This window comes from Corynebacterium sp. HMSC064H12, assembly GCF_001809925.1.
Taxonomy (GTDB): domain Bacteria; phylum Actinomycetota; class Actinomycetes; order Mycobacteriales; family Mycobacteriaceae; genus Corynebacterium; species Corynebacterium jeikeium_D.
In genome coordinates this window covers 1-57,671 of sequence record NZ_KV799364.1, presented here as the reverse complement: position 1 = coordinate 57,671, position 57,671 = coordinate 1, and the positions used below count along the sequence as shown (strand labels likewise).

Below are 57,671 nucleotides of genomic sequence, written 5' to 3'. Positions count from 1 at the left end.
ATCTGCCCCAGCTCACGACGAAGGCGACCCGAGGATCCGCCGTCGTCGGCAACTGTGACCACCGCTGTGACATGGTCCGCAACCTGACGGTCAGCTCTCAGCGTGGCAAATAGACCATGACCGCCACCCAGACTGGTAATTGATGTCAATTTCTACACCTCCACTAAAACCGCTAGTTGCGGTCAATATCGCGGTGGACGACGTTGACGTTGATCCCGGAAACTCCCTCGAGCTTCTTAGCCAGCGCCTCCGACATGGCCACACTTCGGTGATGGCCTCCGGTGCATCCCACAGCGATAGTCATAAAACCCTTGCCCTCACGGCGGTACCCGGGCAAAACCAATTCAATCAAGTTTGTGACGTTGTCCAAAAACCCCTGAGACTCAGGTTGGGACAGCACGTAGTCGGCCACGGCTTTGTTGGTACCGCGGCCCGCACGCAGCTCAGGTACCCAATAGGGATTGGGGAGAAAACGGACGTCGAAAAGCATGTCGGCATCGCGCGGCGCACCGTGCTTAAACCCAAATGATTCGATGGTGATCTGCTGAATCTTGCTAGCGGTATCCGACAACTGATGCTCTAACTCACGGCGCAAATCGTGCACGCTCATGTCAGAGGTATCCACTACTAAATCCGACATGCCCTTTATTGGCAGCAACATCTGACGTTCAGCGGCAATACCCTGTGAAAGCGTGCCATTTTCCTGCAGCGGATGGGTGCGGCGGACAGAGTCGTAGCGGGCGATGAGGGTGTCGTCGTTGGCATCAAAGAAGATGACATAGGGCTGGCGCCCCTCATTGCGGAGTCCGTCGAGCACCTCCCCCAAACTGCCGGCGAACGCGCGCGAGCGCACGTCGGTGACGATAGCGAGGCGCTCTACTGGAGAGTCCGCTTCAAACGACAACTCGACCATGCGCATAATCAACTCCGGGGGCAGGTTGTCTGCGACATACCAGCCCATCTCCTCCAAGACGCTGGCGGCCGTATTGCGTCCGGAACCGGACATGCCGGTAATCAACACAAGTGACTTTTCAGCCTGAGGGGAATAACCCGAAGTAATCATGCCATCACTCTAATACAATTCCGCCCAACCGCTCTCGGTTTTACTAGCGGAAGTAAACCCCCTAGCACTGTTTCAAGTGCGGTTTTAGCCACTTGTTTACCTACTTCTACGCCTACTCTCCCGGACCGACATCCGAGTTTGGCTCTGACGACTTCTCGTCTGGATGGAGGTAATCGTAAACAGTTTTCGCGAGCATCGGCCCGAAACCAGCCACTTCTTCGATCTGCTCGACGCTGGCCTTCTTCAGCGCCGCAACGGAACCAAAGTGCTTGACCAACTCACTGCGGCGTGCTGGCCCCAGCCCCTTAATGCCATCAAGCACCGACGAGCGCATGCGTTTAGATCGCTGCTGACGGTGATAATTAATGGCAAAGCGGTGCGCCTCATCACGAATTCGCTGGATTAGGTACATCGCTTCCGAATTACGCGGCAGAATGAGTGGCTCATCATCGTCGGGAATCCACAGCTCTTCTAAGCGCTTGGCAATTCCCACCAACGTCACATCGGTGACCTCGAGTTCATCGAGGACCGCCTGTGCGGCTGCGACCTGCGGTGCACCACCGTCGACGATGAACAACTGTGGCGGGTAGGCAAACTTGCGGTTACTCCGCGACTGCTCATCGACGGCATCAGTCGTCTCTTCGACGAACATCTCGCTTGCATCATCGGGCATGGCGAGCTTGTCCTCGTTATGGCGCAGAAAACGACGGCGCACCACCTCAGCGATAGAACCGACGTCGTCCGAGCGACCGTCACCCGCTGCATCTTTGATTCGGTAGCGGCGGTAGTCGGACTTCTTGGGCAATCCATCCTCGAAGACCACCAACGAGGCCACCACATCGGTGCCCTGAATATGCGAGATGTCAGTGCACTCGATGCGCAGCGGCGCTTCATCCATAAATAGCGCGTCCTGGAGTTCGGAGAGAGCCTGCGATCGAGTAGTTAGATCTCCACTTCGCTTTAGCTTGTGCTGGCGTAGCGCTTCAGCTGCATTTTTCTGCACGGTCTCCATGAGCGTCCGCTTGTCACCGCGTTGTGGGACGCGAATATCTACATTGGTGCCACGAATATCGGCCAAAAATGCAGTAACCTCGTCAAGATCGTCGGGCGTGGCCTGAACGAGAATTTCGCGTGGCACAACCTGGGCGGCAGTGGTTGATTCATCGCCGTCGACATCCGCGTGCTTGGCGGCGTCGCCATAGAACTGTGTCAGGAACTGCGTTAGCAGCCCACCCAAGCTGGGGTCAGTTTCTCCCTCTCGAAACTCCGTAGTCGCGTACTCGCCGGACTTCTCCACTACCCAGCCGCGCTGACCGTAAATACGTCCCGCCCGAACATGGAAAATCTGCACGGCCGCTTCCAGTTCGTCGGTTGCTAGCGCAATAAAGTCGGCATCGGCGGCGTCGGAAAGCACGACTGACTGCCGCTCCATGACCTTGTCGATGGCAGCGAGGTTGTCGCGCAGACTAGCGGCGCGCTCGAAGTCTAACTCGCCGGCAGCTTCCTCCATTTCCTTCTTTAAGCGCCTCGTGACCGGGCCCGTATTTCCCGACATGAAGCTGGTAAAACCACGGACAATTTCGCGGTGTTCCTCGGCACTGACACGGCCGACACAAGGCGCCGAGCATTTGTCGATATAGCCGAGCAAACAGGGCCGCCCCAGGGCTTGCTGCCGGTTGAAGACTCCCTTTGAACAGGTGCGGGCTGGGAAAACTCGTGTAAGCAAGTCGAGCGTTTCTCGGATAGCCCACGCGTGTGAATAAGGCCCGAAATAACGCACGCCCTTCCGGCGCGGTCCTCGGTAGAGAAAGAGCCGCGGGTACAGCTCTCCAACGCTGACGGCCAACATCGGATACGACTTGTCGTCGCGGTACATCACGTTGAACCGCGGATTAAAGCGCTTGATCCAGGTGTACTCCAACTGCAGCGCTTCGACTTCATTGTGGACGACAGTCCACGTCACCTTCGAAGCGGACTGCACCATTTGGCGGGTGCGGGGATGAAGCCGAGTTAAGTCCTGGAAATAGTTAGACAAACGCGCACGGAGATTCTTCGCCTTGCCGACGTAGAGAACGCGCCCGGTTGAATCGAGAAAACGGTACACCCCCGGCTCCGTGGGAATGGTGCCGGGGGCGGGACGGTACTGAGAAGGGTCAGTCACTTACGGTGTCCTTAAAACGTGTCCTTGGGTTAGTCCTCCGGCATGAACTTGTCTTCAAGTTCACGGAACCGGCGGATGTCTTCCACGACGCGGCTGCCGTCGGCCGACTGGATCGCGAGCATCGGCACAAACTCAAAGTCAGGCAGCTCCAAGCGAGCCCAGCGGGACTTCTTTGGAAAACTCAGGCCGTAGATATCGACCCACGGGTAGAACTTCGCATTGAGCAGATTGCGGACTTCCACGCCCCTGGCATTGACGCGAACGCGAGCCCGAGTCAGTAGCAGAATCACCCCGGCGATAATCAAACCAATCATCGGGAAAGCCAGCTGGTCAATAATGGTCACCGAAGCTCCGGTGTTACCAAAGTCCACCACGATACCCATGAAGATATGGATAGCGAAAACCACAACTGCAGCGATAATCGCCCACAGACGCAGCTTTTGCGAGGTGATTTCCAACAGCCATTTGTCTTCGCTACCGGTGTCGACGGCAGTCGAATTGCTGTGGCGTTCGGAGTTACCCATTCTTACTCAGCTCCACCTTCACGAAGGGACTTCAACACTGCGACGGTATGCAGCGCTGCGGCCATGGCCTCGCGACCTTTATTCTCCGCGGCGCCCTCACCGCCGGCACGATCAATTGCCTGCTGTTCAGTGTTGCAGGTCAACACACCATTGCCAACTGGCGTTTCACAGTCCAGTGCGATCCGCGTCAGGCCCTCAGTCACCGAGTCGCAGACATAGTCGAAGTGCGGCGTACCACCGCGGATAACGCACCCCAGCGCCACCACGGCGTCGTGAGTTCGCGCGAGCTGTTGCACCACAACCGGAATCTCCAGAGCACCGACGACAGTCACATCCGTGACTACAGCGCCGACCTCCTCGGCCTGGGACAGCGCTTCACGACGAAGCTGCCCAGTAATCTCCTCGTTCCAGTGAGAGGTGACCAGACCGACGGTCACACCAGTGGAATCGGGAACGGAAATTTCAGGAAGACCTGCGCCACTCATCTACTGTGCTCCTTCTGTCGAAATGCCGTGGGTCTCCATGTACTCATCCAACCAAGGAAGTTCATGGCCCATGCGTTCGCGCTTTGTCAACAAGTATTTCAAGTTATCCTCGTTGACCTCAACTGGCACCGGGACTCGGCGGCTCATCTCCAACCCATATCCGCCTAGGCCGGCACGCTTGGTCGGATTGTTCGTCAGCAGCGCCATAGTGGTGACTCCAAGATCCTGCAGAATCTGTGCACCAGTGCCGTACTCACGTGCATCCGACGGCAAACCGAGCGCAAGATTGGCATCAACGGTGTCAGCGCCTTCATCTTGCAAGTGGTAGGCCTGCAGCTTCGGCATCAGACCAATGCCTCGGCCTTCGTGACCGCGCATGTAGAGGATGACGCCACGCCCCGCTTCGTGAACCATGCGCATGGAGTTGTGCAGCTGCTGACCGCAGTCGCAGCGGCGAGATCCCAGTGCGTCGCCAGTGAGGCATTCGGAGTGCACACGCACGAGGACGTCCTGACCATCGTTGGAAGACACATCCCCCACAACGAGAGCGACATGCTCAACACCGTCGATAAGGCTCCGGTACCCAATGGCACGGAACTCGCCGTAGTCGGTCGGCAGCTTGGTTTCGACAACGCGTTCAATCAAGTGCTCGTTGTGGCGACGGTATTCGATCAGCTGCTCAATGGAGATCAGCGCTAAATCGTGCTTGTCGCAGAAGCGACGCAGTTCCTCCGCGCGCGCCATACCGGTCGGGTCTTCCTCGGAGACAACCTCACACAGCACGCCAGCAGGACGAAGCCCTGCCAGGCGGGCGAGATCGACCGCAGCCTCGGTGTGGCCGGCACGGACGAGGACGCCACCATCGCGAGCTCGCAACGGGACCACGTGTCCTGGTCGGGTGAAATCGTGCGGGCTCGACGTGGGATCAGCCAGAGTACGAATGGTGTTCGCACGATCTGTGGCGGAAATACCGGTCGTACCGGTGTTGGCATCCACGGTCACTGTGTATGCGGTACCGCGGGCATCCTCATTCTCTGACACCATCGGTGGCAGATTCAGACGCTCGCAGTCCTCGGCGGTCAGCGGCGCGCAGATGTAACCAGAGGAATAGCGAACCATAAAGGCAACAAGTTCAGGCGTTGCCTTCTCGGCGGCGAAGATGATGTCGCCCTCGTTCTCACGATCTTCATCGTCGACGACGACCACGGCCTTACCGGCTGCGATGTCCGCAATGGCCCGCTCTACAGAATCGAACTTAATCACAGTCTTGTAGCTTATCTTTCCAACATTTTCTCGACGTACTTGGCTAGCACATCGACTTCCAAATTGACCTTGGCGCCTACCGCGGTCGAACCAATAACGGAGTCCGTCAGCGTCGTCGGTATCAGGCTGACCTCAAAGAACCCCTCGCCTACTGCAGAGACGGTCAACGAAGTACCATCCACGGCAATTGAGCCCTTTTCCACGACATACTTGGAGAGATGCTCCGGCAGCGAAATCCGCACTACTTCCCAGCGCTCCCCTGGCGTGCGCGAAATAACCTCGCCGGTGCCATCGACATGTCCCTGCACGATATGGCCGCCGAGGCGTTGACCGACTGCGGTTGCACGTTCGAGGTTGACCTTGGAGCCGACCTCAACCTGGCCGAGGCTCGACCTATCCAGAGTCTCTTGCATGAGATCAGCGGTAAAGAAATCATCGCCAAACTCCACGACGGTCAAACAAACGCCATTGACAGCAATGGAATCACCGTGGTGCACGTCGTCAAGCACGGTGGTCGCGCGAATGGTCAGAGTAATCGAATCGGCTTCGCGGTGGATTTCGCGAATTTCGCCGAGTTCCTCAACAATTCCCGTAAACATAGTGGTCAGGAAAATCCTTTACCGTTTGTTATAAATTGAAAGATTTTTACAAAATTAACTCTAGCCGGTCTACCCGCGATCTTTGCCACTGCGGAGAGCCGTAATCAAAATGTCATCTCCCAGAGTCTCGACCGCGACGGTACGAAAGCGCGAGATGTCAGTGATGGTGGTCTCATGGTTGGCCGATGTCACCGGCAGACCAGCTCCGAGAAACGCCGGGGCAATGTAAGACTCAATCGCGTCGACAGCATCGGCTTCTAAGAAAGCGCTGGCGAGCCGTGGGCCGCCTTCTACCAGCACGTCAATAAGTCCCATATCCGCCATTGTCTCCAGCGCCACTTCCACATCGTGAGTGCGAATGTGGCGGAAGTTATCGCCGCGGATATTCGCACCGGCGGCGACCTCCGAGGTGCCGATCGCGATGCGCAGGGGTTGCGTTGACAGCTCCTCGCCGTCTGGTGTGCGCGCGGTCAATCGCGGATTGTCAGCGAGCACTGTTCCCGTTCCGACGACAATCGCTTGCCGACGTGCACGATCGATATGTACCCGTGCCCGCGCCTGCTCCCCCGTAATCCACTGCGAGGTGCGGTCGGTAGCGGCGGCGAAACCATCCAGCGTGCCCGCCGTCTTCAGCGTGATGTGTGGGCGCCGAGTGCGCTGCCAGTGTAACCATGGACGCAGATAGCCATCCGCCACACGATTGCGTTGGAACTCCTCGACCACGTCGATTCCCTTGTATCGCAACCACTCGCTGCCGCCAGCGGCCACGGGATTAGGATCGGCGACCGCAAATATGACGCGGGAAACTCCGGCTGCCGCAAGTGCCTCGGTGCACGGTGGTGTACGGCCGATATGATTGCACGGCTCTAGTGTGACCACTGCAGTACCGCCCTGAGCTCGTGCCCCCGCCATTTCCAATGCCTGTGGCTCTGCGTGTCGGCCACCTACCGGCTCAGTTCCGGCCACACCTACCGCAATCCCTGCGGTATCGAGGATGACGCAACCAATCGGTGGATTGGGATAGGTGGTGCCTCGAACTCGCTGGCCGGCTTCTATGGCCAATGCCATAGCTTGGGCGTCAGTCAGCGGCTGTGCGGAGACGAGATCCGGAAACTGTGCCACCGTGCTTCACCGCCGTCTACTTAGCTGCAGCAGCAGTTGCCAGAGCGCGCAGCTCATCGATTGCCGCGGCACGATTCTCAGCGCCGAATACGGCCGACCCTGCAACGAAGGCGTCGCAACCGGCGGCGGCAGCGGATTCGATGGTCTTGGCGGAGATACCACCGTCGATCTCGATCAGAGTATCCAGACCTTCGGCATCAATGCGTTCACGCAGCTTCTCGACCTTGGCCAGCTGATCCGGCATAAAGGACTGGCCCCCGAAACCGGGTTCGACACTCATGACCAGCACCTCGTCGAATTCGGCGAGGTGATCCAGCCACGGCTCAATTGGGGTACCCGGGCGCAGCGAGAACCCGGCCTTCACGCCCTGAGAACGAATGTGGCGTGCCAGTGCGATGGCGTCGTCGGCGGCTTCCACATGGAAAATAACCGAGCTCGCCCCCGCCTTAATGTAGGTGTCGACCCACTTCTCCGGGTTCTCAATCATGAGATGGACATCCAAGTACTTGTCCGTCACCGCAGCTACGGCCTCCAGCACCGGAGCGCCGAAGGACAGGTTGGGAACGAAGTGGCCATCCATAACGTCGATATGTAGCCAATCTGCATTGGCTACAGCCGCAACCTCGCGGTCGAGGCGAGCGAAGTCAGCAGCGAGAATGGACGGGGCAATAATTGGTGCGCTCATAACCTCTGAGCCTAGTCGTTCTTGCGCAAAACTGAGAAGAACATCGCATCGGTACCGTGGCGGTGTGGCCACATCTGCACAGATGGATACGGTCCGACATCGGTCATCGGCGCTACCAACTCGTGTGCATTCAGCTCAGTCACCGGCAATTCCGTCACTGCCCTATCGACAATTCCCCTGGTTTCCCGCAGATGCGGAGAACACGTGGAATAGACGATGATGCCACCCGGCCGTGCCAGACGCACAGCTTCACTGAGCAGTTCAAACTGCAGCGCAGTCAAGGAGTTCAGATCGGACGCCGACTTCCGCCAGCGCGCTTCCGGGCGACGGCGAAGCGAGCCCAAACCAGAGCACGGCGCGTCTACCAAAATGCGGTCAAAGCCTGCCTCCAGCCCGGTATCGCGACCATCCGCAACCGTTACAGTCACTGGCAGCCCGGCCGTGGCCTTCTTCACCAGTTCTGCGCGAGTCGCAGATACCTCAACAGCATCGAGCTTCGCGCCCTCAATAGCAGCGATGCCACCGATGAAAGCTGACTTACCACCGGGGCCGGAACACAGATCTAACCAGCGGCCGCTGTCTTCACCGGCAACGGGTGCCATGGTGACGGCACGCGCAATGAGCTGAGAACCCTCGTCCTGCACCGCAGCCAAGCCCTGTCGGACCGGCTCCAATTCTCCTGGGGCACCGGAATCCAAGCGCACGCAGTACGGCGACCACGGTCCCTCTTCACCGCCGGTGATCAGTGCCAATTCCTCAGCAGTAATCTCGCCCGGACGAGCGACCAAGTGCACCAACGGGCGCGCATCGTCGGCAGCGAGTGCCTGCTGCAGCTCACCGGCTTGTGCACCGAGTGCGCGGGCAAACTCCATCGCAATCCAGCGCGGGTGGGCATGCTTCATCGCTACGTAGCTAATCGGATCGGTCGCAGGATCCGGCGCGACCTCAGCCACCCATTCGCCTTCGGTCTTCGAGGAAACTTTCCTCAAAATGGCATTGACAAAGCCGCGCGCACCAGGTCCCGCTACCTTCGCCACCGCCCGCACCGAGGTATCGACCGCCGCGTAGGCATCGACGCGCGTACGCAGCAGCTGGTACGTGCCCAGGCGCAACACATCCATCACCGGTCCAGCAATATCGTTTAACGGGCGTGACGACGATGCCTCAATCACGGCATCCAACAGGCCTTCCGCCCGCAGTGTGCCGTACGTCAGCTCAGTTGCAAAAGCAGCATCCCGACCCTTGAGCTTGTGTGCCTTCAGCAACCTGGGCAGCAGCAGGTTCGCGTAAGCATCATTCTCGCGAACGTCGGCTAGTACCTTCAGTGCGACCTTGCGCGGTTGGTCAATGCCACCGCGATTGTCCCCACCTCTGTTGTCACGGTTACGGTTGCGGTCATTGCGGTTCTGTCCGCTGCGGTTGCCGCGCTGCCGTCCGCCACCGGTGTGGCGGGGTTTGTCGTTGCCCATTTACTCGCAGACCTTTCCGCCGGGTTGGCTACCTCGCGCCCAGTCGGACGCATCCATCATCTTCTTACCCTGTGGCTGCACCTTCACCAGCTGCACATAGCCATCGGCACAACGCACAGATACTCGGTGCTTCTCCACTACCAACTCACCCGGTGTGGCGGCTGCCGCCTCCGGAGCAGCTGCCTTTCGCACCTCGTCGACCGCGGCGCTGTCCTCGTCGGAAAGCGGGGTGAGCTCTCCGACCTTCAAACGTGCGCCGTCGAGAGTTGTCCACGCACCTGGGGCAGGCGTGAATGCACGAGCGCGGCGGTCAAGAAGATGTCGCGGCTGAGTCCAAACGATTCGGGCATCCTCCGGCCCGAACTTAGCGGCGTAACTGACATCCTGTTCTGGCTGAGCGGTCGGACGCAACGCACCGGCTTCGATGCCGTCCATGGTGGCGGCTAGAAGATCCGCGCCGGAGTATGCCAGGCGGGTCAAAAGGTCGTCGGCATTATCGGTCGGGCGAATCGCTTCGGTGACGGTACCGAAAACTGGTCCGGTATCCAGACCCTTTTCAATCCGGAAAGTACTGGCACCCGTGACTTCATCGCCGGCAGCGATAGCTGCCTGCACCGGCGCGGCACCTCGCCAAGCAGGAAGCAGTGAGAAATGCAGATTGACCCAGCCGTGCGTCGGTACATCGAGCAATTCCTCCGGCACGAGATTGCCGTAGGCGACCACCGGGATGCAGTCGGCGTTTAATTCGCGGATCTGCTGCTGGATCTCTTCATCGCGCAGGGTCGTCGGGGTGAGCACGGGAATGTCGTGTTCCAAGGCCAGAGCCTTCACCGGCGAGGGCGAAAGCGACTTACCGCGGCCACGGCGGGCATCGGGGCGAGTGAGAACAGCGACGATTTCATGACGGGAGTCTTCGAGCAACTTCTTCAGTGCAACGACAGCAGGTTCCGGGGTTCCGGCAAAAATCAGGCGCACAGTAAGTGGATTCCTTCCTGGTGGACCTAGTTGTTCTAGTTAATCTAGTGATGAAACTCGGGGCGCCACACCCAGGGGTCTAGGCGCAGGTGAGTTAACCGCGGTTGAGGAACCAGTCCTGCTCACGCAGAGAACGCATCGCGGTCTTGCGCTCGTCGCCCTCGAGACGCTTCAAAAACAGCACACCATCCAGGTGGTCGCTTTCATGCTGCACACAGCGAGCCAGCAAATCATCAGCTTCGAAGCTCACCGGTGTGCCGTGGCGATCCTGGCCAGTAACGCGCACACGTGCGTGTCGAGTCACGGGTCCATTAATACCCGGGATAGATAGGCATCCTTCGATTTCGTGGACAGTCTCGTCGCCGATGGCTTCCCATTCCGGATTGACGATGTGCCCGCGGGTGCCGTTGCAGTCGTAGACGAAAACGCGCTGCAGCACGCCGACCTGGTTTGCCGCGAGCCCGACGCCCTGTTGCTCGTCCATCGTGTCGAACATGTCATCAATCAGGTGCGACAGCGTCGCGTCGAAATCAGTGACGGTATCCGCCTTGGACAGCAACACCGGATCGCCGAAAAGACGTACCTCACGAACTGCCATGAACTTAGAGCCTCCAAGAAAACTGGTGTGAATCAAGCGATAACGCGCTCATTTTAGCAGCTAGCCGAAATTAATCGGATCGACGACAACGCGCACCGGCGTCGGGTCCTTCCTGGTCGCTCGAACGACCTGTGCTGCCTTCAACGCCGCTCCCACCGCCCGTGCTTGCCGACGGTCACAGCGCACCAACATCCGCTGAATAGGTGTACCCGGTTCCACGCCTGCTGGTGGTCTGGCGTTGCGGGGAAGGTCTACCGGCCCCAGGATTTCCGCGCCCGATGGAACCTCCAGGGACTCCATGAAGTTACGCAGGCCCTCTTCAGTCCCGTCCACCGCTGCCACGTGAAAGGCCGGAGGCAGAGTGGCGGCTGTACGGTCGGCCAATTCCCTGTTCGCAGCGCCTACCGCGTCCCATGCCAGAAGATCGGCCACAGTCGGGACTGCAGCATCCGCATCGATAACCACTGCCCCTCCTCGCTCCCGCGGTCGCGCAAGCGTGACAGCTCGAGACCAATGCGCATAGGCCTCTTCATGAGCGCGCAAGTCCTGCCGGCCGAGCATCGCCCAAGTGTCCAGCAGCATCACTGCACCGTAGCCCTCCGGCGCATAAGGCTCGGCTCCCGGCGTGGCCACCACGACCCTCGGGCCTTCGGGAATGTCGTCAACAATCCGTTCGCCAGAGGAAGCGACGACTGGGAATGGACTGAAAATACGACCAAACTCTTCCGCCGTACGTTCACTGCCGACCACGACTGGCCGAATCTTGGTGGAACCGCAGCTATGGCAACGGTGGTGGATGTCGATGCGGCCACACCACCGACAGGTCGGCGGCGCCGGATCGTCCGGGTTATCGGACGGTGGAATTCCCAGTGGACCGTTACACCAGCGACAGCGCGCAGGAGCACCACAGGAACGACACGACAATGTCGGTACATATCCCTTGCGGGGTACCTGGACCAGAATCGGAAGCTCTTCGCGCAGCGCGGCTTTTGCCCGTCGAAAAGCGATGGCAGGAAGGCGTCCCCTACTGACGTCATCCGGGTCTTCGGAAGTGTCCGTGGAGGCAATCATCTCCGGCATGGATTCAGCGAGGGCGTCGGCGCCTGCAACCAGATTGTGCGCCCAACCTGAGGAGACCAGCAGCTGCACCTCTGCTGTACGGCTATACGATGCAAAAATAAGAGCGCATCCCTCCTGCGCACTTCGCGTGACCAGCACCTCGCGAGAGTGGACGTAGGGTGCGCGGGGGTCTACGAGGTTGTCATCGCCATCATCGACAATCACTGCTAAACGCAGATTCTGCACTGGGGCGTACGCTGCCGAACGCGTGCCGACGACTATGCGCCCCTGGCCGTGCAGGATATCCAGGTACCGGCGATAGCGGGACTCGGGCCCGAGACCAGCCCCGAGAAGAGTGAGCTGACGGGCAGAAATGAGCTCGCGAAAAGCGCTCTCGAAGCGCGCCTGCATGCGTGCGTCCGGCACAATGATGAGAACACCGCCACCATCGCGGGCGACCGAAACGCTGAGCGCGGCGAGCATGGCTGCCACCTGTTCCCCTGGAACTGGCTGCCACGCTGCGCGTGCCGGGGCGCCCTTGCGGACGGAATCGACAAAGGATTCGCCGAAGACATAGTTGCCCCAAGCGGAAAGATCCGGATCCTCGGTGGCAAGCTTTCCCAATTCCTCCCACGTCGGGGGCATGTTCTCCTTGCGGGCACGTTCGGCCCGTGCATGGCGGGTTGGGATGGCGGAGCGAATGATGTTTGAGCGTGTTGCGCCGTAATACTCCGCCAGAGAATCCACCAACCGTCGAAGCTGTGGCGGATAGACAACCTCAGTGCTGATGACATCCTTGAGATAGGACAGTTTGCCGTCGTGAGTGGGCGTGGCACAGCGCTCCAGCACCAGCGCATTGACCAATTGGCCGTGGAATCGAATCCGCACCCGGCAACCGACAACCGCTTCCTCCGCTAGCGCGCGCGGAACCAGGTAATCGAAGGGGCGATCCAACTGCGGCAGCCCCAAAAGTGGAAGCACCCGCGCGACTGGCAGCTTCTCAGCTGCGGCGGCGGGTGCGAAGGGGGCGTCGGTCATAGAGTCTTACTCTACTTCCCCACCCCAGGGTCATGCTGGCGGGTGGTGTTTATCCCAGGCCAGCGGCTGCGCGGAGCTCTTCAACACGGTTGAGTTGCTCCCACGGCAGGTCCAAGTCAGTTCGGCCGAAGTGACCGTAGGTGGAGGTCTGCGCATAAATCGGGCGCAGCAAGTCCAGGTCACGAATAATAGCGGCCGGACGAAGGTCGAAGACCTTGTTGATAGCCTCGCGGATGGCGTCGTCTGAAACGTGACCGGTGCCGAAAGAGTCGACGTAAAGGCCTACCGGGCGAGCGCGGCCGATAGCGTAGGCGACCTGAATCTCCAGGCGGTCAGCCAGACCCGCAGCCACGGCATTCTTCGCAACCCAACGGGTGGCATAAGCGCCGGAGCGGTCCACCTTTGACGGGTCCTTACCCGAGAATGCGCCGCCACCGTGGCGAGCCATACCGCCGTAGGTGTCGACGATAATCTTGCGGCCGGTCAGGCCGGCATCGCCCATCGGCCCACCGATAATAAATTGGCCAGACGGGTTGACCAGCAGCTTCAATTCATCGGTAACAAAGCGCTCGCGCAAGTTAGCGTCGTCGAGCACCCAATCGACTACGTGAGTCTTAATCTGCTCGGTAATCCACTCCTGGGTCACATCCGGGTCGTGCTGCGTGGACACCACAACAGTGTCCAAGTACACCGGGTTATTGTCTTCGTCGTAAGCGAAGGTGACCTGAGTCTTACCATCCGGTCGAAGCGATGGGACGATGCCTTCCTTGCGTACCTGCGTCAAGCGGCGAGCCAGGCGGTGTGCCAGCGCAATCGGTAGCGGCATGTACTCCGGAGTTTCGTTGGTAGCGTAGCCGAACATCAGCCCCTGGTCGCCAGCGCCCTTGAGATCTTCTGCTTCGACTTCGCCATCAGAGCTGCGTGCTTCCAGAGAAGTGTGCACACCGTCGTGAATATCTGAGGACTGCTCACCGATCGAAACGGAGACGCCGCAGGTCTTGCCGTCAAAGCCCTTTTCAGAAGAATCGAAACCGATCTCCTTCAGTCGACTCCGGACAATACCGGGGATGTCAACGTAGCTCTTCGTGCGAACTTCGCCAACAACATGGACTAAACCGGTAGTCACCACAGTCTCAACGGCGACCATCGATGCAGAATCCTGCGCGAGCATAGCGTCAAGGATGGAGTCCGAAATCGAGTCGCAAATCTTATCTGGGTGCCCCTCGGTAACAGATTCACTGGAAAACAGCCGAAGATTAGAGGCCACGAGCAGTACAACTTTCTTCTAGATCATTTCCCCACGCCTGCGGTGTCGCTGCGGCGTGGGTTTTCGTTTGATTCGATAATTATAGACCAAGCGGTTCAGTCGCCGTAGTAGGCCTCCGCTACTCCGCTGGCTGAGGTTCCTGTCGCAGCTCGGAAACTGCATCCAAAATCGAACCGGCCACCGAGAATTTTGAGCCCCGCGGCACGTCCCACTGCTCGCCATCGAGAGACAACAACCATCCGACATTGTCCGTCGCACCGAAAGTTTGCCCACCTGAGACGTCGTTACACATGAGCAAATCGCAGCCCTTGCGCACAATTTTCTGCTTCGCAAGCTCGAGTGGCGTCGTCGTCTCGTCGCCGGTCTCAGCCGCAAAGCCCACCATCGTCGTGGTTGCCGGAATCTCGCCCGCTTTACGCCGCTCCACAGTGGTAGCCAGAATGTCAGGGTTTTCTACGAGCTGGATGTTGCTCAAAGCGTCGTCTGCGACGCCCTTCTTCATCTTGGCCCCAGCGGTCGATGCCGGACGGAAGTCGGCGACGGCAGCGGCAAAAATGCAGACATCGGCCAACTTGGAGTGTTCGTGGGCGGCCTTGGCCATCTCCAAAGTGGAATCAACCTTTACAACATTCGCGCCCAGCGGTGTCGGCAACTGATCTGTATGTCCTGCCACCACAGTGACCTGAGCGCCACGCTGTGCTGCCATCTCAGCTAGCGCGAAGCCCTGACGCCCTGAGGAGTGGTTGCCGATAAAACGTACCGGGTCGATAGCCTCACGGGTGCCACCGGCAGTAATCATGAAGCGCACGCCCTCGAAGTCGCGGCGGAAGTGGCGCGGATTCTCGACTGCCGCTAATGCCAGCGAAACTATCTGCTCTGGCTCCGGCAGACGACCTGGACCAGTGTCCTTACCAGTCAAACGGCCATGGGCCGGATCGAGGACAATAGTGCCATGGCGACGAAGAATCGCGACATTATCGCGCGTAGCTGGATGGTTCCACATCTCAGTGTGCATGGCAGGAGCCAGAACCACCGGGCAGGTCGCCACAAGCAAAGTTGCGGTGAGAAGGTCGTCGGCACGCCCGTGTGCGGCACGCGCCATAAAGTCGGCAGTCGCGGGAACCACGACGACGAGGTCGGCCTCCTGCCCCACGCGGACATGCTGAACTTCATCGACTGCGTCAAAAACCGTAGTCGACACCGGGTTCCCCGACAGCGCCTCGAAAGTAGCCGCACCTACAAAATTCAATGCGGACTCGGTGGGAACGACGCGAACATCGTGACCGAGTTCCTTGAAGCCACGAACAACGTGTGCGGCCTTATATGCAGCGATGCCGCCGGCAACCCCGACGACAACCTTTAAACATTCGGATACGTCAGCATTACCGGCGGCATGCATACAGATATCTCCCCTTAAGGAAATGCTCTAGCCCTCAGTGTGGTCCAGCAGACCAGCGTTGATTTCACGAAGAGCGATGGACAGAGGCTTCTCAGCGACCCCCGGAGTAACCAGCGGGCCAACGTACTCCAGCATGCCTTCGTCAATCTGCTGGTAGTAGTCATTAATCTGGCGTGCACGCTTGGCAGCGAAGATAGCCAGAGCGTACTTCGAAGAAGCCTTACCAAGCAGCTCATCGATCGGCGGATTGGTAATACCAATTGGCGGGTCGAACACTGCCTCGGTGGCGGTATTTTCCTGGGTCACGAGAAATCTTTCCTCAATAGAACGTGAGTTACTGGGGTGACAATAGAAACCGTCGGAGCAATAGAAACACCATTGCTTGGAAACGATTTCTACTATCGATGATGTGGAGTCGCCCTGTTACTTGCCAGTAGTCAGCGCCTGAGCGATGGCCGCCACAGCATCATCGACATTGTCGTTGACAACAACCTCATCGAATTCGTGCTGAGCATCCATTTCCACTCGCGCGGTTTCCAGGCGACGCTTGACTTGCGCCTCGGTTTCCGTGCCACGACCAGTGAGCCTGCTGACGAGAATCTCCCAGCTTGGCGGAGCCAAGAACAGCAGGTGAGCATTCGGCGCTACCTTACGGATGGAGCGGGCTCCCGCCAGATCCACCTCAACGAGTACCGGACGTCCCTCGGCGAGAGCTTTATCCACCGGGCCACGCGGCGTTCCAGAACGCTGCAGACCACCGTGGATTTCAGCCCACTCGAGCATCTCTCCTGCATCAATATGCTGTTGGAACTTCTCCGGGGTCACGAAGAAATAGTCGCGGCCATCGACCTCACCCGGCCGTGCGGCGCGGGTGGTCATGGAAACGCTGAAGTACAGTCCGGGAACCTCGGCACGGAGCCGACTGACAACAGTGGATTTTCCCACACCGGCAGGGCCGGCAAGGACTACCAGCTGACCGTTTTCATTCCCGGCCACTGCGACTAGTCCTCCACTGCGTAGCCGAAGCGCTCCAGCAGAGCGCGACGCTGACGGTCACCCAGGCCACGCAGGCGGCGGGTCTGAGCAATCTCCAGGTCATTCATGATGTCCTGTGCCTTGACCTTGCCGACCTTCGGCAGAGCCTCGAGCAGAGCGGAGACTTTCATCTTGCCGATGATCTCGTTCTCGTCAGCCTGCTTGAGAACCTCTGGCAGGTCGATAGCGCCACGCTTCAGCTTGTCCTTGAGCTCTGCGCGTACCTTGCGGGCCTGAGCTGCCTTCTCGAGTGCTGCTGCACGCTGCTCCGGGGTCAACTGCGGAAGGGCCACGTGTTCCTCCGTAAAAATAGATTGGTTAGCTTCTTATTTACTTGCACGAGCCTCGCGTCCACCAAGGGCAGGCAACGACACCGTGCTTAACGATTGGAGACCGTACCGCACTTACCGGTTGTTGAGGCAAATGCTGACGGGGTGTCGATAAAAATGACACCAGGGCTTTATCCGCCCCACCTTTCGGTCGTGGTCAACCAACTCCGGCGATTGTAGCACCGTTTGCCCAGGAGAATGGAAATTGACCACGGTTTTTGTACGAAATCTCCCAGGAATCGTCACAGTAACTTGCCCATACCTACTCCGCCGCCACCTGAGGCTCATTAGGAAAATCTCGGCAGCTAGGTACGGAAGAAGCCCGCAGGGGCACCTGTTCTATGAGGTGCGCCCTGCGGGCCTCTGCCAAATCGTCGATTCGCTGCTAACTCTCGGATAGGAACGGAGCCGCAGCTTCAATAGTTGCGCGCCGCAGCGCAGCAGGATCAGGCCCAGCGGAGAGAATTGCACGCGAAATATTTGGCAGTGCAAGCCCCTTGGATTCCCCTGCCAGACGATCTACATCGGCCGGGGTTCCACCCTGAGCTCCCACACCGGGCATGAGAATGGGACCGCGCAGGTCACTGAGCACCGGGGCGTCGTCAAGCGTTGCGCCAACAACAACGCCGATGCTGCCCGCCTTTGCACCAGCGTCAATCTGGCGGGCATTAATAGCGGCTGCCTGGTTGACCATGGTCTGAGCCAGACTCTCACCCGAAACGGTCGCCTTTTGTACGGACGCACCTTCCGGATTGGACGTTGCGGCCAACACGAACAGGCCGCGTCCGTTCTCCAACGCCAACGAAACCGCCGGATCAAGAGCACCGAACCCGAGGTACGGAGAAACCGTCAGAGCGTCGGCTGCCAGCGGCGAGCCATCCGATAGCCAGGCATCAGCGTATGCAGCCATCGTCGAACCGATATCGCCACGCTTGGCATCTGCAATCGACAGCGCACCGGCGTCCTTCAGATCTGCCAACGTCCGCTCCAGGACGGCAAAGCCCTTGGAACCGTAGGCTTCAAAGAACGCCACCTGGGGCTTGACGACGGCAACGATGTCACCGAACGCCTCGACGCATGTGGCGGCAAAACGCTCTAGACCGTCAGCCGAATACGGCAACTGCCAGGCATCCAGCAGCCCCGGGTGCGGGTCGATGCCCACGCAGAGCCGACCGCGCTCGGCGACAACCTCGCTGAGGCGATCGCCGAAACCTTTGACTGTCCGCACTGCGGAACCTTCAGCCTTCGCGGTCATGTTAGGCCTGCTCCTGAGCAGCCAACTCTGCCGGGTGGAGTTCCTGCAGAGCCTTAACGCTCATCTCACCGTTGCGCAGTGCCAGAATGCCCTGCAGTGCGGCGACGGCCCCCTGAGCGGTGGTCACACAAGTTACGCCCTGGCTCACAGCAGCAGCGCGAATCTCATATCCGTCAGAGCGTGCGCCAGCAGAACCGGACGGGGTGTTGATAATGATGTCAACCTCACCGTCGCGAATCATGTCGACGATGTCGCGCTCGTCCGTCGGTGCTTCGGAATCAGTCGTACGCTTTGCGACGACCTCACACTCAACACCGTTGCGGCGCAGCATACCGGCCGTACCCTCCGTTGCCAGGATGCGGAATCCCATATCCGCCAGCGTGAGGATCGGGAAGACCAGAGTGCGCTTATCGCGGTTGGCCAGCGAGACGAAGATCGTGCCCTCGGTCGGCAGCTCACCGAAACCGGCCAGCTCGCCCTTGGCGAAAGCGGCACCAAAGTTGTCGGCCAGGCCCATGACTTCACCGGTGGACTTCATCTCCGGGCTCAGCAGGCTGTCGAGAGCGCGGCCCTCGAAGTCGCGGAAGCGGTTGAACGGCAGGACCGCTTCCTTAACCGCAATCGGAGCGTCAGCAGGCAGGGAGCCACCGTCGAAGTTGGACGGGATCATGCCCTCTTCGCGCAGTTCCGCGATAGTAGCGCCCATCATGACGCGGGACGCGGCCTTAGCCAGCGGAACCGAGGTTGCCTTGGAGACAAACGGTACGGTGCGAGATGCACGCGGGTTGGCCTCGATGACGTAGAGGGTCTCGTCCTTGAGTGCGTACTGAACGTTCATCAGGCCCTTGACACCGATGCCATGTGCCAGTGCCTTGGTGGATTCACGCACCTTGTCGATGATGCCTGCCGACAGAGTCATCGGAGGCAGCGCACACGCGGAGTCACCGGAGTGAATACCGGCTTCCTCGATGTGCTCCATAACGCCGCCGAGGTAGACCTCTTCCCCATCACACAGTGCATCAACATCAATCTCGATGGCGCTGTCCAGGAAGCGGTCAACCAGTACCGGGTGCTCATTGGACAGCTCGGTAGCGCGGTTGATGTAGTCCTCCAGAGTGGCCTCATCGTAGACGATTTCCATGCCACGGCCGCCGAGGACGTAGGACGGACGGACCAGCACCGGGTAACCGATACCAGCGGCAACCTGGCGAGCTTCTGCGAAGGAGGTGGCGGTACCGAACTCCGGCGCCGGCAGCTTGGCCTCAGCCAGCACCTTGCCGAACTCACCGCGGTCCTCAGCCAGGTCGATTGCCTCTGGGCTAGTGCCGACAATCGGAACGCCTGCGGCCTGCAGACGCTCCGCCAGGCCCAGCGGGGTCTGGCCACCGAGCTGAACAATGACGCCTGCGACCTTTCCGGACTGGCTCTCAGCGTGGTAGACCTCGAGGACATCCTCGAAGGTCAATGGCTCGAAATAGAGGCGATCTGCGGTGTCGTAGTCGGTGGAAACCGTTTCCGGGTTGCAGTTGACCATGACGGTCTCGTAGCCAACGCGGGAAAGCTCGAGGGCCGCGTGGACACAGGAGTAGTCGAACTCAATGCCCTGGCCGATACGGTTCGGACCAGAACCGAGGATGATGACCTTTTCCTTCTCGGTCTGCGGGGCGACCTCGGACTCAGCAGCCGGGTCCAGCTCGTATGCCGAGTAGTGGTACGGAGTCTGTGCTTCGAACTCGGCGGAGCAGGTATCGACAGTCTTGAATACCGGGTGGATGTTCAGGCGCCAGCGCAGCTCGCGCACGCCGTCTTCCCCGGCCAACTCCGGACGCAGCGCAGCAATCTGAGCGTCGGACAGGCCCCAATACTTAGCCTCACGCAGCAGGTCGGAGGTCAGCACCGGAGCGTCGATAAGCTCCTTGCGGATATCCTGCAGGTTTTCCATCTCGGCGATAAACCACGGATCCAGGCCGGAAGCTTCGTGGATCTGCTCGATGGAAGCACCCAAACGCTGAGCCAGCTCAACGTCGTAGATGCGGCCTTCAGTCGGACGCTTCAGATCTTCAAGGACAGCGTTGACATCGTTTGCGCGCTCACCTGCGAAGTCCTCATCCGGAACAGTCCAGAAACCAGCTGGCTTGTTCTCCAGCGAGCGCATGACCTTACCGAGCGCGCCGATGTAGTTACGGCCGATAGCCATGGCCTCACCGACGGACTTCATGGTGGTGGTCAGCGTATCGTCAGCACCTGGGAACTTCTCGAAAGCAAAGCGTGGAGCCTTGACAATCACGTAGTCCTGCACCGGCTCAAACGCTGCCGGGGTTTCACCGGTGATGTCGTTGGTGATCTCATCAAGGGTGTAGCCGATAGCCAGCTTGGCAGCAATCTTTGCAATCGGGAAACCAGTTGCCTTGGAAGCAAGCGCCGACGAGCGGGAGACACGCGGGTTCATCTCAATGGTGATGATGCGGCCGTCATTCGGGTTGATGGCGAACTGGATGTTACAGCCACCGGTGTCAACGCCGACCTCACGCAGAATTGCGATGCCTTGGTCACGCATGGTCTGGAACTCGCGGTCGGTCAGAGTCATCGACGGGGCGACAGTCACCGAGTCACCAGTGTGGACACCGAGGGCATCAACGTTTTCAATGGAGCAGACCACGACGACGTTGTCGTCGCCATCGCGCATGAGCTCGAGCTCAAATTCCTTCCAGCCGAGGATGGACTCCTCGATCAGAACATTGGCCTCGGGCGATGCGGCCAGGCCGCCACCTGCAATACGGTCGAGGTCTTCCTGGTTGAAGGCCAGACCGGAACCCAGACCGCCCATGGTGAACGAAGGGCGAACAACGACCGGAAGACCGAGCTCTGCAACAGTCTCATGGACTTCTTCCATGTTGTGGCAGACGCGGGAACGAGCGGACTCGCCACCAATCTTGGCGACGATGTCCTTGAACATCTGGCGATCCTCACCGCGCTGAATGGCCGGAATATCAGCACCAATCAGCTCGACATTGTACTTCTCCAGAATGCCCTCGCGGTCCAGCTGAATAGCTGCGTTCAGAGCAGTCTGGCCACCGAGAGTTGCCAGGACAGCGTCAATCGGGTTGCCCTCTGCAGCTTCCTTGGCCAGGATCTTTTCGATGTACTTGGTTTCAATCGGCTCGATATAGGTGGAGTCTGCGAACTCCGGGTCAGTCATAATCGTTGCCGGGTTGGAGTTGACCAGCGTGACTCGCAGGCCTTCTTCGCGTAGCACGCGGCAAGCCTGGGTGCCGGAGTAGTCGAACTCGCAGGCCTGACCGATAACAATCGGGCCGGAGCCGATAACCAGTACGTGGTTGATGTCTGTACGACGTGGCATGGTGTTAGGTCCCTTAGCCCTTTCCTACTTGTTCGAGTTTCCGGTTGCGGACTTGTTGAAATCGACCTTCTGGATCAGCGCCAGGAAGTCATCAAAGAGAGAGTGCGCATCGTGCGGGCCGGCTGCGGACTCCGGGTGGTACTGCACAGAAAAGGCCATGCCGTTCTTCAGTGCGACACCTTCCACGACGTCGTCGTTAAGGCAGGTGTGCGTAACCTCTGCCTCGCCCCACGGGGTATCGAAACTCTCGCCGGCCTTGCCTTCAAGTGCGAAGCCGTGGTTCTGAGCGGTGATAAAAATACGGCCAGTGTGGTGGTCCTTCACCGGAACATTGACGCCGCGGTGACCGAAGACCAGCTTGTAGGTACTCAGGCCGAGTGCGCGGCCAAGAATCTGGTTACCGAAGCAGATACCGAATAGCGGCATACCGTCATCGAGGGCAGCCTTGGCGACCGCAACCATCTCATCAGCGGTTGCCGGGTCACCCGGGCCGTTGGACAAGAAGACACCGTCCGGCTGGTATTCCTTCTTAATATCTTCGTACGGAGTGTTAGCCGGAACAACTACGACTTCCAGGCCACGCTTAGCCAGCTCACGCGGGGTGTTGGACTTGATGCCCAGGTCGTAGGCCACAACACGTGCCTTCTTCTCCCCCTGTGGTTCCACGACATAGGCCTCATCGGTGCTGACCTCGCGAGCCAGGTCCGCGCCCTTCATCGCAGGCTGAGCGCGAACGATTTCCACCAGCTTATCGACGGGCTGCTGTGCGTCCTCACCGGAGAAAATACCAGCGGCAATCGAGCCATTGTCGCGCAAATGGCGAACCAGCGCGCGGGTATCAATCTGGCGGATACCGATGATGCCCTGTGCCTTCAGTTCATCTTCCAAGCTGCGCTCCGAGCGCCAGTTGGAGGGAATGCGCGACAAATCGCGGATAATAAAGCCAGCTGCCCAAATCTGGTTTCCGCGGGACTCGTAGTCCTCATCGTTCCAACCGGTGTTGCCGATCTGTGGTGCGGTAGCCACAATCAGCTGGCGGTGGTAGGACGGGTCCGTCAGGGTTTCCTGGTAGCCCGTCATAGCGGTGGTAAAAACTGCCTCACCCAGGGTTGTACCGGTGGCGCCGAAACCGCGTCCGCGGAACACTCGGCCATCTGCCAATACCAGGACTGCCGCTGTAGCGGCCGCGGCCTGCGACTCGTTGCTCACGTTATTGCCTTTCAGTTGGGTAGCGTGCGAGGAATTTACATTAATCATACGGGACGCATGTGAATGTTTATGCGTTGACATGAATATTATCCAGCGACCTCTCCGTTAAGAGCGGTCACCTTACCGCGCAGCACGGTAGCTGCCACGGACACGGCCATCTCCATTTCCTCATATGGAGTGTTCTCAGACTTCGACGCCAGGTCTTCGCCGCGGACCGTCCACTTTTTGCCCGGGTCAACAACGGTCAGGTTGGCAGGCTCACCGACAGCAATCGGACGGCCGTGCCCCGGTAGCTTCACGATTTGAGCGGGACGCTCACTCATGACCTTGGCCAGCCAGCGCCAATCACAATCGCCCTTCAAAACGAACTCTTCGGCGATGATTGGCATCGAGGTCTCCAGACCAAGCATGCCGGGCTTAGCGTGCTCGAACTCGCAGCACTTTTCTTCAGAGCCGTGCGGAGCGTGGTCGGTAGCGACACAGTCAATGATCCCGTCAATCAGAGCCTGACGCAGAGCCAGGGTGTCGCGCTGCTCACGCAGCGGCGGATTGACGCGGTAGACGCCGTCGTAGGTCTCCAACTTCTCATCGGTGAGAATCAGGTGATGCGGGGTAACCTCGGCGGTCAGCGGAATATCATGCTCCTTTGCCCACTTGACCAGCTCAACCGTGCCTTCGGTGGAAGCGTGGCAGATGTGCATGCGTCCGCCGTAGTCGCGAGCCATAATGGCATCTCGGGCCACGATGGACTCCTCAGCTACGCGCGGCCACCCGGTCAGGCCGAGTCGTGCGGCGGTCGGACCTTCGTGAGCCGATGCATCTGCGGTCAGACGCGGATCTTCGCAGTGCTGCGCCAGCAATACGTCTTCGCCGCGGGCGTATTCAATCGCGCGGCGCATAATCAGCGGATTGTCAACGCACTTACCGTCATCGGAGAACATGCGTACCTTCGCCTGCGAGTCTGCCATCATGCCGAACTCAGTCAGCGTCTCGCCCTTCAGCCCCTTAGTAATGGATCCGACCGGGTGAACGTCGCAGAGGTTCAGCGCCTGGCCCTTGAGCCACACCGACTCAGCAATCGAGGGGTCATCGGTTACCGGCGCGGTATTGGCCATAGTGAACACTGCGGTGAAACCACCGCGTGCTGCGGCAGCGGAACCAGTGGCCAGGGTTTCCGTATCTTCACGGCCCGGCTCCCGCAGGTGCACATGGATGTCAACCAGGCCTGGCAAGAGAACGAGGGAGTCGAACTCCAGGACCTCTACCCCGTCCTCAACCGTGAGGTTTTCGCCAATCTCAGCGATGACGCCATCTTCAATCAAGACGTCGACGTCTTCGCCTTCACCGTAGGGACGCACACCCTTCAGCAGCAGCTGTCCCCGTGCGGGTGCTGCCAATGGTCCTACCTCGGGGTACGAGGCTTCGTCATACTCATTGCGATTCGACATTTATGCCTGCCCTTCCAAGTTGGCGGAAACACCTGAGGTCAGCAGTGTGAAAAGAACTGCCATGCGGACGTGGACACCGTTGGCTACCTGCTGCAGCACGGCGGTGCGCGGCAGATCAGCGACGGCGTCGTTAATTTCCATGCCACGAAGCATCGGACCTGGGTGCATCACGATGCAGTCGTCGCGAAGCATCTTCTCGCGAGCCTTCGACAGCCCGTAGCGAGTGGCGTATTCGCGATGGGATGGGAAGAAGCCTCCGTTCATGCGCTCCTGCTGAACGCGGAGCATCATCACGGCATCAGCATCGCGGATCTCGTCTTCCATGCGGTAGGCAACACGCACCGGCCAGGTCTCGATGCCAAACGGCAGCAGCGTCGGTGGCGCGACGAACACGACCTCGGCGCCGAGCTTGCTCAGCAGATCGGCGTTAGAGCGAGCGACGCGAGAATGCAAAATATCGCCAACGATGACGACCTTGCGCCCCTCAATTCCACCGAGGCGCTGACGCAACGTCACTGCGTCCAGGAGAGCCTGCGTCGGGTGCTGGTGCTTTCCGTCACCCGCGTTGATGATCGATGGGCCGTTGCCAAATTCCTCAGTCCACTTGGCGATCAGCTGTGCCGCGCCCGACGATGGGTGCCTAACGACGATGGCATCGCCGCCGATAGCATCCAAAGTCAGCGCGGTGTCTTTCAGACTTTCGCCTTTCTTCACAGAGGAAGAGGAAGCCGAGATATTAATAACATCGGCGCTCATCCACTTACCCGCAGTCTCAAAAGAAGAGCGGGTACGCGTGGAGTTCTCGTAAAAGAGGTTGTAAATAGTGCGGCCGCGCAGGGTCGGCAGCTTCTTAATTTCCCGACCGCGGATGACCTCCTTGAAACGATCGGCCTCATCCATCAGGCCGACAATTTCATCCTTGGTCAAATCCGCAATGCTAATCAGGTGTTTCACTGTTCCTCCGCCCGGGTGAGAATAACCGCGTCACGGCCGTCAAGTGCCTCTACCAGCACATCGACGTCTTCGTCGCGGGAAGTTGGCAGATTCTTACCGACGTAATCGGCGCGAATTGGTAGTTGACGATGACCACGATCAACCAGCACTGCAAGCTGAATTACTCGCGGGCGACCGATGTCAGCAATAGCGTCGAGTGCGGCGCGAATCGTGCGACCTGAGAAGAGGACATCGTCTACGAGAACAACGGTGGTGCCGTCGATTCCGGAGTTTGGAATGTTCGTGGGCTGCAGGGCGCGGTGCGGGCCCTTGCGCAAGTCATCCCTGTACAGGGTGATATCAAGCGATCCAGTTTCCGGGCGAATGCCGGAGAACTGTTCAATCAAATCGGCTAGCTTCTCCGCCAGCGGTACGCCACCAGATGGAATGCCGAGGAGAACTACGCGCCCAGCATTTGGGCTATCCAGCGCAGTTTTTTCAATAATTTGGTGCGCGATGCGCGCGATGGTACGTGCAACTTCGTCTGCATTGAGCAGCTCGGTTGTTTGCGGCGTTCCTTCGCTCATCGTGACCTCCTTCCCCGCCTCTCAGTGCGGTCCGTTAAAGGATGTCTTGATTGTGGATATTTAATTATCAGTTTGCATGACTCGCAACTACGGGCGCGGTGCAAACTTCCGCTGACCAGAATAGCACTCACACTTAAATTGCCTCTAAATGCAACAAAACTCCAAGCCCCCAAAAAAGGGACTTGGAGTTTCAGACAATCCGCGAGAACCGACTGTGATCGGCTCGCAGTGAGCCCGGCCGCTTTGATTGGCTAGGACCCGTTCTCGCTCTTAGCCACGTCTTCAGCCACCAGCTTGGCAATATCGCTCATGTCCAGGCCGGTAATCTTAGCCATCTCATCGGAGTCAGCCAGTGCCTTGTCAGCTTCCTCATTTGCAGCAGCCTGTGCCTGAATAGCCTCGTCGAACTGGGACTCGCCCACCGAAGTGCTAACAGCTGCTGCTGCCAGGCGTGCCTGGTCGGCAATCTTGGCCTCGGCATCGAGAACTGCGTTGATGTACGGTGCCGCCACATCAGTGGAGTATTCCGATGCCAGCTCAACGCCTTCCACCACGGCCACACGCGGAGGCACGTCGGAGTTGTAGAACAGCTCCCAGGTGGAAAGACGCAAGATAGCACGGTCGACTGCCGGTAGGCGACGCAGCGGCCACTCCTCCGTCAGGTACGAGGAAATCGTCGAGTCGATACCGATAATTTCCGCAGCTACACCGCGCACGATCTGCTCGGTGTACTCCGCAATTGGATTCACATCCAGATCTGGATTACGGACCATTTCCAGCCGCTCTTCAAGAAGCTTGACGACGTCGACGCCTCGCTGCTCGGCCTCAAATAGCAGATCTACCGCACGACGGCGCGCACGGTAGCGCGCGCCGTGGCGCTTGTAGTTAGGTTCGCGAACTTTCGCGGACTCCTGCGCATCCGGGGTCTCGACGGACTTGTGATCCTTTTCAGTCATGGATGTGTATGTATCGCTCTCAACAAAAGGGTGAACTAGATGAGGGAATTAGTGGTTGACGCGGGACAGGTAGGAGCCGTCACGGGTGTCGACCTTCAGTACGTCGCCGGTTTCGATGAACAGCGGCACCTGAATCTCAGCGCCAGTCTCCAAAGTTGCCGGCTTGGTGCCACCGGTGGAGCGGTCGCCCTGCAGACCCGGGTCGGTCTGCTCAACCTTCAGTTCAACCGAAACAGGCATTTCAGCGAAAAGAACGTTGCCCTCATGGAAGGACACCTGGCAGGTGGTTTCCGGAAGCAGGAACTTAGCACCCTCCGGCATCTGAGCGTCCAGGATGGAAATCTGGTCGTAGGTCTTGTCGTCCATGAAGACGTATCCTTCACCGTCGTGGTACAGGTACGTCATGTCGCGACGGTCGACGGTAGCAGTCTCAATCTTGACGCCAGCGTTGAAAGTCTTGTCAACAACCTTGCCGGTCAGAACGTCCTTCAGCTTGGTGCGGACGAATGCCGGACCCTTACCTGGCTTGACGTGCTGGAACTCCACGATCTGCTGAAGCTTGTTGTCGTGCTTGATAACTAGACCGTTTTTAAAATCTGCGGTGGTAGCCAACTAAACTCTCCTGAAATTGTTAAAAAGCTCTCTGACGAAACCACGATACTCCGTATCTCATCGAGAGAAAAATAAAACGCCGTGATGTTAGGCTCGCGGTTTCGACAGCTGCGTAATAATTTCCGGCTCGGTGTCGGTGATAATCAACGTATCTTCGATGCGCACACCGCCGAACCCCGGCACATAAATACCAGGCTCGATGGTCAACGTCATGCCAGCTGCCAACTTCCCCTTGCCGGTGCGACCAGCAAATGGAGCCTCATGCACCTCAATACCGATTCCGTGGCCGGTGGAATGAACGAAGTGCTCCCCATAACCAGCCTTTTCAATAATGTCCCGGCATGCTGCGTCTACAGCCACAACATCAGCCCCTGGCACGGCCGCTTTTACGCCAGCCAGCTGGGCTTCCAGCACGACATTGTAAATCTCTCGGGCCTTCTCGTCTGCGAACTCCACCCCGGCAACAATCGCGCCGTCCAAATCTGACGACGTATTGTTCGAATCGCTTTCGCTTGACGACGTTCCCGCCTCACCGGCAAAGAGGGTACGTGTCATATCTGAGTTGTAGCCCCCGGCAAAGGCGCCAAAGTCAATAGTGACCAGGTCACCTGCCTCGATTACGCGATCTTCCGCTCCGTGGTGTGGCTTGGCGGAATTCGGGCCGCTCGCGACAATCGTGTCGAAGCTAGGCCGATCGGCGCCATGCATGCGCATGCGGTACTCCAACTCTGCGGCGACTTCGCGCTCCGTGCGGCCGGCGACCACGATGCCGTCGTGAAGCAAGTCCTCGAATGCGCGGACCGCGATGTCAGCGACGTGGCGCAGAGCGACGAGTTCTGTATCGGACTTGACCTCCCGCAGTTTAGAGACGACGCCCGTAGTCGATACCAGCTCGAGTGCCTGTGGCCGGGCATCCTCTAGCTCTTGATAAGCGGCCATAGTGAGGAACTCAGATTCAACACCAAGACGCGAGATATCCAGCTTTCGGCATTGACCGACGAGTGCCACGCCGGTGTTGCGGGCGGTGAGTAACTCCACGTCCGGTGCCTGTTTGCCAGCCTGAACCGTATAGCGGCCGTCGGTGGAAAGCAGCGCTTCCCCACTGGCCGCAACAATCAAACCAGCATTCGAGCCGTGGAAACCTGTAAGCCAACCAACATGCGTCGGATCGACTGTGAGGAAACCGTCGCAGTCGTTGTCGGACAATGCGTCGATAAGAGCGGCTCGGCGGGCGGCGTAGTTCGTGGAGATATCTGTCATAGTTTCGTACTCACCCTTCTCAGTGCCATGGAATACCCATCAGTTCCGCATCCGACGATAACGCCCGCGGCAAGCGCCGACAGGTACGAGTGGTGCCGAAACTCCTCCCGGGCGTGAATGTTTGAAATATGGACCTCGTGGAAGCCCGCGCCGTCGGCAATTTCGGCAAGCGCGTCACGTAGGGCGACGGAGGTGTGTGTCAACCCCCCTGGATTGATAATGACTGGCCAACCGTAGTCGGCAGCTTCGTGAACCCACTCGATGAGTTGACCTTCATAGTTGGATTGGCGGCAATCCACTACGACGCCAAGCTCCTTGGCTAGGGTGCGAAGTTCAGATTCGACATCGGCCAAAGTAGTGGCACCGTAAATTTCTGGCTGACGCTTGCCTAGACGATCGAGGTTCGGGCCGTTCAGAACAAGCACGGTCGGAATCGCCGTTGTGGCATCAGTTGCTGCGCGAAGAGAGGTCATGAGCGGGCTGACTCCTCCGATGCGGCGTGCCCATTGTTGCAGAGCAGTTCGTATGCACGCTCGAGGTCATCCATTCCCGGGCCTTCAAGACGGGCTGTTTCACCGGGGTTGTCCAGAATAACGAATCGGATCGCACCATCGCGGTTCTTCTTATCCCTGGTCATAGCATCGTAGAGCTCGGTAAAACGACCTGCCTGGTAGGTCGTTGGCAGCCCAATGCACTCTAGGATGCGACGGTGGCGGTCTACGAGTTCCTGATCAATATGTCCGGTGATCTTGGCCAGCTCAGCAACATAAACCATGCCTACAGCTACGGCGTGGCCATGGCGCCAGCGGTAGTTTTCAAAGTGCTCAACGGCATGACCGAAAGTGTGGCCATAGTTCAGGATCTCACGGAGGCCAGATTCCTTCAGATCCTCAACGACAACGCGTGCCTTGACAGCAATCGCGCGCTCGACCAGTTCTGGCAGGTCACCGTCAACATCGAGGCAGGCCTGCGGGTTTGCCTCGTAAAGATCGAGAATCTTCGTGTCCGCGATAAATCCAGCCTTGATAATCTCTGCCGAGCCCGCAATCAGCTCGGCCTTCGGCAAGGTGCGCAGGACGTCAAGGTCACAAAACACCGCGGCAGGCTCGTGGAAAGCGCCGACCAGGTTCTTGCCGGCTGCAGTGTTGATACCGGTCTTACCGCCGACAGCCGCGTCGACCATGCCGAGCAGCGTCGTCGGGACCTGGATAACCTTCACTCCACGCATCCACGCGGCGGCGACGAATCCACCGAAGTCTGTGGCTGCACCGCCGCCAATCGCGATTACCGCGTCACGCCGGCCCAGACCGCGTTCACCAAAAGTGTCCCAAACTGTTTCAGCAACTGCGAGCGTCTTGCCCTCCTCCGCATCCGGAATCTGGATGCTGAAAGCGTCGACTCCCTTGTCCGCCAGTGCCTTGATGACGCCGAAGCTCAGCTCTTGAACGCTCCCCTGGTGAATTACCGCAACCTGGGAGGCAAAGGTAGCGGCCTCCGCAATCTGCTCGGTGAGTCCATGCCCCATGGTCACCGTGTACGGGGATGGGCCTTCAACACGGATTGTGCGGGTTGAGTTCATTGTCAGTCCCTAGTCGTTAGCGTAAGAAATGTATGGAGTTGCTGGTTATACGGCAGTGATTAGCTGCCGCCTTTTAAGAGTCGCCAGTTAAGCCTCGTCGCAGGTTTCATCGAGGTAGCTGAGGATCTCGGCCACAACGCGCTGCGGGGAACGTTCGTCGGAACGCACCTTGAAAGTGGCTGCATCTTCGTAAAAAGCTCGGCGAGCCTCATAGAGCGCGCGGTAATGAGCCTCAGGGGCATCCGCCTGGAGCACCGGGCGCGAATTGTTACCCGCTGTACGACGGACCCCCTCTGCAATGCTGATCTCGAGGTAGACGACGTTATGGTCTGCCAGCAGGTCACGGGTCGCCTGCGAAATCACGGCACCACCGCCAAGTGAGACGATTCCGTCGTGGGTCAGAGCCTCCGCCACGATTTGTTCCTCGATACGGCGGAATTCCGGCTCTCCCAGCTCGGAAAAGACTTCCCCACAAGTCTTGCCCATGCGCTGTTCAATCATCTCATCGGTATCGGTGAGTCTTGTGCTCAATGCACGAGACAGTCGACGACCGATGGTGGACTTTCCCGATCCGGGCGGTCCGACAAGGACAATAGTAGGAACGGACATTCCCCTCGTTTTACCCTTCTTCGTGTGCGCGACTGTGGCGCTATTTCCAATCAAGGCGACGTCGAGTCTGCTCCAAGTAGCCCTCAACGTTACGCTTGGTTTCCTCCAGGCTATCGCCGCCGAACTTTTCCATCACTGCACGCGCCAGTACCAGCGCGACCATTGCCTCTGCGACAACACCGCCGGCCGGGACCGCGCAGACATCAGAGCGCTGGTGGATTGCGGTAGCTGCATCGCCGCTGGCCATATCGACGGTCTTCAGCGCACGCGGAACGGTCGAAATTGGTTTCATCGCAGCACGCACAACGAGAGGTTGAGCATTAGTCATGCCACCCTCCAGGCCACCGGCGCGGTTAGTTTCCCGATCCACGCCGTCGTCGGTACGCACCATTTCATCGTGAGCCTCGGTGCCACGGCGACGGGCTTCCTCAAAACCGTCGCCGATCTCCACGCCCTTGACGGACTGAATTCCCATCAAGGCAGCCGCAAGCTGCGAATCCAGACGGGCATCACCGGAAATGTGCGATCCCAGACCCACCGGCAGACCGTGGACAACGACCTCGACGATGCCACCGAGGGTGTCGCCCTGCTTCTTGGCGGCCTTGATTTCGTCAATCATCGACTCCTCCGCAGCTGCGGAGAATGCACGCACTGGCGACTCGTCAATCTTGTCCTGATCAGCGAAGGTCGGCAGTGGCCCCTCGTAGGGCTCCGAACGACCGATGGAAATAACGTGGCTGACAACTTCCACACCGAGAGTCTCACGCAGAATTAAGCGTGCCACAACCGATGCCGCCACACGTGCTGCAGTCTCGCGAGCCGATGAACGCTCCAGGATGTTTCGAGCATCGGTGTGGTTGTACTTCAGCATGCCGTTGAAATCGGCATGCCCCGGGCGCGGGCGGGTTAAGGTGGCGCCACGAGCTGTATCCAAAACAACTGGGTCAACTGGATCCGGGCTCATGACCTCAGTCCACTTGGGCCATTCGGAGTTGCCGACCATAATGCCAATCGGCGATCCCAGCGTCTCACCATGTCGAATGCCAGTCAGCAGGGTGACCTCATCAGCCTCAAACTTCATTCGCGCCCCGCGACCATAGCCGAGGCGGCGGCGTGCGAGGTGGCGTGATACGTCATCTGTAGTCAGGGGAAGTCCGGCTGGCGCGCCTTCTACGAGAGCGATAAGCGCTTTGCCGTGAGATTCACCCGCGGTAGTCCAACGAAGCATAGGTATCATAATGTCACGTTTGCCGTACTTCTTGTGCATTTGGGGGCATACAAGTTTCAAATATGCCCCATTTCATCGCCCCTGGTCTACCGCTTCAGGGGACTTGTAGGTACCCTCCGCTTATCCCCCACACAATGGCGGTTGCTGCAAGCATCGCAGGCCCATGAGGCACGCTCGCCGGTACAGGCGCTGTTTTTGCTTTACGACGGTCACCCCAGCCCCGCTTTCCCGCGGTGACTCCTGCCATGAGGAGAGTGAGTCCGGCAGCCAACAGAATTGCCACTGCAATCCAAATTGCTGTCGCCACTGGCTCGCCCGATACCAGACCGACACCGCCCCCGAGAATTGCTGCGAGCTTCACATCTCCAGCCCCCATAGAGCGTGGGTTGAAGATGAAGACTGCTACATAGAGGCCAAACCAGAGGCCTATTCCTGTTCCTATGGCTGCGACTGCACTGGCGAGATTGTCAGCCAAGGTGCTCTTTTGCTGGAGCACCATTCCAGTGGTTGCTATCAGACCCACTGCCCCTAGCACTAACCACCAGTTCGGTAGTCTTCGCCGAGTCACATCCAACCAGCAGCCAATACCGCCCCAGCCGAGTACAAGCATCACGACTAGGAAATAGAAAACCCGGTCAAGGTAGACCGGGGCAATCCTGTGCTGTCCAATCGGAGACAGCCCTATCTCAGTTATTCCCCACCCCATAACTTTGGGATTGTAACGGTTGTGAGCTAGTTCGGCAGCGCTGCACGCATCGCCTCGACATCGGGAGTGCGTCCAGTAAACTGCTCAAACTGTCCCACCGCTTGATGTAGCAACATGGACAATCCACCGACCGCCTGTGTCCCTCCGCGTTCCGCTGCTTTCACAAGTGGGGTTGGCCAGGGATTGTAAATGACGTCGAGAATCTTCGGTGCTCGAGCGAGGTAGCCAGCAACCGACTCAATTGCGGCTGACGGCACCGTAGAGACCAGCACGTCGGCATTACCAGCAATATCTGCCAGGTTTGGAACATCAAAAGTCACCCAAACAAATTCCATCCCCAGCGCGGCAGCTAATGGTTCAATGTCATATGCGCGCTCGGAGCGCGCTACCACGGTCACATGATTGACCCCCAGCTGCGACAGCGCCCAAAGTGCCGGCCGTGCTGTGCCACCGGCACCAACAACAACGGCGCGGCCACGTGGTGCGTTCGTGCAGTCTATCTCGCGCAGTGCTCCCAGTACGCCGTCGCCATCGGTGTTGTCGGCAAACCAATCCGAATCGCGACGGACCAGAGTGTTCGCTGAACCAATGAGCCTCGCGCGCTCACTGACTTCATCGGCGAAGTCCAGCGCGGCAAACTTGCCGGGCATCGTGACGGAAAACCCCTGGAAACTGGGGTCTGCGCCACCAACGACGTCGGCAAGCTCTTCGGCGTTGCATCGGATGCGGTCATAGTGCCAGTCATTCATTCCCGCAGCGCGGTAACCGGCGTTGTGAATAGCCGGCGAGTACGAGTGATCAATCGGATCTCCCAGCACGGCTGCGCGATGAGTTATAGGCATAGGAGTTCTACCTCTTAGCGGTTGGAATCCAGCACGCCATTGTTGCGTGACTCGTCGATAGCGGCCTCGTGCTCTTCGAAGGTCGTGCTAAAGACAGTATTTCCTTCCTTGTCCACCGTGACAAAGTACAGCCAGGTGCCGTCAGCCGGATTTTCCATGGCACGAATCGCCTCGATGGAGGGCGAAGCAATGGGGGTTTCCGGCAGCCCCTCCTTGGCGTAGGTGTTCCACGCGGTCTTTCGCGCGCGGTCCTCATCCGTGGTTGCGATTTCCTGATCTGGCAGGTCGTAGTTGACTGTCGAGTCGAACTGCAGCTGCATCGGTTCGTCGAGACGGTTGAGAATAACGCGAGCGACCTTATCGAAGTCGCCATCTGGCGCCTCCATCTGGATCAAAGAAGCTGCGGTAATCAGCTCGTATGGAGTAAGACCAACCATGTCCGCTGAAGCCATGAGACCCGTGTCCTCATAATTCTTCACCGATTCCTTGACCAATTTTGCAAGCATCTGTTCGGGCGTCTGCTGCGGGTCAAGGTGATGAATACCCGGCGTAATGAGTCCCTCAAGACGACGAGGGTCGTTGCCACGCGCAGCTACCGCGTCCCGTGCCCATTCTGGAACACCCAGCGCGGCCAAATCGGCCTCGCCAGCAGCACGTTCGAGATCGGCCTTGGATACGCAGTCATTGTCTTCAACACAAGTGGCCTCAGAAATAAGCGAGAAAATTCCCTTACGTACATCCGATGAGGACACAATGCGGGTATCGGCGAAACGGGCGCCAGTCGGAATGTCAACGGTACCGACCTGATTTTCGACATCCAGAAGAGCCTCGACGGTCTCGTCGGCCTTCATCCGCTGATGGAGTCGGTAGAAACCAGGCTGCAATTCACTTGAATGAGAGTTCTCATTCGCGGCCTGGATGAACGCACGGGAAGACTTGACGACGCCGCTTTCCACCAACTGGTTGGACAAATCAGTAAGTGACGTGCCTTCACTGACCTCAACAATCGTCAATGGACCCTCAGCTTTGCCATCGTAATCGTCAACAATGCCGCCACGGTTCCAGACGAGGCCAATCACTCCGAGGACCAACACGCATAACAGGACAGAAGTCACATTGATTGCCACTGCCGTTTGGCGGTGACGAACTCGAGACTTTGTCCCACCGCTGCGAGCACCAGCGCGGTCCCGGTCGGCACCGCCGCTATCAGTGCGGCGCGCAGTCTGCGCGTCTTTACTCATCAATAATCTCCTCGAATGCAGCTCACTCTCCCATCGGTATCAGCAAGGAGTCTTCCCGTTCGGGTACGACACGCGACTGATAACGACTGGTGCGACATAGCTTTACGACGAAGTCGTAGCACTAGGTTGCATTGTAGGTGTGAATCGCCACTTCAACTTTTCAAATCCTATGCACGCGACAAACGTGCTTAGGTATTACACACTTAATAATTGCGCAAAGGTGGGTGAATTGTCACCTTTCGGTAACTTTTGTGTGCCCCCTTAGTCGGTATTTCCGTCCAAAGCTTTTGCCCGTCTGTCCAACCAGGACTGCAGAATTTCTACTGCCGCAACCTGGTCAATAATCTTCCGCCCGGACTTAACATCAATACCTGCTGCGTGCAGCCGTGATTGGGCCATTACCGTCGTCATCCGCTCGTCGGCGTAATGCACTACGACTCGGTCACCGAGTCGGCGCTGCAGCCGGAATCCAACGTCAGTAGCTTTCCGCGCAGAAGTCCCGAACGAGCCGTCGAGCATGAGGGGCATGCCGAGAACAATCTCGACGACCTCAAGTTCAGTGGCAAGTTCCACGAGCCGGTCAATATCCGGCCCGTCAGGATCTTTTCGCCCCGTTGCTCGAGTGACTGTTTCAACCGGGGTCGCCAGGATACAGTCGGGGTCAGAGACCGCGACGCCAACGCGGACATCGCCGACGTCGATTCCGAGCCGTCGACCCCGACCGGGATCATCCTGACCGGGGGTATCAATACGGGGCTTAGCCATTGTTTACTGCTCTTCCGATAGCACAGCCGTTAATTGGCTACTTGGACAGTTCGGCCTCAACCGCGGCCAATGCTGCGTCGATTCCGGAAGCATCAGAGCCGGAGCCCTGTGCCATTGCCGGTTTACCGCCGCCCTTGCCGCCGACCTCAGCGCCCATCAGCTTCACCAAATCGCCGGCCTTAATACCGCGATTGACGGCTTCATCCGAAACCGAGGCCACAAACGGAACCTTGCCGCCAGCGTTGGAAATCAACGCAATGACGCTTGGGCGATCCGCAAGGCGCTTCGCCAAGTCATTAGCCAGCGAACGGATGTCCTTCATCTCCGTACCGTCGGGAAGCTTAAGGCCGAGGTAGGTGACATCGCCGATGGTGCGAGCGGACTCCAGGTGAGACGCGGCATTGGCCAGCAGCTGTCCGGCCTTGAAATCAGCGAGCTGCTTCTCTGCAGCCTTGAGCTTTTCAGCCAGTGCTGCAATGCGGTCTGGCAGCTCAGCAGAAGGAGCCTTGAATTCAGTGGCCAGTCGTTCAGCCAGGAGACGCTCGGTGGACAGGTAGCGGAAGGAATCCATACCCGAGTAAGCCTCAATACGGCGCACGCCCGATCCGACCGAGGACTCGCCCAGCACAGCTACCGGACCAATCTGCGAAGAATGCGAAACGTGGGTACCGCCACACAGCTCAATTGAGAACGGGCCACCGACCTCGACAACGCGGACGATGTCGCCGTAGTTCTCGTTGAACAATGCCATGGCACCAGCTGCCTTGGCCTCTTCCAAAGGCATCTCGGCAGTATTGACAGCCCAGTCGTTGTCGACAGCCTCATTGGTGATCTGCTCAATCTCACGGAGCTGTTCCGGTGTGAGCTGCTCACCGTACTTGAAGTCGAAACGGAGGTAGCCCGGCTTATTCATGGAACCAGCCTGAGTTGCAGTATCCCCCAGTACCTGACGCAGAGCACCGTGAATCAAGTGAGTTGCAGTGTGCGCCTGACGAGCACCGTGACGCCACTGCTCGTCGACCAAAGCTTCAGCGGAGACACCCGGAGTGAATTCACCAGCGGTGACAATGCCTTTGTGCAGCCACAGCTTCTTGCCCACCTTTTGAACATCGTTGATGTGGACCACAGCGCCGGAATCAGTCACGATACGACCACGGTCAGCCAGCTGACCGCCGGCCTCGGCGTAGAGCGGAGTGCGATCGAGGATAACCTCAATCTCATCGCCCTCTGCGGCAAACGACTGCTTCTGGCCATCGGCAATGATGCCAAGAATCGTGGATTCGTCGGCAAGCCGATCGTAACCAGTGAAGGACGTCGGGTGTTCATCGATGAACTCGCGGTAGACATGCAGGTCGGTGTGAGACTGCTTCTTTGCCTGGCTGTCGGCCTTTGCGCGCGCACGCTGCTCAGCCATCTCGCGATCGAATTCCTCGCGGTCGATGGTCAGGCCGGCCTCTTCGGCCATCTCGATGGTCAGGTCGATTGGGAAGCCGTGGGTGTCATGCAGGGTGAAGGCGTCGTGACCGGATAGAACGGTTTTACCCTCTGCCTTGGCCTTGGTGGCAGCACGTTCGAACAGCTCCTCACCGGCGGACAGAGTCTTGGTGAAGGTCTTTTCCTCGGCGACGGCGACGCGGCGAATACGGTTCCAGTTCTCCGCGATCTCTGGGTACGACGGGGTCATGGTCTCGGCCGCAATACCAATCAGCTTCTCCAGCACTGGACCGTTAGCGCCGAGCAGACGCGCAGAGCGGATGATGCGGCGCAGCAGGCGACGCAGGATATAGCCACGATCGGAGTTCGAGGGGGTGACACCGTCGAGCATCAGCATCAAGCCGGTGCGGCTGTGGTCGGCGATGACGCGGAAACGGATGTTGTCCTGGTGGTTGGAGCTGTACTTCGAACCGGTGAGCCGCTCAGCTTCGTCGATAACCGGACGCAGCAGATCGGTTTCGTAGACGTTGTCGACACCCTGTAGCAGGAAAGCAACGCGCTCGATGCCCATACCGGTATCGATGTTCTTCTTCGGCAGTGGGCCAAGAATCTCGAAAGAGTCCTTGCCTGTTCCTTCGCCACGCTCGTTTTCCATGAAGACGAGGTTCCAAATCTCGATGTAGCGATCCTCGTCCGCCTCTGGGCCACCGTCAGCACCGTACTCCGGGCCGCGGTCGTAGAAAATCTCTGAACACGGGCCACACGGGCCAGGCACACCCATGGACCAGTAGTTGTCCGCCATGCCTCGGCGCTGAATGCGCTCTTCCGGCACACCAACCTTCTCGTGCCAGATGTCATGGGCCTCATCGTCATCGAGGAAAACCGTCACCCACAGCTTCTCAGCCGGGATGCCAAAGCCGCCGTCCTCAACAGCACCAGTCAGAAGGCTCCATGCATGAGTGATGGCACCTTCCTTGAAGTAATTTCCGAAGGAGAAGTTACCCGCCATCTGGAAGAAGGTGTTGTGGCGGGTGGTGATACCCACCTCTTCAATGTCCAGTGTGCGCACGCACTTCTGAATTGAGGTCGCGGTGGAGAAGTCCGGAGTCTCATTGCCGAGGAAGTAGGGCTTGAACGGCACCATGCCGGCATTAACGAACAGCAGGTTCGGGTCATCCAAAACCAGGGAGGCACTGGGGACCTCGGTGTGTCCCGCCTTTACGAAATGCTGGATGAAGCGATTTCGAATTTCATGAGTCTGCACGGTGTTCTACTTCCTCGTTTCACGTCGAGCGTCCGAGATGTTTAATACAAAACTAGCAGTCTACCCGCTCGGTTCGAGCAACTTTAAAACCACCCCACCGGCACCCCGTAGATTCCGACCGATCTCGCCTACTTCGATTTCCGGCGGCTCCCCCGGATAATTCGGCGAATGCGTCCGAGGTATTCAGCCATGCCGTTTTCACGACCGTGATTGGATGGGACGAAATAATCAGTGCCCACCAACTGATCTGGTGGATACTGTTGGGCGACGACACCCATGGGGTCATTGTGCGGGTAGATATAGTCCACCGCGTGACCAAGGTCCTTAGCCCCGCTGTAATGTCCGTCCCGCAAATGTGGTGGCACCGGTCCGGTCTTCCCGGAACGAACATCCTTCAATGCCCCGTCGATTGCGCTTATGACCGAATTCGACTTCGGTGCTGTTGCCAAGTGAATCGTGGCCTGCGCCAGCGTCAGCCGGGCTTCCGGCATCCCTATCAAGGCAACTGCCTGCGCCGCGGCGACGGCGGTTTGCAGAGCTGTCGGGTCGGCCATACCGATGTCTTCGCTGGCCAGAATAACGATTCGGCGGGCAATAAACCGAGGGGCTTCCCCACCCTCAATCATCCGCGCCAGGTAATGCAGGGCAGCATCGACATCAGATCCGCGAACGGACTTAATAAACGCGCTGGTGACGTCGTAATGCTGGTCGCCGTCGCGGTCATAGCGAACCACGGCTCTGTTGATCGAATTGGCAAGCGACTCAGCGGTAATCTGCTCACCATCGGCGACGGCTTCTGCGGCTGCCTCGAGGTACGTGAGGGAACGACGAGCATCACCAGCTGCCAGCGCAATGAGCTGTTTACGTGCATCGTCTGTCATACTGACGCGACCATTCAGGCCGCGCTCATCGGTAAGTGCTCGATCAATGAGCGTGCCGACGGCTTCGTCGTCCAGTGACTGCAACTGCAACAGCAGTGACCGACTGAGCAGCGGGGACACCACTGAGAAGGATGGGTTTTCCGTCGTTGCCGCGACGAGAAGGACAATCCGGTTTTCCACGGCACCCAACAGGGCATCCTGCTGGGTCTTGGAAAAACGGTGCACCTCGTCGATGAAGAGCACCGTTTGAATGCCCTGGTTAACGAGCGTGCGACGAGCAGTGTCGATAACCGCACGCACTTCCTTTACCCCGGCATTAAGCGCGGAAAGCGCTTCAAAGTGTCGTCCAGTCGCCGCGGAAATCAAACTGGCGAGAGTGGTCTTGCCAGTTCCGGGAGGGCCAAACAAAATAACGGAGGTGTCGCCGCCACCTTCGACCAGACGGCGCAACGGTGCTCCGGGGGCTAACAGGTGGTCTTGACCAACGACTTCATCGAGGTTTCGCGGTCGCATCCGAACCGCCAACGGCGCGTGTGCACCTGGGTGAAAATAGGCGCTCGCATCGGAGTTCAGGCCAGTGCTTGCTGGCCCCGCACTCCGACCTTGGCTCTTGGCCGCTGTAGGTCCGGCGACCGAAGGCTCGTCGAAAAGCCCTGGAGCGTCATCGGCGGAGCCGTTTGCACCGCCTGACGGCAGCTTATTCGGATCCGCCACGTGTGCCCTAGCCTTCCTCTTGCTCTAAGAAATCGATGACTGCATGCGCGAACTGTTCCAGCTCGTCGGCACGATCGTCCTCACACTTATGGGCGAACTGTGCAATCGCGCGAGCCGTGTTAGCCATGTCGCGCCGCTCCAGTGCTGAGCCGCCAACTTCCGGCTTCAGGTCCGTGCGTCCTTCATGCCCCACCCACAGCGCTTGTTTTGGAGAACCGAAGAAGGAAACCGTTGCGGAGATGAAAAACCAACCGAGCAACGCCGCAGCGATGAACGCCATCAAACGGCGGTCGCTCGTGCCGCGATACCAATGGTCACGAATCTCTTCCATCCAGGCACGGACAAACACGTCGACCTCTGCCTCCGATGGACGCTCCACGAAAACGTGCAGCGGGAAGCCTGCGACGACGCTGGCCACGTCGAAGATGACATCGCGGTAACCAGCCCACTCATAGTCGAGGAACTGGACCTTATCCGCCAGCAGAATGTTGTCCGGGGCGAGGTCAAACGGAGTAAACGCCCTATGCGTGCCCTTCTCAATTCGACGAGCAGCATCCTCACCGAAAGAGCGCACAGCGTCGGGAACAGGAATGCCGGACCCCTCGACAGCTCGCATACCAAAGCGAATCCCCGACACAATGCCGTGGTCACGCGCCTCGAGAGCCTCGCGATCGACCTTGTTCTTCACCCACATACGACGACGCAGGGTCTCAAATCCCTCTTCACGAGTATGCGTGTGAATATGCATCCGACCCAGCGAAGCGCCGAGGCTGCGGAATGCGCGCAATCGTCGCTCTTCATCGCCACGAAAGAGTACGTCCGCAAGAGTGTCCACGACACCGACGTCGCTGAGAACCAATAGCTGCTTTGAAACATCGTAAGCAAGAAGCTGAGGCCCCGGGCGGACGTCGTCAGGCAGTGTATTGATGAACTGGTACGCCACGACTTCCCGTAAAACGGCGGGATCGACGCCTTCAGTCGTCGTAGGAATTTGCTTTACGACGACCGTGCGTTCCTGCATAAAGGGATTTGTGGCGACCCGTACGCGGACAACAAGAGCGTTTGACTGACCTGTAAGTACTTCTGGATCCGACAACACTGGAGTGCCGCCGAATCGTGCGGAAAGCAGTGTCTCTGCATCTTTAACTACGCTGTCAACTTCTGCTGCAGCGTCGTCCGAGTACTCCATTGAATGCCCTTTCAATGAGCCAGTTTCAGTCAGGCGATACGGATGTTGCGTTGTGGCCAGTACCGCCTTGGTTAGGAGGAATTGGCGCCACTCGCGCTGTTCACGCTGGAGTGGCAGATCACATTCCTCGCAATGTGATTTCTTTGTTTACTTGCTGTCGCCTGCGTCGGCTGCTGCCTTAACGCCGTCTGCCTTCTGCTTTGGCTTCGGCTTGAAGTCGATACCGGTCTCCTTGCGCTGCTGAGCGGTAATCGGAGTCGGGGCGTCAGTCAACGGATCAACGCCGCCACCGGACTTCGGGAAGGCGATAACTTCGCGAATGGAGTCAACGCCGGCCAGCAGGGAAACGATACGGTCCCAACCGAATGCGATACCACCGTGCGGCGGAGCGCCGTACTGGAAGGCATCCAGCAGGAAGCCGAACTGCTCCTGTGCCTCTTCCTCGCCGATGCCCATAACATCGAAGACGCGCTTCTGGACATCTGGGCGGTGAATACGAATGGAGCCGCCACCAATTTCGTTACCGTTGCAGACGATGTCGTAGGCGTAAGCCAGTGCGTTGCCAGGATCCTTGTCGAAGGTATCCATGTGCTCTGGCTTCGGCGAGGTGAAGGCGTGGTGCACAGCAGTCCACTGCGAGTGGCCCAGGGCAACGTCACCGGAAGCGGTAGCGTCGGCAGCCGGCTCGAACAACGGTGCGTCGACGACCCAGGTGAATGCCCAGTCGCCTTCCTTGATAAGGCCGAGCTTCTTGGCAATCTCTCCACGAGCAGCACCCAGCAGTGCACGGGAGCTCTTAGCGTCACCTGCAGCGAAGAAGATGCAGTCACCCGGCTTCGCGCCTACGTGCGCCGCGATGCCTTCACGCTCTGCGTCAGTAATGTTCTTGGCAACCGGGCCGCCCAGAGTGCCGTCCTCCCCAACAAGGATGTAGGCCAAGCCCTTTGCGCCGCGCTGGCGGGCCCAATCCTGCCAAGCGTCGAGCTGACGACGAGGCTGCGATGCGCCACCGTCCATAACAACTGCACCGACGTAATCGTTCTGGAAGACACGGAAAGTGGTGTCCTTGAAGAACTCGGTGCACTCCACCAGCGGAATGTCGAAGCGCAGGTCCGGCTTGTCAGAACCGTACTTCTCCATGGCCTCCTTGAAGGTCATGCGTGGAATCGGGGTCTGAACAGTGACACCGGCCTCGGCGAAGATAGCAACCAGAATCTCTTCTGCCAGCGCAATGACATCGTCCTGCTCGGCGAAGCTCATCTCAACGTCGAGCTGAGTGAACTCCGGCTGGCGGTCAGCGCGGAAGTCCTCATCTCGGTAGCAGCGGGCGATCTGGTAGTAGCGCTCCATGCCAGCGACCATAAGCAGCTGCTTGAACAACTGAGGGGACTGCGGCAGTGCGTAGAAAGTGCCCGGCTTCAAACGAGCCGGCACCACGAAGTCACGAGCACCTTCCGGCGTAGAGCGAGTCAACGTCGGGGTCTCGATTTCGGTGAAGTCGTGGCTGTCCAGCACCTTACGGGCTGCGCGGTTGACAGCCGCACGGAGACGCATAATCTTGGCCGGGCCTTCACGGCGTAGGTCTAGGTAGCGGTACTTCAGGCGGGCTTCCTCGCCGACAGTGCCAGAAGTTCCAACATCCTCGAGCTGGAACGGCAATGCCGCCGACTCGTTGAGGATGGTCAGCTCCGTAACATTGACCTCAATTTCACCCGATGCCAGGTTCGGGTTTTCGGAGCCCTCCGGGCGCTTCTCAACGACACCGGTGACCTGAATGCAGTATTCGCTGCGCAGGTGGTGTGCACGCTCAGCAACTTCGCTGTTGCGGAACACAACCTGGGCGTAACCGGAGCGGTCACGCATGTCGATGAAGATCACGCCACCATGGTCACGGCGGCGTCCTACCCAACCGGTCAGGGTTACTGTGCTGCCGGCGAGGTCAGCGCGGAGGTCTCCGGCAAGATGCGTACGAAGCACTGCGAATTGGTCCTTCCAAAATTGGTGCTATAGGGATTAACGCTGTGGATAGCGGTTTCGTCCGTGTAGTCTACCTTGAAGCCAGAAAGGTGAGAAGAAGACCCCGGCTATTTTGCTTATTACCGGTCATCGCCTTGGGCCTACCTCGGGCTTCATGTACTCACTTAGACAAAGTTCTCCGTAGATCCTGACGTTGATTTACATGCGGATACTATGACGCAGCGCTATTCAATGGCCCGTTTTCCGCACCTTATGCAATAGTCTTACTCCTATGACCTTCCGGAATGACTTCCAAAAGAGCTCGGCTCGTGCCGAGCGACGCTCGGGTGGTGGCCGCGCTATCGCCGTAGGCGGTGGCGGTATCGGCGGCCTTGTCCTCATCGGCCTGTACTTACTTCTCGGCGGCGACCCGGGACAATTGGGACAGCTGACAGGTGCCCAGAACAACCAGTCCTCGCAGACTGCACAGCAGTCCCCTGGCGAGGATCCCTGCAAGACCGGCGAAGATGCCAACAGCCGCATCGATTGCCGGATGGAATTCACCGGTATTTCGGTCGACCGAGTCTGGGAAGAACAACTCCCCGCACAGGCCGGCATCGAGTACACGAACCCAGGCTTAGTCCTCTTTGAAGGCTCCACTCAGTCGGGCTGCGGCGCAGCGTCCTCGTCCACCGGCCCGTTCTACTGCCCCGCCGATCAAACGGCCTACTTCGACACGGAGTTCTTTAGCACCCTGGAGCGCATGGGCGGAGGCAACGGACCGCTCGCACAGGAATACGTCGTGGCCCACGAATTCGCCCACCATATCCAAAGGTTGGAGGGCACACTCGGCCGCAGTAACTACAACGAACCGGGCCCCGATTCCGACGCTGTAAAGATCGAGCTGCAGGCCGACTGCTACGCGGGTATCTGGGCTCATTACGCGGACAAGGGGCCGGACGCAATCCTCGAACCGCTTTCCGACGAGCAAGTTGCCGATGCCCTCAAAACTACGAAGGCCATTGGCGATGACACCATCCAGCAGCATTCCGGCGGTGGTGTTCAACCGGACTCCTGGACCCACGGCTCGGCCGAGCAGCGTACGAAGGCATTCCTCACCGGCTACAAGTCAGGAAAGATGTCTCAGTGCGACACTCTCGAGCGCGGCGTCTACAGCTAGACTCCGCACTCAACAAATGCGCGTTTCCTAGATGCGCGACTGCAACTCCTGAACCAGTGCATCTAGGGCGACTGCGTGCTGCTCGTGGGACTCAAGGTTCTTCAGCTGAACCTCGCCCGCGGCCAATTCAGACTCGCCGAGGACCAACGCAAATCGGGCTCCAGCGCGATCGGCACCCTTCATCGCGCCCTTCAGACCGCGGCCGCCGTAGGACATATCTGCGCGGATACCCGCTTGGCGCAGCTTATTGATCTGCACCGCCATAGCGTGAGCGGCTTCTTCACCGAGCGCAACACCATACACATCGACGCGTCGACCATCGCTGGCATGCTTGCCCTCTGCTTCCAGTGCGAGCAGCGCGCGATCCACACCCAAACCAAAGCCAATTCCAGACAGCTCTTGGCCGCCTAGCTGCGCCATCAGCCCGTCGTAGCGACCACCGCCGCCGATACCCGACTGAGCACCAAGGCCGTCGTGAACAAACTCGAAGCACGTCTTGGTGTAGTAGTCCAGTCCGCGCACCATTCGAGGATTGATGACATAGGGCACCTTCATGTCATCCAACAGTCCAGTCACAGCTTCAAAGTGACCGCGAGCGCTGTCAGAAAGGTGGTCCAGCATCAGCGGCGCGTCGGCAAGCATTTCCTGCATTTCCGGTCGCTTATCGTCGAGGACGCGCAGCGGGTTGATGTTTGCACGGTGGCGCGTTTCCTCATCCAGAGGCAGGTCAAACAAGAACTCCTGCAGCTTAGCGCGGTATTCAGGGCGGCAGGTGTTGTCGCCAAGGCTTGTCAGTTCAAGGTGGAAGCCTTCGAGCCCGATACCGCGGAAACATGCGTCGGCAAGCGCGATGACTTCAGCGTCCAGCGCAGGATCATCGACGCCGATTGCCTCTACGCCCACCTGCTGCAACTGACGGTAACGGCCTGCCTGCGGGCGTTCATAGCGGAAGAATGGCCCCGCGTAGGAAAGCTTGACCGGCAACTGACCGCGATCCAAATTGTGCTCAATGACCGCGCGCATCACGCCCGCGGTACCCTCCGGGCGCAGGGTGACGGAGCGGTCGCCGCGGTCGGCGAACGTGTACATCTCCTTGGTGACGACGTCCGTCGATTCACCTACGCCACGTGCAAAAAGCCCGGTGTCCTCGAAAATTGGCAGCTCAATGTGCTCATAGCCCGCAAGTCGTGCGCGGTGCTGGAATGAGTTTCGCACCGCCTCGAATTCGCGGGAGACCGGCGGGACGTAATCCGGCACGCCCTTGGGCGCGGAGAATGGCTTCAACTTCTTTGGCTTCTGGCTAGAGTTCACCCCGCTAACTCTACCTGCCAACTCTCACGAGGTGTCAGCCAGGCTAGGTGAGGTTTTGCAGGAACGGGTTGGTCGCGCGCTCCTCGCCTATCGACGATGCGGAGCCATGCCCCGGAAGAATCATGAGGTCATCCGCCAGCGGGAGGACCTTATCCTTCAACGACTGCTGCATGTGCTCCGGACTACTGCCCGGCAAATCTACGCGACCGATAGCCCCCTTAAAGAGGACGTCCCCGCTGAAGATAATCTCATCTTCCCCATCGGAAGCACGCAGCATTACACAGCCCGGAGAGTGACCCGGTGCGTGAATGACTTCGAAATTCAACCCTGCCCACTTTACTTCGTCGCCATCCTCGAAGAAATCGGCTTTCGTATAAGCCTGCATGGAATCGATGTCAAAGAGGTGTCCGAAAGAAGAACCGCCGAGCTTCGGATTGGCCAGCAACACATTGTCGCTTTCGTGAATGAAGACGGGAATATCCCAGAAGTCGGCGGCCTCCGCGACATCGCGGACATGGTCGATATGACCATGGGTCAGCAGAATTGCTTCCGGCTTCCAATCTCGCTTCTCAACCTCGCCGCGTACTACCTCGAACGCCCCCATGCCCGGGTCAACAATGACGCATGGGGTGGACAGGCCGTCCATTTCCGGAGCGCCTGTTGCCACGTAGCAGTTGGTCTGAAAAGGGCCGGCTGCAAAACCAAATATCTCCATGGCGCTCCATTGTAACGATTGTGTACAGCCCCCGGCAGGCTATTTGCGCCTTCCAACAACGGGAAGAGAGCACCTTTCCCCTTGCTCGTTGGCCTGTCATCTCGCAAATGGGAAGCAATCCCGGGCATAATGGTCGATTGTGTACGCGACGGTGACCGACTGAGCTGTTACTTCAAATGCGGTCACTATCAATGGGCAAAATCGTCCGCTGGTGTTCCGTCACCAGCAATAGATGACTAACAGATACGGAGAAAGACTAGTGGCCAATAATGAGCAAAGGCGCAAAGATGCGATGCGGACGCTCGAGCGCGAACTTAAGCGCCGTGCACGTGCCGAGAAGCTGAAGCCACTGGGCGTTGTCGTAACTACCTTGGCTATCCTGCTCTTTATCGGTGGCGGCATCTACTTGCTGACCACGGCTGGCGGCGCTGACGACAATGAGGCCGCTGATGAATCCACGACTCCAGTCGAACCTGCAGCTCTGACAGCTACTCCTGTCAGCGGTGAAAAGGTTCCAATGAAGCGCTCTTCCCCACTTCCGGAAACCGTGACCTGTGACTACCCGGATGATGGCGAGGCATCGAAGGACATAGATAAGCCAGCTACCGACAACGTTCCCGCCACTGGCACTGTAACCATCACCCTGAAGACTAACCAGGGCGACATTCCGATGGAGCTGGACCGCGCTATTTCACCTTGCGGCGTCAATGCAATTGAGCACATGGCCAAGTCCGACTACTTCAATGACACTGTGTGCCACCGTATTACCGGTGGTGGCCTGAACGTTCTGCAGTGTGGCGACCCGACTGGTACCGGTACCGGCGGCCCGGGCTTCAAGTTCGCTGGCGAATGGCCGGTCAAGGATTCTGGTCTGGATCAGAATACCCCGTTGGTGTACCCGAAGGGCTCTATCGCCATGGCAAACCCGAGCGACCCAGATGCCAACGGCAGCCAGTTCTTCCTCAACTGGGCAGATTCTCAGCTGCCTCCGCAGTACACCGTGCTTGGCTCCATGACTGACGAGGGCACCAAGACGGTTGCGGACATTGCGAAGAACGGTATCGAGGGCGGCGGTACCTCTGACGGTAAGCCAGCTAAGGAAGTCCGTATTGAGAAGGCGGAAGTCAAGTAGCTGACTCAACTGACTGATTCAGAAATTAATCAAAAACAGGGCCAAGGTGTTTCACCTTGGCCCTGTTTTAATACCTACGCGGCCTCATCCTTTTTCACATATCGATGGGCTGCTAAACCGCCTACTGACCAGAAGTAATGCGGTAGACATCGAAGACTCCCTCGACACCGCGCAGAATGTTGAAGATATAGCCCATCTGCTTAGTGTCCGAAACCTCGAAGCTAAAACGCATTACGGCAACGCGGTCATCGGAGGTATGGGAGGACGTCGACAGGATTGAGACCTTCTGATCGGAGAAGACGCGAGTAATCTCCGAGAGCAGTCCATGACGGTCAAGTGCTTCGATTTGCACCGTAACCATGAAGACCGCACCGGAGGAATCTGTTGCCCAGGAGACCTCGATAATGCGCTCCGGCTCCTGGTGCAGCTTCTCCGCATTAGTGCAGTCCGTACGGTGCACACTGACCCCACCGCCGCGGGTGACGAAGCCAAAGATGGCATCGCCCGGCACAGGCGTACAGCATTTGGCAAGCTTAGCGGCCATATCCGCGCTGCCTTCTACCAACACACCCGTGCTGTCAGCGCGGCGCGGAGTGTTGTGCACGTTCATCTTTGAAATTGGCGTGCGGGAGACCAACTGCTCTTCGGCATCGTCCGCGCTCGAGAACTGCGCCATCAGCCGGTGAGTCACATGCTGCGCTGAGACCTGCCCCTTACCGATAGCGGTATAGAGCGCATCGACATCCGCATAGTGCAGCTCGGAGGCAATCTGCTTGATGGACGCCGGAGTGAACAGGCGGTGCATCGGCAGACCGCCGCGCTGTACCTCTGCAGCCAGTGCGTCACGGCCGGCATCGAGTGCCTCCTCGCGGCGCTCTTTGGCAAACCACTGACGGATCTTTGCCCGCGCACGTGGAGTTTTAACAAACTTCTCCCAGTCCTTAGACGGACCGGAATCGGCATCCTTGGACGTGAAAATCTCGACGCGGTCGCCAGTTTTTAGCGGTGATTCCAACGCCACTAGCTTGCCGTTGACTTTGGCACCAATACATCGGTGACCTACTTCAGTATGGACCGCGTAGGCAAAGTCGACCGGCGTGGAGTCCGCAGGCAATGTGATGACATCGCCCTTAGGTGTGAACGCAAAAATTTCAGTGACTGAGAGGTCATAGCGCAGGGAGTCCAGGAACTCGTTAGGATCTGCGGCCTCCCGCTGCCAATCCAGCAGCTGACGCATCCACGCCATCTGATCGACTTCGGCGGAATCTCCCTTGTGAGAGCCCTTGGTTTCCTTGTAGCGCCAGTGTGCGGCAATGCCGTACTCAGCGTTGTAGTGCATCTCATGGGTGCGAATCTGCACTTCTAGCGGGGAGCCACCTGGACCGATGACCGTTGTGTGCAACGACTGGTAAACCCCGAAACGCGGCGCGGAAATATAGTCCTTGAATCGCCCCGGCATAGGTTTGAACAGCGAGTGGACGGCACCCATCGCGGCATAGCAATCCTTGGTCGTGTCCACCAGAACTCGAAGTCCGACCAGGTCAAAAATCTCGTCGAACTCATGGCCGCGGACAATCATCTTCTGATAAATCGACCAGTAGTGCTTCGGCCTGCCCTGTACCTCAGCAGCAATGTGAGACTCCTTCAGATCCTTCTGAATCATCTCGGAGACTTCCTGGATGTACCGGTCCCGCTGCGGCGCTCGATCTGCGACCAAACGCACAATCTCGTCGTACTTCTTCGGGTACAAAATGGCGAAGGAGAGATCTTCCAACTCCCACTTCACGCTGGCCATTCCCAAACGATGCGCCAGCGGTGCAATCACCTCGAGGGTCTCACGGGCCTTCTTAGCCTGCTTTTCCGGCGGCAGGAAGCGCATTGTGCGCATGTTATGCAGCCGGTCAGCCACCTTGATAACCAGCACGCGCGGGTCCTGGCTCATGGCGATAATCATCTTTCGCACGGTCTCTGCCTCGGCGGCGGAGCCCAACGCGACCTTATCCAATTTGGTCACACCGTCGACCAGTCGTGCGACTTCTGGGCCGAAGTCCCGCTCCAGGTCCTCCAGCGTGTAATCGGTATCTTCGACCGTGTCATGTAGCAGCGCTGCCACCAGCGTGGTGGTATCCATGCCGATCTCGGCGGCAATAGTGGCGACTGCAAGCGGGTGAGTGATGTATGGCTCGCCGGATTTCCGGTACACGCCGTCGTGAAGGCGCTCGGCGGTATCGTAGGCACGCTGAAGCACAGCCAAATCTGCGCGCGGATGCACCTGTCGATGCACCGCGACAAGGGGATCTAGCACCGGGCGGATTTTCGTTCTGTTGCCGGTAAGGCTTCGCGCTAGGCGGGCACCATAACGGCGTGCGGGCCCTTCAGCCATGACTCATTCACCCCTTATTAACCACGTACAAAGGCAGATCAGCAAGCTTCTCCCGAGCTCCCAGGCCTTCAACCTCCAGCACGGTGCACAGCCCGGTTACCTCGACACCAGCGGTCTCCAGCAGGGCGCGAGCTGCACACAGGGTGCCACCAGTTGCCAACACATCGTCGACAAGTACGGCCTTCTTGCCCTTCAGCTCAAACCCACTAGCCGGAATCTCAAGCGCGGCCGTACCATATTCCAGTTCATAGGTCTCGGTCAGCACAGGCGGTGGTAGCTTACCCTTCTTACGAATAGCGAGCACTCCCAGTCCAAGCTTGTACGCCACCGCAGAACCCAGCAGGAATCCACGCGCATCTAGGCTGCCTATAACATCAGCCCCGAACTCTTCCACCTTGGCGGAAATCTCGTCCACAATCAGGGCGAACGTCGTGGCGTCGGCAAGCGCCGGCGTCAGGTCCTCGAAGAGTACGCCCTCAACTGGAAAATCGGGCACGAACCGAATCTGATCGGCTAATGCCTCACGCGCGTGTGCATACGACACAGGTTTAAGCTCCTTTTCGGCGAAAAGAAAAAGTGCGGGTACCTGTCAACGATACCCGCACAATGCGCTTTTAAAGTAGTTTCACCCGAACCACTGGGAGGCGCTACCTCCTACTGCCCCGGACGCCAGGACAGCGGCTTGTCTTCATCGCCCTCAAGCTTCGGAGTCGTCACCGTTCGTTTCGGCGTCGACGGCTCCATCTCGCTTGCCGACGGCTCCTTCGAGCCCGAGTCCTCCGCAACATCAGTGGTGGCGGAATCGGTGCCCGAACCGGCTCCCTCAGATGCCTTTGCGCGGGCAGACAGTACCGCCTCTTCATGCTTGCGGTATTCACGCTGCCGCGACTTAAGAGACACCAACAGCGACGAAGCCAGGAAGATCGAAGAGAACGTACCTTGAATAATGCCGATGAGCTGAACGAGTGCAAGGTCCTTCAGCGTTCCGACCCCTAGCATGCCCACGGCGATGACCATCAGTGCCAGGATTGGCAGGAGCGTCGACACCGTGGTGTTGATAGAACGCATGATGGTTTGGTTGACCGCCAGGTTCACCAACTCGGCGTAACTTCTACGGGTCGATGAACGATAGCCTGCCGTGTTCTCGTCGACCTTGTCGAAAACCACGACGGTGTCGTACAGGGAGAACGACAGCACTGTCAGCAAGCCGATAATGGTTGCCGGGGTGACGTCAAGACCAATGAGCGCGTAGATGCCCATAATCACGATTGCATCCACAACCAGGGCGAGAATTGCGGCAATGGCCATGTCGCGCTCGAAGTGAATGGTGATGTAGATGAACACCAGACCCAGGAACACCACTGCAGCCAGCAGCATTCGGTTGGTAATCGAAGAGCCCCACGACTCCGACACGGTCGAGTCACCAATGGCATCCGGGGTCTGCTGCCCCTGTACATCGACGGGCTTGAATGCATCATTCAACGCGATACGAGCACTATTAATCTCGTCCTGAGTCAGCTTCTCAGAGGTGATCTCCAGGATTCGGCCCTCACCAGAACCGATAATTTGCACCAGCTCCGGCTTCACGCCGGTCGCCTCGGTGAAAACCTCCTCGGCCTGCTCAGTTGTCACTGAGGCCGGCGGCATAGTCATCTTGGTACCGCCCTCGAAGTCGATACCGAAGCTGAACCCGCGAATCAGCATCGCTGCGAAAGCAACAACGATGATGGCGACGGCAATCTGGTACCAGCGCTTCCGCTTGCCGACGATGTTGATTCCACCCTCGCCGGTGTAGAGGCGGCGGAAGAAGGAGTCGTCTTTCACGCTTTCTGGCTCAGTGATTAGCGCCGGATTCGTCTGAGTAGTATTCATGGATTCCTACTTCCCCTCATTCGCGCTGGAGTGAGCTGCACCGGTGTCGGCAGCCGTACTGGCGGAGGCATCGGAGGCTCCGGCCTTCTTACCGGCAGCTACAGTCTTATTCCTCTGTGCAATCTCCATGACCGAGCCGAAGCCGTTCATCGACGGCTTGGACAAAGCTGGCCACTTACGAGTAGCCAGGATGACCAACGGCGCAGTCACGAGGAAAGCCGTCACAATGTCGAATGCTGTGGAGAGACCAAGTGTGAATGCGAAACCGCGGACATCGCCAACGGCCAGGATGTAAAGAACCACAGCCGCAATGATGGACACAAAGTTACCCGAAAGGATGGTGCGCCGTGCTCGTCGCCAAGCGTGCGGAACCGCGGAGCGGAAAGTTCTACCCGCGCGGATTTCGTCCTTAATGCGTTCGAAGAAGACGATGAAGGAGTCAGCCGTTACACCGATGGAGATGATGATACCGGCGATGCCAGCGAGATCGAGCGAGTAGCCAATCCAACGACCAAGAAGGACAAGGACGCCGTAGACCATCGCTCCAGCTGCTGCCAGCGAAACCAGCGAAATCACGCCCAGGCCGCGGTAGAGAGCAATCGCGTAGACGACAATCAGGGCGATACCGATAATGCCGGCAAGCAGACCGGCTTCCAAGGAAGCCGAACCAAGCATGGCCGGGATAGTCGTGGTGGTGCCGCCCGGCTCGCCGTCCTCACCTGCGAACGACAGCGGCAGTGCACCATAACGCAGGTTATTGGCCAGCCCCTGTGCCTCGTCGATTGAGAAGTCGCCCGTGATGCGGGTGGCAGAACCAACTGGGGTTGCCTCCTGAATCACCGGGGCGGAAATGACCTTCGAGTCCAACACGATAGCGACCTGCCGCTGCAGGTAGTCATTGGTCAACTTGGTCCATGTGCGAGCGCCGGTGTCATTCTTCCCGGACTTGAAGCTAAAGGAGACCTGAATCTGACCAGACTGCTGATCGTAACCACCGTTAATCGGCGCATTGGTATCAATAGCGTCGCCGGACAGACGCTGGCCCTTGGCCTCGTCCTCCTGCCCAATCAACAGCGGAGCCTTGCCCAGGAAGATGGCTTTACCGCCTTCGGGCGCACAGGTCACCAGCGGCTTGGCCGGGTCATCGGCACCCTGTAGCGGATCAACTGCATCGCGGTTATCGCAGGTCATCAGCGCAGCGGCTGCAAACTGTGTCGTTGGGTCTTCGGACTGGCGAGTCGCCAACAGCACGTCACGAACCTTCGTACGCAGCTCGGCCGCTTCAATTGAGTTCGCCGGCTTTGCCGGAGCTGTTGCGTCCAACTTCGGGGCCTCGCCCAGCGACTTGGACAGCTCCTCGGGAACCGGCTGATCTGGGTTCTGTTCCTTGAAGGCATCAATTGCACGCTTCTGCGTTTCGTTCATGTCCTTGTAGAGGTCATCAACACGCTTGGCGGCGTCCTCCTTCGACAGGACACCGACTGACACCCAATCTTCAGCAGTCTTCTTAACTACCTCGCCAAAGGCAGCTTCATCAGGGCCCTGGGTGGGCTGTTCTACCGGACGGAAGAAGAGCTGCGAAGTCTGGCCGAGCGTACGCGCCTCCTGTGAGTCTTCACCCGGCACGGTAATGACCAGCGTGTCACCGTCGGTGACAACTTGAGCGCCGCTGACGCCCATGCCGTTTACGCGGTTCTCCAGAATCTTGCGAGCCTGGTCCAGCTGATCGCGCGTCGGCTTTTCGCCCTGCGGCACCAAGGTTACTCGGGTACCACCCTGCAAGTCGATGCCCAACTTTGGCTTGGCTGATCCGCCGCCGGTGAAAAAGACGAGTGCGTACGTAAGGATGAGGAAGCCAACAAACAGTGCCAACAGCCACTGCGGCCAGTTCCTCTTGAATGTATTCGCACCGGATCTGGATTTGCTGTTCAAAGCAAAGTCTCCTGAATCGTGACGTTTAGGTACTTAAGCGCTTCGGGTAGAAACGCAGGTCTATAACCGCACCGCGAAATCGCGCGATACCAGGAAGAGGCATTGCGGGCGTCGCTAAGCAAAGCTATAAACACCAACCGCTAGAGAATAACCGATTTAGCGTAGTGCGCCGGTTTTGACTTGTACCTATTTAGTGAAAATCTTGCCCACGCTTGCCGACGGCGAAACCTGGGACGCGCCCGCTAACCCCACGGCGCACGCTACAGCTTGGATGCATGCAAACCAGCAGGGCGTGGGCGTGCAAAAAACTGCTACTGCTTTTCGGTGGAAGTGGAACCGTCTGTACCCGTGTTATCCGAGTTACTCGGAGTATTCGGGTTCTCGACCTGCTCATTGATGTCCGAAGCGGCATTGTCATCCGGACCGTGGCCGGTGATTTCTTGGACATCGCCGACGTGGTCATCTGGCGCATCGGAAACACGGCCACGTCGATCACGGTGAGCGTAGCTAGCTCCGGTACCGGTGGTGAGGTTGCGGGCAATGGCGCCCTTTTCCCACCGGGTCACGATGCCGTCAGCGATAATCAGGTCGACGGTTGTTTCGGTCGTATCAACGACCACACCATGCATACCGGAACCGGTGATGACCTCTGCGCCCGGGGCCAACTTATCCTGCATGTCCCGAATGGTGCGCACCTGCTTGTTCTGCTTGATGATCTGCCAAATTGGCAGCGCCAGGAACAAGAAAATAAGTAGGAGGAGAATAGTTTGATCCATGTCTGCCGAGTTTAACGAATTGCCAGCTAGCAATTCCACACTGCCCCGGCCAGGTCGATGAGAAAGCTATTCTCCGATAGTTCCCTCCGGAGGCTGCAACCCCAAGTGCCGCCATGCTCGGGCAGTTGCAACACGTCCGCGCGATGTACGCGCAATCATCCCGGCACGGACCAAGTAGGGCTCGCACACTTCTTCCACAGTCGAGGGCTCCTCACCGACTGCCAGCGCCAGGGAATTCACGCCCACCGGGCCGCCACCGTGCCCCTTGACCAGGGCAGTCAGCACTGCGCGGTCCAAGCGGTCCAGCCCAAGCTCATCGACATCGAAGACAATCAACGCCGCCTTGGCCGCACCAAGATCAATAACGCCACCGGAGTGAACATCTGCGAAATCGCGAACGCGACGCAGTAGGCGGTTGGCAATTCGCGGGGTACCTCGCGAACGCGAGGCAATCTCCACTGCAGCCTCTGGGCTGATATCCACCCCGAGGATCCCAGCGGCACGGGTAACCACCTTTGTCAGATCCTCGACCTCGTAGAACTCCATCTGCGCAGTAAAACCGAAACGGTCACGCAGTGGGCCAGTCAGCATACCCGAGCGCGTCGTTGCGCCTACCAGCGTAAAAGGTGGAATCTCGAGTGGAATTGACGTAGCTCCAGGCCCCTTGCCCACGATGACATCAATACGGAAATCTTCCATTGCCATGTAGAGCATTTCCTCCACGGGCCTGGCAATGCGGTGGATCTCGTCAATGAAGAGTACATCGCCCTCGAGCAGGTTCGATAGCATTGCTGCCAAATCGCCAGCGCGAATAAGCGCCGGACCGGACGTCATTCGCAGGGACGACCCCATCTCCTGCGCAATAATCATGGCCATGGTGGTCTTACCCAGGCCGGGAGGTCCCGACAGCAGAATGTGGTCCGGAGTCACATTTCGTCCCCGTGCCCCGGAGAGCACCAAATCCAGCTGCTCGCGGACCTTGGGTTGGCCGATAAACTCCCCTAACGACTTTGGTCGCAGGTTCGATTCCGCATCGACTTCCTCGACCTGAGCGCGGGCATCGACATCACGTTGTGCACCATTTCCCCCACCGCCAAAATGGTCGTTGGCTGCTCCATCTAAAGAGTCCCTGAAGGGATTGCCCGACACGTTAAACTCCGTGCGCTCGATATCGCTCATAGTCCCCTCATCCTAGTGCACTGCCATTTTTCATCATCAATGTAGCTGCAGGTCCTCGACCTGGATTTACTTTTCGCCCAATGTCTTTAGCGCCGCCTTCAGCGCCATTGATGTATCCAAGGTCGGATCAATCCGAACAACAGTCTCCGCTGCCTCATTCGCATCAGCTTCCGGGAACCCAAGCCCGACCAAAGCACCAACGACCTGATCCAGATCTGCCTTCAAAACAATGCCAGGCGCTGCTCCGCTTGCAGCTTCCTCCGGCTGGGATACCGCCCTATCCGCGAAAACCTCGACCTTATCCTTCAACTCAACCAACAGGCGCTCCGCCAATCGCTTGCCGACGCCGTTAGCCGCCTGGAGGGCCTTGGCATTCTTTGAGGCAACCGCATTGGCAATCTCGGCCGGCGACAGTACCGATAGAACAGACATCGCTACTTTTGGCCCCACTGTTGAGACAGTGCGCAAGAGCGCAAACATCTCACGTTCCTGCGAGTTGGCAAAACCAAAAAGCGTAATCGCATCTTCACGAACCGCCATTGTGGTCAACATGAAAGTCTGCTCATGCCTCACCAACTGAGAAGCTAACCTGCCCGTAATGGTGACCAAATGCCCGACACCACCGCACTCGATAACGCAATAGTCCGCACCGAGATCGATAACCTCACCGCGTAGAGATGCAATCACTTCTCACAATTCCTTTCACTACGGCTTCCCGAAAGACACCGAGATAAACGCCGAACTCACAAGTGTGCTCTAGCAGGCTCCCCTACCGCGAGGGATTCTCACGGCGAGAAAGCTCCAACTCCCGCTCCTCGTGTTGCTTAGCAAGCGCAGCCAAGGTGTCGCGCTGGCGTTGCAGAACCGGACCACGCCAACAGTGGCAGATAGCGATGGCCAACGCATCCGCTGCGTCCGCAGGTTTTGGCGGAGTTTCCAACCCGAGGATTCTCGTCACCATCATGGTCATCTGCTTCTTATCAGCCCGACCGTTGCCGGTAAGCGCCTTCTTTACCTCCGACGGCGTGTACATATGCACTTCCAAACCGCGTCTCGCCGCAGCGAGGACAAGGACACCAACCGCGTGCGCAGTCTGCATTACGGTGGACACATTGCCGCGCTCGAATACCCGTTCCATCGCAACCACGTCCGGCTCGTACTCATCCATCCACTGCTCCACGGCATTGGAAAGCCGTAGAAGACGATCCTCCAACGATGCCGTGGTTGGTGTGCGGGCGACCCCCACCGCAATGGGAATGACTTTCCTGCCCTGAGCACCTTCCGCAATGGAGAGACCACAACGAGTAAGGCCAGGGTCGATACCCATCACCCGCAGAGATCCAGCTCGATAGTTCACCTCTCCACTAATACCACATTTCGAACAGCTGTTTGTATCGTAGCTACACGGGGTACCAACCGTTGGTTCTGATAGGTTTAACACCATGAATTCACCGAAGAAGCTCTACGGCGTTCTCGCTGCAGCTGAAATGGTCACGTGGGCTCTGCTGCTCTTGGGGCTGGCACTGAAGTACCTGTTCAAAGTCACTGACATCGCCACCACCATCTTCGGCGGCATCCACGGTTTTACGTTCCTGTGCTACGTAGTCACCACCATCATGGTGTGGATCAACCAGCAGTGGAGCTTTGGCCGCGGTGTCATCGGCCTCGCCTCTTCTATCATTCCATTCGCAACCTATCCGTTTGAACGAAACACCCTGAAGGCAGGCCTCTTGGATCGGCCCTGGCGCTTTACCGACGAATCCGAGGAGCCACAGGGCATTTTCGAGTGGGCACTCGCGATGATTATTCGCCGCCCGTTTATCTCGGCATTCGTCATCCTGATTGTTCTCGCCGTGGTCTTCACACTGTTGCTGATGGCGGGACCTCCGACTCAGTGGTTCTCTTAAAACGGTTCTACTAAAACTTTCAGAAACCAAAATCGGGTTTATTGGCAAAAGTGTGTCCGTCTGGCGTGTCGACCGGTGCGTCGGCGGGCGGGCACCCTTCGCTACTTACCCCAATGCGAGTTACTGACTGCGTTTATGACAAAAATGACCTGGTAGGTTCAGGCGGTGAATGCATCACCACTTT

The 57,671-nt window shown here is 58.5% G+C and carries 51 protein-coding genes and 1 pseudogene (1 of these 52 running past the window's edge); 3 read left to right on the top strand and 49 right to left on the bottom strand.

Annotated features, from left to right (window positions below; translation table 11 throughout):
- The 39 genes and pseudogenes from yvcK to aspS form a co-directional block, all read right to left on the bottom strand.
- Positions 1-149 carry the 5' portion of a gluconeogenesis factor YvcK family protein gene (yvcK, locus tag HMPREF2681_RS10590; protein ID WP_048731879.1) on the bottom strand. It extends 799 nt beyond the left edge of the window, so only the first 149 of its 948 coding nucleotides appear in the window; its start codon is at positions 147-149; its stop codon lies beyond the left edge, outside the window.
- Positions 150-172: 23 nt separating this feature from the next.
- Positions 173-1,063 (bottom strand): RNase adapter RapZ, encoded by an 891-nt coding sequence (gene rapZ / locus HMPREF2681_RS10585; protein WP_005510809.1) that lies wholly within the window; start codon positions 1,061-1,063, stop codon positions 173-175.
- 112 nt (positions 1,064-1,175) lie between these two features.
- The gene (uvrC, locus tag HMPREF2681_RS10580; RefSeq protein WP_049193720.1) at positions 1,176-3,224 is read right to left on the bottom strand and encodes an excinuclease ABC subunit UvrC; all 2,049 of its coding nucleotides are present in this window, start codon (positions 3,222-3,224) and stop codon (positions 1,176-1,178) included.
- A gap of 29 nt (positions 3,225-3,253) precedes the next feature.
- Positions 3,254-3,748, bottom strand: a complete 495-nt coding sequence (locus tag HMPREF2681_RS10575) for a PH domain-containing protein (RefSeq protein WP_069358696.1) — start codon at positions 3,746-3,748, stop codon at positions 3,254-3,256.
- A gap of 2 nt (positions 3,749-3,750) precedes the next feature.
- Complete coding sequence (gene ribH / locus HMPREF2681_RS10570) at positions 3,751-4,233, bottom strand: 6,7-dimethyl-8-ribityllumazine synthase (protein WP_016422726.1); 483 nt, start codon at positions 4,231-4,233, stop codon at positions 3,751-3,753.
- The gene (locus HMPREF2681_RS10565; RefSeq protein WP_016422725.1) at positions 4,234-5,496 is read right to left on the bottom strand and encodes a bifunctional 3,4-dihydroxy-2-butanone-4-phosphate synthase/GTP cyclohydrolase II; all 1,263 of its coding nucleotides are present in this window, start codon (positions 5,494-5,496) and stop codon (positions 4,234-4,236) included. It abuts the gene before it with no gap.
- Positions 5,497-5,507: 11 nt separating this feature from the next.
- A complete protein-coding gene (locus tag HMPREF2681_RS10560; protein WP_016422724.1) occupies positions 5,508-6,095 on the bottom strand; it encodes a riboflavin synthase in 588 nt (195 codons plus the stop codon).
- Between the two features lie 69 nt (positions 6,096-6,164).
- Positions 6,165-7,217 carry a bifunctional diaminohydroxyphosphoribosylaminopyrimidine deaminase/5-amino-6-(5-phosphoribosylamino)uracil reductase RibD gene (gene ribD / locus HMPREF2681_RS10555; RefSeq protein ID WP_070547088.1) on the bottom strand — a complete coding sequence of 351 codons (1,053 nt, stop codon included), beginning with the start codon at positions 7,215-7,217 and terminating at the stop codon, positions 6,165-6,167.
- Between the two features lie 16 nt (positions 7,218-7,233).
- Complete coding sequence (gene rpe, locus HMPREF2681_RS10550) at positions 7,234-7,902, bottom strand: ribulose-phosphate 3-epimerase (protein WP_070547086.1); 669 nt, start codon at positions 7,900-7,902, stop codon at positions 7,234-7,236.
- A gap of 11 nt (positions 7,903-7,913) precedes the next feature.
- The gene (locus HMPREF2681_RS10545) at positions 7,914-9,371 is read right to left on the bottom strand and encodes an RsmB/NOP family class I SAM-dependent RNA methyltransferase (RefSeq protein WP_070547085.1); all 1,458 of its coding nucleotides are present in this window, start codon (positions 9,369-9,371) and stop codon (positions 7,914-7,916) included.
- The gene (gene fmt / locus HMPREF2681_RS10540) at positions 9,372-10,346 is read right to left on the bottom strand and encodes a methionyl-tRNA formyltransferase (protein ID WP_016422720.1); all 975 of its coding nucleotides are present in this window, start codon (positions 10,344-10,346) and stop codon (positions 9,372-9,374) included.
- 94 nt (positions 10,347-10,440) lie between these two features.
- The gene (gene def / locus HMPREF2681_RS10535; RefSeq protein ID WP_016422719.1) at positions 10,441-10,944 is read right to left on the bottom strand and encodes a peptide deformylase; all 504 of its coding nucleotides are present in this window, start codon (positions 10,942-10,944) and stop codon (positions 10,441-10,443) included.
- Between the two features lie 60 nt (positions 10,945-11,004).
- On the bottom strand, positions 11,005-13,041 hold the full coding sequence (locus HMPREF2681_RS10530; protein ID WP_016422718.1) for a primosomal protein N': 2,037 nt from the start codon (positions 13,039-13,041) through the stop codon (positions 11,005-11,007).
- A 49-nt stretch (positions 13,042-13,090) separates the two neighbouring features.
- Positions 13,091-14,308, bottom strand: coding sequence for a methionine adenosyltransferase (gene metK, locus HMPREF2681_RS10525; protein ID WP_016422717.1), 1,218 nt, complete (start codon positions 14,306-14,308; stop codon positions 13,091-13,093).
- Positions 14,309-14,426: 118 nt separating this feature from the next.
- Entirely contained in the window at positions 14,427-15,707 is a 1,281-nt protein-coding gene (gene coaBC / locus HMPREF2681_RS10520) for a bifunctional phosphopantothenoylcysteine decarboxylase/phosphopantothenate--cysteine ligase CoaBC (RefSeq protein ID WP_070547083.1), read from the bottom strand.
- Positions 15,708-15,734: 27 nt separating this feature from the next.
- The gene (rpoZ, locus tag HMPREF2681_RS10515; protein ID WP_005510796.1) at positions 15,735-16,013 is read right to left on the bottom strand and encodes a DNA-directed RNA polymerase subunit omega; all 279 of its coding nucleotides are present in this window, start codon (positions 16,011-16,013) and stop codon (positions 15,735-15,737) included.
- A 117-nt stretch (positions 16,014-16,130) separates the two neighbouring features.
- Positions 16,131-16,703, bottom strand: coding sequence for a guanylate kinase (gmk, locus tag HMPREF2681_RS10510; RefSeq protein WP_070438382.1), 573 nt, complete (start codon positions 16,701-16,703; stop codon positions 16,131-16,133).
- A 5-nt stretch (positions 16,704-16,708) separates the two neighbouring features.
- Complete coding sequence (mihF, locus tag HMPREF2681_RS10505; protein ID WP_016422714.1) at positions 16,709-17,035, bottom strand: integration host factor, actinobacterial type; 327 nt, start codon at positions 17,033-17,035, stop codon at positions 16,709-16,711.
- 421 nt (positions 17,036-17,456) lie between these two features.
- Positions 17,457-18,326 carry an orotidine-5'-phosphate decarboxylase gene (gene pyrF / locus HMPREF2681_RS10500; protein WP_070547081.1) on the bottom strand — a complete coding sequence of 290 codons (870 nt, stop codon included), beginning with the start codon at positions 18,324-18,326 and terminating at the stop codon, positions 17,457-17,459.
- Between the two features lies 1 nt (position 18,327).
- Complete coding sequence (carB, locus tag HMPREF2681_RS10495; RefSeq protein ID WP_048731855.1) at positions 18,328-21,687, bottom strand: carbamoyl-phosphate synthase large subunit; 3,360 nt, start codon at positions 21,685-21,687, stop codon at positions 18,328-18,330.
- A gap of 24 nt (positions 21,688-21,711) precedes the next feature.
- Positions 21,712-22,944, bottom strand: a complete 1,233-nt coding sequence (carA, locus tag HMPREF2681_RS10490; RefSeq protein WP_370550218.1) for a glutamine-hydrolyzing carbamoyl-phosphate synthase small subunit — start codon at positions 22,942-22,944, stop codon at positions 21,712-21,714.
- Positions 22,945-22,982: 38 nt separating this feature from the next.
- A complete protein-coding gene (locus HMPREF2681_RS10485; RefSeq protein ID WP_070547077.1) occupies positions 22,983-24,344 on the bottom strand; it encodes a dihydroorotase in 1,362 nt (453 codons plus the stop codon).
- Positions 24,345-25,298, bottom strand: coding sequence for an aspartate carbamoyltransferase catalytic subunit (locus HMPREF2681_RS10480; RefSeq protein WP_016422709.1), 954 nt, complete (start codon positions 25,296-25,298; stop codon positions 24,345-24,347). It lies immediately after the preceding gene.
- The gene (gene pyrR / locus HMPREF2681_RS10475) at positions 25,295-25,864 is read right to left on the bottom strand and encodes a bifunctional pyr operon transcriptional regulator/uracil phosphoribosyltransferase PyrR (protein ID WP_016422708.1); all 570 of its coding nucleotides are present in this window, start codon (positions 25,862-25,864) and stop codon (positions 25,295-25,297) included. The genes HMPREF2681_RS10480 and pyrR overlap by 4 nt, the downstream gene beginning before the upstream one ends.
- 434 nt (positions 25,865-26,298) lie before the next feature.
- Positions 26,299-26,820 (bottom strand): annotated as a pseudogene (nusB, locus tag HMPREF2681_RS10470) (transcription antitermination factor NusB); the annotation flags it as partial.
- Positions 26,821-26,868: 48 nt separating this feature from the next.
- Entirely contained in the window at positions 26,869-27,432 is a 564-nt protein-coding gene (efp, locus tag HMPREF2681_RS10465; protein WP_016422706.1) for an elongation factor P, read from the bottom strand.
- 87 nt (positions 27,433-27,519) lie between these two features.
- Positions 27,520-28,692 carry a M24 family metallopeptidase gene (locus HMPREF2681_RS10460; RefSeq protein WP_070438375.1) on the bottom strand — a complete coding sequence of 391 codons (1,173 nt, stop codon included), beginning with the start codon at positions 28,690-28,692 and terminating at the stop codon, positions 27,520-27,522.
- On the bottom strand, positions 28,689-29,165 hold the full coding sequence (gene aroQ, locus HMPREF2681_RS10455; protein WP_016422704.1) for a type II 3-dehydroquinate dehydratase: 477 nt from the start codon (positions 29,163-29,165) through the stop codon (positions 28,689-28,691). Before aroQ ends, HMPREF2681_RS10460 begins: the two co-directional genes overlap by 4 nt.
- Positions 29,162-30,271 carry a 3-dehydroquinate synthase gene (gene aroB / locus HMPREF2681_RS10450; RefSeq protein ID WP_016422703.1) on the bottom strand — a complete coding sequence of 370 codons (1,110 nt, stop codon included), beginning with the start codon at positions 30,269-30,271 and terminating at the stop codon, positions 29,162-29,164. Before aroB ends, aroQ begins: the two co-directional genes overlap by 4 nt.
- An 87-nt stretch (positions 30,272-30,358) precedes the next feature.
- Positions 30,359-30,880, bottom strand: coding sequence for a shikimate kinase (locus HMPREF2681_RS10445; protein ID WP_016422702.1), 522 nt, complete (start codon positions 30,878-30,880; stop codon positions 30,359-30,361).
- Positions 30,881-30,920: 40 nt separating this feature from the next.
- Positions 30,921-32,108 carry a chorismate synthase gene (gene aroC, locus HMPREF2681_RS10440; protein ID WP_187269731.1) on the bottom strand — a complete coding sequence of 396 codons (1,188 nt, stop codon included), beginning with the start codon at positions 32,106-32,108 and terminating at the stop codon, positions 30,921-30,923.
- 94 nt (positions 32,109-32,202) lie between these two features.
- Complete coding sequence (locus tag HMPREF2681_RS10435; protein ID WP_224783722.1) at positions 32,203-32,718, bottom strand: prepilin peptidase; 516 nt, start codon at positions 32,716-32,718, stop codon at positions 32,203-32,205.
- Positions 32,719-32,840: 122 nt separating this feature from the next.
- Positions 32,841-33,656 carry a shikimate dehydrogenase gene (locus HMPREF2681_RS10430; protein WP_016422699.1) on the bottom strand — a complete coding sequence of 272 codons (816 nt, stop codon included), beginning with the start codon at positions 33,654-33,656 and terminating at the stop codon, positions 32,841-32,843.
- Positions 33,657-33,670: 14 nt separating this feature from the next.
- On the bottom strand, positions 33,671-34,897 hold the full coding sequence (gene mltG / locus HMPREF2681_RS10425; protein WP_048731838.1) for an endolytic transglycosylase MltG: 1,227 nt from the start codon (positions 34,895-34,897) through the stop codon (positions 33,671-33,673).
- A gap of 261 nt (positions 34,898-35,158) precedes the next feature.
- Positions 35,159-35,662: a Holliday junction resolvase RuvX gene (ruvX, locus tag HMPREF2681_RS10420; RefSeq protein WP_016422697.1), complete on the bottom strand. Its 504-nt coding sequence runs from the start codon at positions 35,660-35,662 to the stop codon at positions 35,159-35,161.
- A gap of 37 nt (positions 35,663-35,699) precedes the next feature.
- Positions 35,700-38,360, bottom strand: coding sequence for an alanine--tRNA ligase (gene alaS, locus HMPREF2681_RS10415; RefSeq protein ID WP_016422696.1), 2,661 nt, complete (start codon positions 38,358-38,360; stop codon positions 35,700-35,702).
- Positions 38,361-38,488: 128 nt separating this feature from the next.
- Positions 38,489-39,814 carry a replication-associated recombination protein A gene (locus HMPREF2681_RS10410; RefSeq protein WP_246822733.1) on the bottom strand — a complete coding sequence of 442 codons (1,326 nt, stop codon included), beginning with the start codon at positions 39,812-39,814 and terminating at the stop codon, positions 38,489-38,491.
- Positions 39,815-39,962: 148 nt separating this feature from the next.
- The gene (locus HMPREF2681_RS10405; protein ID WP_016422694.1) at positions 39,963-41,144 is read right to left on the bottom strand and encodes a phosphotransferase family protein; all 1,182 of its coding nucleotides are present in this window, start codon (positions 41,142-41,144) and stop codon (positions 39,963-39,965) included.
- Positions 41,145-41,291: 147 nt separating this feature from the next.
- Positions 41,292-43,121, bottom strand: a complete 1,830-nt coding sequence (gene aspS / locus HMPREF2681_RS10400) for an aspartate--tRNA ligase (protein WP_016422693.1) — start codon at positions 43,119-43,121, stop codon at positions 41,292-41,294.
- Positions 43,122-43,392: 271 nt separating this feature from the next.
- On the opposite strand from aspS, the gene HMPREF2681_RS10395 reads away from it, so the two are divergent.
- Positions 43,393-44,280, top strand: a complete 888-nt coding sequence (locus HMPREF2681_RS10395; RefSeq protein WP_016422692.1) for a KPN_02809 family neutral zinc metallopeptidase — start codon at positions 43,393-43,395, stop codon at positions 44,278-44,280.
- Between the two features lie 27 nt (positions 44,281-44,307).
- Here HMPREF2681_RS10395 and hisS read toward each other — a convergent pair whose 3' ends face one another.
- Complete coding sequence (hisS, locus tag HMPREF2681_RS10390) at positions 44,308-45,591, bottom strand: histidine--tRNA ligase (protein ID WP_070547073.1); 1,284 nt, start codon at positions 45,589-45,591, stop codon at positions 44,308-44,310.
- 43 nt (positions 45,592-45,634) lie between these two features.
- Positions 45,635-46,306 carry an MBL fold metallo-hydrolase gene (locus HMPREF2681_RS10385; protein ID WP_070547071.1) on the bottom strand — a complete coding sequence of 224 codons (672 nt, stop codon included), beginning with the start codon at positions 46,304-46,306 and terminating at the stop codon, positions 45,635-45,637.
- Positions 46,307-46,598: 292 nt separating this feature from the next.
- Between HMPREF2681_RS10385 and HMPREF2681_RS10380 the strand changes: the two genes are divergently transcribed.
- Positions 46,599-47,438: a peptidylprolyl isomerase gene (locus HMPREF2681_RS10380; RefSeq protein ID WP_049190815.1), complete on the top strand. Its 840-nt coding sequence runs from the start codon at positions 46,599-46,601 to the stop codon at positions 47,436-47,438.
- Between the two features lie 121 nt (positions 47,439-47,559).
- On the opposite strand, the gene HMPREF2681_RS10375 is transcribed toward HMPREF2681_RS10380, so the two are convergent.
- From HMPREF2681_RS10375 to ruvC, 8 genes are all read right to left on the bottom strand, one after another.
- A complete protein-coding gene (locus HMPREF2681_RS10375; RefSeq protein WP_016422688.1) occupies positions 47,560-49,821 on the bottom strand; it encodes a RelA/SpoT family protein in 2,262 nt (753 codons plus the stop codon).
- 7 nt (positions 49,822-49,828) lie between these two features.
- Positions 49,829-50,365: an adenine phosphoribosyltransferase gene (locus HMPREF2681_RS10370; protein ID WP_016422687.1), complete on the bottom strand. Its 537-nt coding sequence runs from the start codon at positions 50,363-50,365 to the stop codon at positions 49,829-49,831.
- Between the two features lie 110 nt (positions 50,366-50,475).
- Positions 50,476-51,693 carry a protein translocase subunit SecF gene (gene secF / locus HMPREF2681_RS10365; protein WP_049190789.1) on the bottom strand — a complete coding sequence of 406 codons (1,218 nt, stop codon included), beginning with the start codon at positions 51,691-51,693 and terminating at the stop codon, positions 50,476-50,478.
- Between the two features lie 6 nt (positions 51,694-51,699).
- Positions 51,700-53,625 carry a protein translocase subunit SecD gene (gene secD, locus HMPREF2681_RS10360; RefSeq protein ID WP_049190792.1) on the bottom strand — a complete coding sequence of 642 codons (1,926 nt, stop codon included), beginning with the start codon at positions 53,623-53,625 and terminating at the stop codon, positions 51,700-51,702.
- Positions 53,626-53,936: 311 nt separating this feature from the next.
- On the bottom strand, positions 53,937-54,401 hold the full coding sequence (gene yajC, locus HMPREF2681_RS10355; RefSeq protein ID WP_049190818.1) for a preprotein translocase subunit YajC: 465 nt from the start codon (positions 54,399-54,401) through the stop codon (positions 53,937-53,939).
- A gap of 66 nt (positions 54,402-54,467) precedes the next feature.
- Positions 54,468-55,580 carry a Holliday junction branch migration DNA helicase RuvB gene (ruvB, locus tag HMPREF2681_RS10350; RefSeq protein WP_049190793.1) on the bottom strand — a complete coding sequence of 371 codons (1,113 nt, stop codon included), beginning with the start codon at positions 55,578-55,580 and terminating at the stop codon, positions 54,468-54,470.
- Positions 55,581-55,646: 66 nt separating this feature from the next.
- Positions 55,647-56,267 carry a Holliday junction branch migration protein RuvA gene (gene ruvA / locus HMPREF2681_RS10345; protein WP_048731308.1) on the bottom strand — a complete coding sequence of 207 codons (621 nt, stop codon included), beginning with the start codon at positions 56,265-56,267 and terminating at the stop codon, positions 55,647-55,649.
- Between the two features lie 82 nt (positions 56,268-56,349).
- On the bottom strand, positions 56,350-56,907 hold the full coding sequence (gene ruvC, locus HMPREF2681_RS10340) for a crossover junction endodeoxyribonuclease RuvC (RefSeq protein WP_048731311.1): 558 nt from the start codon (positions 56,905-56,907) through the stop codon (positions 56,350-56,352).
- A gap of 115 nt (positions 56,908-57,022) precedes the next feature.
- Between ruvC and HMPREF2681_RS10335 the strand changes: the two genes are divergently transcribed.
- Entirely contained in the window at positions 57,023-57,487 is a 465-nt protein-coding gene (locus HMPREF2681_RS10335; protein ID WP_049190796.1) for a DUF3817 domain-containing protein, read from the top strand.
- Positions 57,488-57,671 lie beyond the last annotated feature (184 nt).

Excerpts from the sequence above, each read along its gene's own strand:
- HMPREF2681_RS10335 (WP_049190796.1), top strand. The coding sequence starts at position 57,023 with ATGAATTCACCGAAGAAGCTCTACGGCGTTCTCGCTGCAGCTGAAATG.
- HMPREF2681_RS10460 (WP_070438375.1), bottom strand. The coding sequence starts at position 28,692 with ATGACAGATATCTCCACGAACTACGCCGCCCGCCGAGCCGCTCTTATC.
- ruvC (WP_048731311.1), bottom strand. The coding sequence starts at position 56,907 with ATGGGTATCGACCCTGGCCTTACTCGTTGTGGTCTCTCCATTGCGGAA.
- rpe (WP_070547086.1), bottom strand. The coding sequence starts at position 7,902 with ATGAGCGCACCAATTATTGCCCCGTCCATTCTCGCTGCTGACTTCGCT.
- mltG (WP_048731838.1), bottom strand. The coding sequence starts at position 34,897 with ATGAGTAAAGACGCGCAGACTGCGCGCCGCACTGATAGCGGCGGTGCC.
- coaBC (WP_070547083.1), bottom strand. The coding sequence starts at position 15,707 with ATGCATGCCGCCGGTAATGCTGACGTATCCGAATGTTTAAAGGTTGTC.
- pyrF (WP_070547081.1), bottom strand. The coding sequence starts at position 18,326 with ATGACCGCGAAGGCTGAAGGTTCCGCAGTGCGGACAGTCAAAGGTTTC.
- ruvB (WP_049190793.1), bottom strand. The coding sequence starts at position 55,580 with ATGAGCGATATCGAGCGCACGGAGTTTAACGTGTCGGGCAATCCCTTC.
- HMPREF2681_RS10575 (WP_069358696.1), bottom strand. The coding sequence starts at position 3,748 with ATGGGTAACTCCGAACGCCACAGCAATTCGACTGCCGTCGACACCGGT.
- HMPREF2681_RS10445 (WP_016422702.1), bottom strand. The coding sequence starts at position 30,880 with ATGTCCGTTCCTACTATTGTCCTTGTCGGACCGCCCGGATCGGGAAAG.
- yajC (WP_049190818.1), bottom strand. The coding sequence starts at position 54,401 with ATGGATCAAACTATTCTCCTCCTACTTATTTTCTTGTTCCTGGCGCTG.
- ruvX (WP_016422697.1), bottom strand. The coding sequence starts at position 35,662 with ATGGCTAAGCCCCGTATTGATACCCCCGGTCAGGATGATCCCGGTCGG.
- HMPREF2681_RS10435 (WP_224783722.1), bottom strand. The coding sequence starts at position 32,718 with ATGCTTGTACTCGGCTGGGGCGGTATTGGCTGCTGGTTGGATGTGACT.
- HMPREF2681_RS10560 (WP_016422724.1), bottom strand. The coding sequence starts at position 6,095 with ATGTTTACGGGAATTGTTGAGGAACTCGGCGAAATTCGCGAAATCCAC.
- HMPREF2681_RS10430 (WP_016422699.1), bottom strand. The coding sequence starts at position 33,656 with ATGCCTATAACTCATCGCGCAGCCGTGCTGGGAGATCCGATTGATCAC.
- aroQ (WP_016422704.1), bottom strand. The coding sequence starts at position 29,165 with ATGACCTCTCTTCGCGCAGCAACTGATGCCACAACGGCGATTCCGACC.
- carB (WP_048731855.1), bottom strand. The coding sequence starts at position 21,687 with ATGCCACGTCGTACAGACATCAACCACGTACTGGTTATCGGCTCCGGC.
- HMPREF2681_RS10380 (WP_049190815.1), top strand. The coding sequence starts at position 46,599 with ATGCGGACGCTCGAGCGCGAACTTAAGCGCCGTGCACGTGCCGAGAAG.
- rapZ (WP_005510809.1), bottom strand. The coding sequence starts at position 1,063 with ATGATTACTTCGGGTTATTCCCCTCAGGCTGAAAAGTCACTTGTGTTG.
- HMPREF2681_RS10530 (WP_016422718.1), bottom strand. The coding sequence starts at position 13,041 with ATGACCGACGCCCCCTTCGCACCCGCCGCCGCAGCTGAGAAGCTGCCA.
- secF (WP_049190789.1), bottom strand. The coding sequence starts at position 51,693 with ATGAATACTACTCAGACGAATCCGGCGCTAATCACTGAGCCAGAAAGC.
- def (WP_016422719.1), bottom strand. The coding sequence starts at position 10,944 with ATGGCAGTTCGTGAGGTACGTCTTTTCGGCGATCCGGTGTTGCTGTCC.
- pyrR (WP_016422708.1), bottom strand. The coding sequence starts at position 25,864 with ATGAGCGAAGGAACGCCGCAAACAACCGAGCTGCTCAATGCAGACGAA.
- carA (WP_370550218.1), bottom strand. The coding sequence starts at position 22,944 with ATGATTAATGTAAATTCCTCGCACGCTACCCAACTGAAAGGCAATAAC.
- HMPREF2681_RS10385 (WP_070547071.1), bottom strand. The coding sequence starts at position 46,306 with ATGGAGATATTTGGTTTTGCAGCCGGCCCTTTTCAGACCAACTGCTAC.
- aroC (WP_187269731.1), bottom strand. The coding sequence starts at position 32,108 with ATGCTTCGTTGGACTACCGCGGGTGAATCTCACGGCAAAGCGCTTATC.
- aroB (WP_016422703.1), bottom strand. The coding sequence starts at position 30,271 with ATGAACTCAACCCGCACAATCCGTGTTGAAGGCCCATCCCCGTACACG.
- HMPREF2681_RS10545 (WP_070547085.1), bottom strand. The coding sequence starts at position 9,371 with ATGGGCAACGACAAACCCCGCCACACCGGTGGCGGACGGCAGCGCGGC.
- HMPREF2681_RS10375 (WP_016422688.1), bottom strand. The coding sequence starts at position 49,821 with ATGGCTGAAGGGCCCGCACGCCGTTATGGTGCCCGCCTAGCGCGAAGC.
- ribH (WP_016422726.1), bottom strand. The coding sequence starts at position 4,233 with ATGAGTGGCGCAGGTCTTCCTGAAATTTCCGTTCCCGATTCCACTGGT.
- HMPREF2681_RS10405 (WP_016422694.1), bottom strand. The coding sequence starts at position 41,144 with ATGGAGTACTCGGACGACGCTGCAGCAGAAGTTGACAGCGTAGTTAAA.
- HMPREF2681_RS10485 (WP_070547077.1), bottom strand. The coding sequence starts at position 24,344 with ATGTCGAATCGCAATGAGTATGACGAAGCCTCGTACCCCGAGGTAGGA.
- HMPREF2681_RS10395 (WP_016422692.1), top strand. The coding sequence starts at position 43,393 with ATGACCTTCCGGAATGACTTCCAAAAGAGCTCGGCTCGTGCCGAGCGA.